The organism is Brachybacterium sp. AOP25-B2-12, from assembly GCF_052378625.1.
Lineage (GTDB): Bacteria > Actinomycetota > Actinomycetes > Actinomycetales > Dermabacteraceae > Brachybacterium.
Genome location: NZ_JBQSXW010000002.1, coordinates 1 through 57,671, shown reverse-complemented (window position 1 = coordinate 57,671; position 57,671 = coordinate 1). Strand labels below are relative to the sequence as shown.

Here is a 57,671-nt window from a genome sequence, read left to right as displayed (position 1 = left end):
AACCCGTCGCCGTAGTAGGCGGCCTGCTCGGCCACCTGCGGAGAGCGGATCGAGCCGTGCCAGACGAAGGGGGCGACGCCGTCCAGCGGCCGTGGCGTGGAGGTGAACTGCTGCAGGGGCGTGCGGAACTGCCCCTCCCAGTCCACGACGTCCTCGCGCCACAGGCGGTGCAGGAGGTCGTAGTTCTCGATCGCGAGCTCGAGGCCCTTGCGGATGTCCTTGCCGAACCACGGGTAGACCGGCCCGGTGTTGCCGCGCCCCATCACGAGGTCCACGCGACCGTTCGTGAGGTGCTGCAGCATCGCGTAGTCCTCGGCGATCTTCACCGGGTCATTGGTGGTGATGAGCGTCGTGGCCGTCGAGAGCTGGATGCGCTCGGTGCGCGCGCCGATGTAGGCGAGCGTGGTCGTGGGGGAGGAGGTCACGAACGGCGGGTTGTGGTGCTCGCCGAGCGCGAAGACGTCCAGGCCCACCTGCTCGGCGAGCTCGGCCTCCTCCACGATCATCTCGAGGCGCTCGTGCTCGGTGGGGATGCGGCCCGTGGTCGGGTCCGGCGTGATGTCCGCGATGCTGAAGATCCCGAACTGCATGGCTGGCTCCTTGGCTGTGACGGGGAGGCGGCGCCTCCGGATCCGATAGATGAAACTTAAACTATATGGATCCGGAACGCAAGGGGGTGGCGGGCCCCGTCGGGAAGGTCAGGCGACCGCGTCGGACGGGACCGAGAACGTCGAGCAGCTGCGCAGGTCTCCGCCCGCATCGAAACCGCTCTGTGACCAGTGGGCCTGCGTCGCGGCCGTGCCGTGATCGTCGTCGGCGGCGTAGGAGTCGGGGGTGATCGCGAAGGCGTAGTAGCCCTGGGTGACTGCCAGCGGCCCGACCATCTGCCCCTGGGTCAGCGCGCCGATGCAGGTGGCCATGGACTCGATGCGCCGGGTCACCTCGTGGGGGTCCGAGGGCTCGGCGGTGATCGTCCGGGTGGTGGCGAGGATCCCGGTGATCTCCTGCAGGTGGTGGCCGTACTCGTGGGCGAGGACGGCCATCAGGCGCAGCTCCGACCAGACGGCGGGGTCGCCGCCGCGGTCGGTCAGCGTCGAGGGCAGGTAGATGGTGCGGTTGGTCGGGCAGTAGACGCCCGGGACGGCGCGCTCGGGCTCGCCGCAGGCGCTGCCCAGGCCCACGGCGGGATCGAACACCTCGACCGTCACCGGGGTGAATTCGTGGCCGGAGGCCTCGATCCGCGGGCGCCAGTAGCCGTCGAGGCACGCGGCGAGGCTGTCGAGATGGTCGCCCAGGCGGGACACGGAGACGGCCTCGGCGGGCAGCAGCGGGACACCGCAGTCCAGGTGGCCGTCCACGTGCAGCGTGGTCAGGGAGTTCTCGGCGAGCTCCCGCCAGGCGGGATCCTGGGCGAAGCGCGCCGGCGGCTCCTGCTCCGAGCCGACCGCCACGAAGGGGGCGCCCGGGTGGTACGGCGCCTCGTAGGCCTGCAGCTGGCGGAGGAATCCGGTGCCGGTGGCCACGGTCACGGCCGTCACCGCGAGCACGGCGGCGCACACCACGACGGCCGGGTCACGACGGTGTGCAGGGCCCGCGCGGTGGCGTCCCTGGGTGCGCATCGTCCCTCCGAGGGGGTCCGGGGCGCCGCCCGGCGGGGGCGACGCCGATGTGTCGTGGCTCCCAGAGTAGACAGCGGGGCCGACGAACCTGGGGACCCGGGAGGCGCCGGGGTGGTCCGAGGTGCGAGGTCCGATCGCGTGCCTGGGCGCGCACAGAGGTGCCCTGGTGATCGCCAGGGCCCCTCTGTGCGCGCCACGTCCCGTGGCATCAGCGGGTGACGCCGCGACACGTCGCGAAAAACGCGGAGGATGGGGGATTTGAACCCCCGAGGGCTTGCACCCAACACGCGTTCCAGGCGTGCGCCATAGGCCGCTAGGCGAATCCTCCAGCGCTCTGCGGGCCGGGGCCTGCGGAGCGTGGACCAGGTTACCCGAGACGCGCCGGGGAACGGAAACCGGCCCGACGCAGGTCACACCTCGGTGGGCGTCGGGGCGGAGGTGCCCTCGGGGCTGCCCTCGGGGTGGCTGCCTGCGGCGGCCGTCCGGGACCGGGATGCCCCGAGGCGCTGGCGGGCGGAGCTGCCCCGGCGTCGCACCGGCAGCGATCCCGTCTTGGCGCCCAGGCCCACCATCGCTCCGTTGCCGTAGAGCGTCTCGACCCCGCCCGCCTCGACGACGTACGTCTCGTGCCAGATCCCGACCGCCTGCGGGTGCTTGCGGGCGGTGGCGTTGAAGGCGCGCCAGGCGGGGGCATGCTCCTTGTCCTGTGCGCGCGCATAGGTGTAGAGCTTGTCGACGTCCGTCCAGTACTGCACCACCCAGGGCCCGCGGGCCCCCATCAGGTAGTCCGCGCCGAGGAACCCGAGATGCTCCGCCTCGCCCCGTTCGGAGGCCGCGAGGTTGCGCGAGAGCTCGGTGATCATGCGCGGCATCGCGAGGAAGGCCGGGACCCACAGGTCGGGCCGATGCGGCTTGCGGACCGTCATGCCGATGTGGAACACGACCAGACGCCCGTCGTACGCGTGCGTGCGCGGCCAGGAGTCGTCGTCCCGCGCGGTCGGGGCGGTGTCGTCGCGACCGGGGCCGTGGTGGGCGGCGGCCGCCCGTGGGGATCGGATCGGGTCGATGTCCATCGGACTCCTCGGGGGGACGGGCAGGTGAGGGCGGCGTCCGGGGCCACAATGGACACCGCCGCTCCCCAGTATTGGAGAGTGGCGCTATCCAATGCAAGGGGTGTCGATGAGGATCTCCGATCTCTCCCGCGCCGCCGACGTCCCGGTGGCCACGATCAAGTACTACCTGCGCGAGGGGCTGCTGCCCGCGGGGCGGCACCTGTCGCGCACGCAGTCCGACTACGACGGGACCCACGTCGAGCGGCTCCGGCTGATCCGCGCGCTCGCCGAGGTGGGTGGGCTCGGCATCGCGCGGATCGGTCGGATCCTGGAGGCGATCGACACGCCGACGACGGACCGCCTGGCTGTTCTCGAGGCGGCCCAGCGCGCGCTGACGGTCCCACCGGACGAGGAGACGGCCGCGGGCGATGCGGATGTCGCCGCGGACGCCCCCGGCCCCTCGCGCGCTCTGGCCTGGGTGCAGGAGCGCGGATGGTCGGTGGATCCGGCCGATCCCGTCCTCACCGACCTCGACCGCGCCTGGGACGCCTGCGATGCCGGGGAGCTGGGCATCGACGCGCGACGCCTGGACGCCTATGCGGACGGCATCGAGCTGATCGCGCGCGCCGACGTCTCCTCCGTCCCGGACGATCCCTCGCGCGCCGTGCGCCAGGTGGTGCTGGGCACCGTGCTCATGGACCCGGTGCTCTCGGCGCTGCGACGCCTGGCCCAGCAGCACATGGCCGTCACGGGGCAGGTGCTCGCGGCCCAGAGCCCGCTCGGCGGCGATGTGACCAGCCGGTAGGGTTGCCGGATGGCCGATCCGCACCTGCCCGTCTCGCCCTCCCGCGCCTACTCCGATGAGCTCGCCGCGATGACCGCGCGGGCGATCCGCACCGAGCGCCACCCCGGATCCGACTTCATGGGTGCCCCGGCGGCGCTCCACGAACGGCTCGAGCACCACGTCGACGCGGTCGGCGAGGAGCTGGTCGGGATCATGCGCGACCTCGCCGCGCACCCGGAGACCGCCTTCGAGGAGGTCCGCTCCGCCGGGGTCCTGGCCGAATCCCTCCGTGCCCACGGCATCGAGGCCACGGTCGGCGTCCACGGCCTCGACACCGCGATCCGCGCCGAGATCGTCGGTGAGGGCGGGGACGCCGAGGGCGCCCCGACGCTCGCGGTGCTCTCGGAGTACGACGCCCTGCCGGAGATCGGCCACGGCTGCGGCCACAACGTCATCGCCGTCATGGGGCTCGGGGCGTTCCTGGGCCTCGCGGCCCTCGCGCGGGAGGACCCGTCGGCCGTGCCCGGCCGCATCGTCTACCTGGGCACCCCCGCCGAGGAGGGGCACACCGGAAAGGAGATCATGGCCCGCCACGGCGCCTTCGACGGCATCGATGCCGCCGTCATGGCGCACGGCTACGGCCACGATCTCGCCGACCAGGCGTGGCTGGGTCGCCGCACGCTGACGATCACCTACCACGGGGCCACCGCGCACGCCTCCGCGCAGCCCTTCGCCGGGCGCAACGCCCTGGACGCCGCGACGCTCCTCTACCAGGGCATCGGCCTGCAGCGACAGCAGCTGCCGCCCACCGACCGCGTCCACGCGATCATCCGCGAGGGCGGACACCGCCCGAGCGTGATCCCGGACCGCGCGGTGCTGGACCTGTACGTGCGCTCGCTGGCACCCGCGACGCTCAAGGACCTCTCCCAGCGCCTCGACGACATCGCGCGCGGTGCGGCGCTGATGGCCGGCTGCGGCGTCGAGATCGAGTGGGACAGCCACCCGCCGTCGCTCGGCGTGCGCACGAACGAGGCGCTCACCGGGCGCTGGGTCGAGGCCGAGCGCCGACGCGGCCGCGACCCCCTGCCGCGCGGCGTGGTCCCCGAGCTGCTCGCCGCCTCGACGGATTTCGGCAACGTCAGCTACCGCCTGCCGGGGATGCACCCGCTGATCCGGGTCTCGGATCCGGACGTGGCCCTGCACACCCGCGAGTTCGCCGCGGCCTCGGTCTCCGAGCGTGCGGCATCGGCCGCGACCGACGGGGCCTACGGGCTCGCCGCGACGCTGCTCGACGTGGCCCAGGACCCGGAGCTGGCCCGTGCGGTCCGCCAGGAGTTCGAGGACGCCGGCGGGGCGATCGACGTACCGCACTACTTCGACTGATCCGTCCGATCCCGCGGGCCCGCCCGGTGCCGAGAAGGTCACGGTGAGGTCTCGATGCGCTGGGGGCTCGGCCCTCCTCGCGCCGCACTGACACCATGGACGTTCCCTCTCCCGACCCCCAGGAGCCACCGTGACCACGGCGACCCCCTCCTCCCCGCAGACCCGCCTCGGCCGGTTCGGCGACCGGCTCCTCACCGGCGTCGAGAAGCTCGGCAACAAGCTGCCCGAACCCTTCATGCTGTTCGGGATCCTCTTCCTGGCCACCGCGATCGCCTCGACCCTCATGGCCTGGGCCGACGTGTCGATCCAGGTGCCCGGGGCCGACGAGCCCACCGTCATCAAGGGCCTGTTCACCGCCGAGGGCATGACGTGGCTGACCACGAGCCTCGGCGAGAACTACGTGGGCTTCCCGCCGCTGAAGACGGTGCTGCCGATCCTGCTGGCCATCGGGATCGCCCAGTACTCGGGACTGCTCTCGGCCGCGGTGCGCAAGACCTTCGGGTCCTCGCCGCGCTGGATGCTCCCGTACGTCGTGGGCTTCGTCGGGGTGCTCGCCTCGATCATGGCCGACTCGGCCTTCGTGGTGGTGCCGCCTCTGGCGGCGCTCGTCTTCGCCGCCGCCGGGCGCCACCCCGTCGCGGGCCTGATCGGCGGCTTCGCGGCCGCCGGGGCCGGCTACTCCACCAACCTCGTGCCCACGAGCCTGGACGCCCTGTTCGCCGGGATCACCACCGCCGCGATGCAGGCGATCCCCGGCGTCGAGGCCGCTCCCGTCAACCCCGTCTCCAACTGGTTCTTCAACATCGCCTCGTCGATCGTGCTGGGCCTGCTGGCCGGGTTCATCATCGACCGGATCGTCGAGCCGCGCCTCGTGCGCCACGGCGTCTCCCGCGAGGAGATCACGACCGAGGACGCCGAGGGCGCCGCCGGCGACGAGGGCGAGGCGCTCCAGGCCCAGCTCACCCCGGCCGAGAACAAGGGCCTGCTGCTGGCCGTCCTCGCCGCCGCCGTCCTGACCGCCGTGGTGCTGGTCGTGGCGCTCGTGCCCGACTCCCCGTGGCGCAGCGAGGAGGGCGGGTTCCTGCCGTCCTCGCCGCTGCTGGACTCGATCGTGTTCCTCGTCTTCGCGTACTTCGTCGTCGTGGGCATCGTCTACGGTGTCGTGACGCGGTCGATCCGCTCGACGCAGGACGGCGTGGGGATGATGACCCGGGCGCTCAAGGAGATGCTGCCCTTCCTCGTGCTCGCCTTCGTGCTGGGGCAGTTCATCGCCCTGTTCAACTGGTCCGGGATGGGCTCGTGGATCGCCGTGACCGGCGCCGAAGGGCTCGAGAAGAGCCGTCTGCCCGGGTTCATCGCTGTGCTGGCCTTCATGCTGCTGGCGAGCGTGCTGAACCTGTTCATCATCTCGGGCTCGTCGATGTGGACCATCATGGCCGCGGTGTTCGTGCCGATGTTCGCGCTGATCGGCTTCGAGCCGGCGTTCACCCAGGCGGCCTTCCGCGTGGGCGACAGCGCCACCCAGGTCATCACGCCCATGAACCCCTACATGATCGTGCTGCTGGGCATGCTGCGGAAGTACGTGCCCACCGCGGGCCTGGGCAACATCATCGCCTGGATGCTGCCCTTCGTGATCCCCTTCTGGATCGCCTGGGCGGGCGTGCTCGCGGTGTTCTTCTTCCTCGACCTGCCGCTGGGCCCGGGGAATGGGATCTTCCTGGGCTGACCCTCGGAAGACGCCTCGTCTCCTCGACGGAGGTCGGCGCGCGCAGGGATCAGCTGACGCCCTCGGGCAGCATCCGCGAGCGGATGAGGAACCTCTTGCCCTCGGGGGACTCCAGCGAGAACCCCGCCCCGCGCCCGTCCACGAGGTCGACGGTCAGGTGGGTGTGTCGCCAGTAGCGGAACTGCTCGGCGCTCATCCAGAACTCCAGCTCGCTGGTGGTGCCGTCGGCCAGCGGCACGGCGAAGCGCCCCAGCAGGACGTCGGCGTCGGAGGTCAGGAACTCCCCGGCGGTGAAGCACATGGGGGAGGAGCCGTCGCAGCAGCCGCCGGACTGGTGGAACATGAGCGGGCCGTTGCGGTCGATGAGCCGGCGGATCATCGCCAGGGCGTCCGCGGTCAGGGCCACACGGGAGAAGTCCTCGCCGGCGATCGCCGGCGCGGCGTCCAGCGCGGCATCGGCCGCGGTGGGCTCGGGCAGATCGGGGGCAGGGGCGGCGGTCTCGGTCATCGGTTCCTCCCGGATCCGGGGTGCGGGGGAGCGGACGGGCCATCGCTTCGCGCCGGCCCGCCCGCGGTCCCGATCAGAAGAAGCCCAGCTCCTTCTCGGAGTAGCTGACCAGGAGGTTCTTGGTCTGCTGGTAGTGGTCGAGCATCATCAGGTGGTTCTCGCGCCCGATGCCCGAGCTCTTGTACCCGCCGAAGGCGGCGTGCGCCGGGTAGGCGTGGTAGTTGTTCACCCATACGCGGCCCGCCTGGATGGCGCGCCCGGCGCGGTGCACGGTGTTCTGGCGGCGGCTCCAGACGCCCGCCCCCAGGCCGTACAGGGTGTCGTTGGCGATCGAGATCGCCTCGTCGAAGTCCTGGAACTTCGCGACCGAGACCACCGGCCCGAAGATCTCCTCCTGGAAGATCCGCATCGAGTTGTCGCCCGCGAACACGGTCGGGCGGATGTAGTAGCCGCCCGCGAGATCGCCGTCGAGCTGGCCGACCTCTCCGCCGGTCAGCACCGTCGCACCCTCCTGACGGCCGATGTCGAGGTAGGACTTGATCTTCTCGAACTGGTCGTTGCTGGCCTGCGCGCCGATCTGGGTGTCGGTGTCCAGGGGGTTGCCCTGGACGGTCCTCTCCACGCGCGCGATCGCGTCGGCCAGGAAGTCGTCGTAGATCGAGGCCTGGACCAGGGCGCGCGAGGGGCAGGTGCACACCTCGCCCTGGTTCAGGGAGAACATCGCGAAGCCCTCGAGGGCCTTGGAGTAGTAGTCGTCCTGGGCCTCGCGGACGTCCTCGAAGAAGATGTTGGGGGACTTGCCGCCCAGCTCCAGGGTCACCGGGATGAGGTTCTGGGAGGCGTACTGCATGATCAGGCGTCCGGTGGTGGTCTCGCCGGTGAAGGCGATCTTGGAGATCCGGGGGCTGGACGCCAGCGGCTTGCCGGCCTCGGCGCCGAAGCCGTTGACGATGTTGAGCACGCCGTCGGGCAGCAGGTCGCCGATCAGCTCCGCGAGCACGAGGATCGAGGCCGGCGTCTGCTCGGCGGGCTTGAGCACCACCGCGTTGCCCGCCGCGAGCGCCGGGGCGAGCTTCCAGGTGGCCATGAGCAGCGGGAAGTTCCACGGGATGATCTGGCCGACCACGCCGAGGGGCTCGTGGAAGTGGTACGCGACCGTGTCCTCGTCGATCTGGGACAGGGCGCCCTCCTGGGCGCGGATCGCGCCGGCGAAGTAGCGGAAGTGGTCGATCGCCAGCGGGACGTCCGCGGCCAGCGGCTCGCGGATCGCCTTGCCGTTGTCCCAGGTCTCGGCGACCGCGAGGGCCTCGAGGTTCTCCTCCATGCGATCGGCGATGCGGTGGAGCACGAGCGCGCGCTCGGCGGGGCTCGTGGCGCCCCAGGCAGGCGCTGCGGCGTGGGCGGCGTCGAGGGCGAGGTCGACGTCCTCGGCGGTCGAGCGGGCGACCTCGCAGAACACCTCGCCGGTGACGGGCGTGGGGTTCTCGAAGTACTCGCCCTGGACGGGGGCGACCCACTGGCCGCCGATGTAGTTGTCGTACCGGGGCCGGAACGTGACCTTCGAGCCGTCGGTCCCCGGGCGGGCATAGATCGTCATGGCGTCTCCTCATTGAGATGCGGTGCAGTGATCGTGCACGATCGATGCAGGTGCGGTCGACGGAGCGCTCGCGCCCCTATGACCTGGGTCACGAGCGTATCCGCTCCGGCTGGGAGGGCGCCACACGCGGACCCGGGCGACCGCCGGTCTGGACGGGCCCCGTGGTGGCGGGTCTACGGTGGCGCCATGGAACACCGATACCTCGGCCGCAGCGGCCTGAAGATCAGCGAGATCATCTACGGGAACTGGCTCACCCACGGCTCCCAGATCGAGAACGACCGGGCCTTCGCGTGCGTGCACGCGGCCCTCGACGCCGGCATCACCTCGTTCGACACCGCCGACGTGTACGCCAACACCGTCGCCGAGGAGGTCCTCGGCGAGGCCCTGAAGGGGCAGCGGCGCGAGTCGCTCGAGATCTTCACCAAGGTCTACTTCCCGACCGGCCCCAAGGGGCACAACGACACGGGGCTCTCCCGCAAGCACATCCTCGAGTCGATCGACGGGTCCCTGCGCCGCCTGCAGACCGATCACCTCGACCTCTACCAGGCGCACCGCTACGACAACGAGACCCCGCTGGAGGAGACGATCCAGGCCTTCGCCGACGTCGTCCGCCAGGGCAAGGCCCTGTACATCGGCGTCTCGGAGTGGAACGCGGACCAGATCCGCGCCGGGCAGCACCTCGCCCGGGAGCTGGGCGTGCAGCTCATCTCCAACCAGCCCCAGTACTCGATGCTGTGGCGGGTCATCGAGGAGCGGGTCGTGCCCGCGAGCCAGGAGGTGGGCGTCTCCCAGATCGTGTGGTCCCCCGTGGCCCAGGGCATCCTCTCGGGCAAGTACGAGCCCGGGGCCGAGCCACCCGAGGGCTCCCGCGCCCGCGACGAGAAGGGCGGCGCGGACATGATCAAGCGCTTCCTGCGGGACGAGGTGCTCGAGGCGGTCCAGGGGCTGCGGCCCATCGCCCAGGACCTCGATCTGTCGCTGGCCCAGCTCGCGGTGGCCTGGGTGCTCGCCAATCCCAACGTGGCCGGCGCGATCATCGGCGCCTCGCGGCCCGAGCAGGTCACCGAGAACGCCCGGGCCGCCGGCGTGCGCCTGAGCGCGGACGTCCTCGCGCGGATCGACGAGGTCCTGGGCGACGTGCCCGAGACCGATCCCGCGCGGACCGTCTCCCCGCCCACCCGCGTGGCCTGAGGCCGGCCGCCCGGCGCGGGTGAGGTCAGGGGCACGTCCGCTCGCCTTTGCCCGCGCCGGGGCGGACCGGTAGAGTGCTCGGCGACCCCTCGTGCGGTGTCACCTCGCTGAACTCCCCCAGGGCTTGACGGCAGCAAGGGCAGGCGGGCTCTGACAGGTGCACGAGGGGTCGTTCCATGCCCGGACGCCGTCGACCTGCTGGACCTCGCCGCGCGGCGCCGGGTGGCGTGCACGGGGACCTGGGCGCACGTGCCGTCGGCGCCGGGAGCCGACCGCGAGGTCGGGGGCCCCGCCGATCGTCGGGCTCCCGGACTACGGTGGCGGGACCGGGCCCCCTCCGGAGCCCCGGACCGTCGAGCAGGAGTCCGGCATGCGCATCGAGAGCACCGCCCGCATCGATCACGCCTTCGACGACGTGCTCGCGTGGCACCGTCGGCCGGGGGCGCTCGTGCGGCTCAGCCCCCCGGGTCTCGGGTCCCCCGAGGACCCCGACGTCGGAGGTCTCGAGGCCGGACGTCGCGTGACTCTGCGCCTGGGGCCGCCCCTCCTGCCCGTGCGTCCCGCCTGGCGGCTGGTCCATGCGCGCTCCGAGGAGGGCGACGGTGTCGCCTCCTTCGAGGACCACCAGCTCGGGGACCGCGGACCGGTGCGCCTGTGGCACCACCGCCACGCCCTGCGCGCCGCCGGCGGCGCCACCGACATCACCGACCGGATCGACGTGGAGCTCAAGGGGCCCCTCGCGGCGCTCGACGGCGAGGCGCGGTCCCAGATCGAGCGCCTCCTGACCTTCCGCACCGCGCAGCTGCGCGAGGACCTCGCCTTCCACGCCGCCCGTGCGGATCGCCCCCGGCTGCGCGTCGCGATCGCCGGATCCAGCGGGCTGATCGGCACCCAGATCACCGCCCTGCTGCGCACCGGCGGCCACACCGTCGTGCGGCTCGTCCGCCGCGCGGCGGGTCCCGGGGAGATCCGCTGGGACCCCGCACGCGAGGAGCTCGACCCCGCGTCCCTCGAGGGCGTCGACGCGGTGATCAACCTCGCCGGCAGCTCGATCGCGACGCGGTGGACCCCCCGCGCCCGGCGCAGGATCCTCTCCTCACGCGTCGACTCCTCCTCGCTGCTGGCCCGCACGCTCGCCAGGATGCAGGACGGCCCCCGGGTGCTGATCCAGGCCAGTGCGATCGGCATCTACGGCCCCCAGCGCCCGGGGGAGCTGCTCACCGAGCGCGACGACGACGGCGACGGCTTCCTCGCCGACGTCTGCCGCCGCTGGGAGGCCGCCGCCCTGCCCGCCACCGAGGCCGGCGTGCGCACCGTCCACCTGCGCACAGGGATCGTGCTGAGCGACGCCGGAGGCACGCTCCTGCCGCAGCTGCCGATGTTCCTCCTCGGCGCGGGCGGCCGCCTGGCGCCGCCCGCGGCGCAGCTGAGCTGGATCACCCTGGACGACATGACGCGCGCCTACGCCCACGCCCTGCAGGACGACGCCCTCAGCGGGCCCGTCAACACCGTCGCACCGCACCCCGCGACCGCGCAGGAGTTCGCGCGGACCCTGGGGCGGGTGCTGCATCGGCCCGCTCTCGTGCCCGTCCCCGCCGCCGGTCCCGCGCTGCTGCTGGGTCGGGACGGCGCCCGGGAGCTCGTGCGCGCCGATCAGCGGGTCTCCGACGCGCGCCTGCGGGACAGGGGATTCACGCCCGCCCACCCCGAGCTCGAAGGAGCCCTGCGGCACGTGCTGCGCCGCTGAGCGCCGCGGCTCACCGTGGGGCCGGGCGCTCCGGGACCGGGACGTCTGCCGGGTGCCCCGACGACTGCGGAATCGTGGCCACCGCTTCCGCGACGTCGGGGTCCTGTGCCTCGGGCTCCGGGACCGCGACCTCCAGCGGCGCCTCCGCGACGTCCGGCACCGGGCGTCGCGACCGCCGCACCCAGGAGGCCAGCAGCACCCCGCCCACCACGAGCACGCCCCCGGCCAGCTCGGTCGGGTCGAGGCGTTCGGACAGCACGAGGGCCGCGGTGGACATGCCGACGACGGGCACCAGCATCGAGAAGGGGGCCACCGAGGAGGCCGGGTGCTGCGCCATGAGCCAGGTCCACAGCCCGGATCCGACGACCGTGGCCAGCAGGACGGTGTAGGCGAGCCCCACGAGCGCGAGCAGACCGGTCGAGGTGCCCAACGTGGTCAGCGAGCGGCCGATCCGTGCGGGTCCCTCCACCGCGAGCGACAGCGCGAGCATGGGGATCGGCGGCACGACGGACATCCACAGCGTCAGCTGCAGCGGCTGGGGGGCACGGGCCTGGCGCGAGGAGAGGTTCCCCAGCGCCCAGCCGAGCGCCCCGGCGAGGGTGAGCAGGAACGGGATCACGCTCGCGTTCTCGGCGCGGTGCCAGCCCACGAGAGCGAGTCCCGCGACGGCCACCGCGATCCCGATCGCGGCTCGCGCCGAGATCCTCTCGCGCAGCAGGAACGCTCCCAGCAGCACCGTGAACGGAGCCGAGGCCTGCAGCACGAGCGAGGCCAGGCCCGGCGGCATGCCGATGGTCATCGCCCAGTACAGGAACAGGAACTGCAGCACCCCGAACCCGAGGCCGTAGCCGATCAGCCACCGCAGCGGCACGTCCGGCCGCGGCACCAGCAGGATCGTGGGCACCGCGAGCACCGCGAAGCGCAGGGCCACGAGGAAGAAGGGCGGGAACTGGGCGAGCGAGGCGTCGATGGCGAGGAAGTTCAGACCCCAGAGGACGGCGACGACCAGGGCGAGGAGGCGATGGCGAGCGGGCACACCGCCATCGTGCGCCCCGATTGCTGTTCAGCACCAGCAACATGTTCTGCACACACTGCGTAGGGTTCCTACATGGACGACGTCGAGCTCGACCCGCGCCACCTGGACCTCCTGCGGGAGCTGGCAGACCGCGGCAGTCTCGCCGCGGTCGCCGCCGCGACCCACCGCACCCCCTCGGCGCTGTCCCAGCAGCTGCGCACCGCGGAGCGACGCCTGGGGACGGCACTCGTGGAGCCCGCCGGCCGCGGGGTGCGTCTGACCGAGGCCGGACGTCTGCTGGCGGAAGGGGGAGCGGAGGTCGCCTCGGCGCTCGCCGCCGTGCGGGCACGCTGGGACGCCTACCGGGGCGAGGCCACGGGCACCGTGAGCATCGCCGGTCTTCCCAGTGCCCTGGCGTTCCTCGTCCCCGGGATGCTGAGGCGATTGGAGGGACTGCCCCTCACCGTCGAGCTGACCGACGTGGACCTCGCCGAGGTCGAGTACGGCCCCCTGGCGGCCGGTCACGACCTGGTCATCGGGCACTCCTCGGCCGGGCCACGCCCCGAGGGGACGGCGGGGCTCGAGGTCCGGGCGCTGGCCCTCGAACCGCTCGACGTCGCGATGGCTCCGGACCACCCGCTCGCCGCGCGAGCGCAGGTCACCCCGCAGGACATCGTCGAGCACCCGTGGGTGGGGGTCCCCGTCGGCTACCCCTTCGACGACGTGGCCCGCGCGATCGCCGCGGCGGCGGATCGACCCCTGCAGGTGATCCAGCGGGTCCGCGACAACCGGGTGGTCGAGCGCCTGGTCGCCTCCGGGACCAACCTCGCGCTGCTCCCGCGCTTCACCACGGGCGGCGGGGGCGGCGCGGTGCTGCGTCCCCTCGCAGGAGTGCCCGCACGGCGCCATGTCGTGGCCATCCAGCGTCCCGACCGGGCGCAGCGCCTGGCCGTGCGCACCGTGCTCGATGCCGCGCTGGCCGCATCCGCCGAGGTCATGCGGGACCATCTCTCGGCGTCGAGCGGGCGTGAGCAGGCCTGATGCGGGGATCCCCACCCCCGGGCTCGGATGTCCCAGCACTCCACTAGCCTGGTGCGGTGGCCACCGCTCTGTACCGTCGATACCGTCCCGAGACCTTCGCCGATGTGATCGGCCAGGACCACGTGACGGTCCCTCTCATGCGCGCCCTCCGCAACGGCAGGATCGGCCACGCCTACCTGTTCTCCGGCCCCCGGGGCTGCGGCAAGACGACGAGCGCGCGCATCCTGGCGCGCTGCCTGAACTGCGCGGAGGGCCCTACGGACACCCCGTGCGGGCACTGCGATTCATGCCGGGACCTGGCTCGAGGCGGCCCTGGCAGCCTCGACGTGGTGGAGATCGACGCCGCGAGCCACGGCGGTGTGGACGACGCCCGCGAGCTGCGTGAACGCGCCACCTTCGCCCCCGCCCGGGACCGCTACAAGGTGTTCATCATCGACGAGGCGCACATGGTCACCTCGGCCGGGTTCAACGCGCTGCTCAAGCTCGTCGAGGAGCCGCCCGAGCACGTGAAGTTCGTCTTCGCGACCACCGAGCCCGAGAAGGTCATCGGCACCATCCGCTCGCGCACGCACCACTACCCGTTCCGCCTCATCCCCCCGCAGGTCCTGGGGCCCTACCTCGAGCAGGTGTGCCGCGCCGAGGGCGTCGAGGTGGGCGAGGGCGTGCTCCCGCTCGTGATCCGCGCCGGTGCGGGCTCGGCCCGGGACACCCTCTCGGTGCTCGACCAGCTCATGGCCGGGGCCGGGGAGCACGGTCTGGACCACGCGACCGCCATCGCGCTGCTGGGCTTCACCGACACCGAGCTGCTGGATCGCACCATCACCGCGATCGGCGCTCGGGACCCCGCCGGGATGTACGGCGCCGTCGAGCAGGTCATCGCCTCGGGGCAGGAGCCGCGACGCTTCGTCGAGGATGTCCTGGAGCGCCTGCGCGACCTCATCGTGCTCGGTGCCGTGCCCGATCGCGGCGCGGACCTCCTGCCGGAGCTCCCGGCCGACGAGCTGGCCCGCATGCGCGAGGAGATCGAGGGCTTCGAGGTCGCGGACCTCTCCCGCTGCGGCGACCTGGTCCACGAGACCCTCTCCACGATGTCCGGGGCCACCTCCCCACGCCTGCACCTCGAGCTGCTCGCGGCACGCCTGGTGCTGCGCGACGAGCGCGCCGCCTTCGCGCCGGCCGCGAGCTCGGGTCCCGCCTCCGGTCAGGGGCGTGGAGCGCCCACCGGGCGAGGCAGCATCGGACAACAGGGCGAGGGTGCCTCGGGCGGCGCCTCCGTGACCGGCGGGCAGGGCGCGCCCGCGGCGAGCGGCCGCGACCGCGCCCGGCAGATCGCCGAGCAGCAGGCCGCATCCTCCCGCCGCACCCGCGAGGAGGAGCGCGGCGCCGAGCGGGGCGCGGGCCGCACGGCCCAGCCCGCGCGAGGGCGGGACGGCTCCGCCGCAGAGTCCTCGGACCGCACGGGGCAGGGTGCCCCCAGCTCGCAGGCCGTGCGCGAGCCCTCGCAGCGGTCGGCTCCGCAGGCCTCCTCGTCCTCGTCGCAGAACGCTCCTCGGGAGGCGCCGCGTGCCGCCACGGCACCGGCTGCCGCGGCACCTGCCCCTGGGGCAGCCGCGGCCGGCGCGCCCGTGTCCGACGACGACTGGGGCCCCGTGGCCCTCATCGGCCGCGAGCTCCCTGCCGATGAGCGCGCCGCGGGTACGGCGTCGCGGGCCGGGCAGGACGCGCGGGTCCCGGCACAGGGCGCCTCCGCCCCCGCGGGCGACGCCGCCGCGCCGGCGCCCGTGGACGACGACCGCGCCGCGCCGATGCACGGCGGCGTCCGACCGGGGCATGCCGGCGAGGCCCCGGCACAGACGCGCACGGAGACACCGCCCGCCGCCGCGGCGTCCGCATCGGGCGGCGGGCTCGACGCCGACGAGGTCCGCGGCCGCTGGCCCGCGATCCTCGACGAGCTCCAGCAGATCCGACGACCCTCATGGGCGCTCGTCGCGCAGAACGCGCACGTCCACGCGACCGACGGCTCCACGCTGGTGCTGGGCTTCGCGACCGACGGCCTGCTCTCCGCGTTCCGGCGCGGCACCAGCGCGGAGAACCTCGCCGACGCCATCCGGCGCGTCCTCGGCCGCGAGGTCACGGTCGAGGCGGTCGTGGGGGAGGACCCGGGCCCCGGTGGCAGCGGTCACGGCGGCACCGGTGACGGCGGGAACGGCGACGGCGGACATGGTGGTGGCCGCCCCGGCGGCGGGACCACCGGACCCGAGGGGGGACGGCGGGACGGCGGCGGACCCGCGCAGGGCTCTCCGACCAGGGATCGTGCGTCCTCCGGCCGCGGTCGCGAGGATGCCGCCGGACAGCGAGGCTCCGGATCGGGTGCGACGTCGGCGGGCAGCGGGCCCGCGCCCGGGATCGCGGCCCTCGTCGCGGACGACCGCGCCGCGCGGTCCGCGGCCGGTGCGTCGGATCGCCCGGTCCCTGGGCCCCCCGCCGTCGACGAGGACCTGCCGCCCGAGCCCGACGACCCCTACCCGCCGGACCCCTATGACGAGGGCGGTGCAGGCGACCCCTACGAGCGCCGCGATGACGCAGAGCATCGCGGCGGTGCGGAGCATCGCGACAGCGTCGAACCTCGCGACAGCACCGAGGATCGCGACAGCACCGAGCGCCGGGGTGGCTCGGAGCCCAGCGGCGGCGGCCCCGACGCTCGAACGCAGGGAAGTGGTCCCTCGCGCGTCGACGCAGGTCCGACGCACCACGCGGAGGTCCGATCGGAGTCCGCCCCGAGCGTCTCGCCGCCCGAGGCCCCCGGTGCCTCCGGGGACCGCACCCCGCTGGTCATCCCCGACGACTCCCGGGACGACCTACCCGACGACCAGCCTCGGACCCACGGCCACGAGGCCCTGCGGCGCGCGATCGCCGAGGGCCGACCGGTGCGGACCGAGCCGCGCTCCCGGACCTCCGGTGTCGCGGCCCCGGACGGCGGGAGCGAGGCGACCGGGGCCGCGCCTGCGGCGGAGGGACCGACCCCACAGGACACGGCCCCCGGTGCTCCGGCCGACGACTGGCCGCCGCTGGCGGCCGACGGTCGCGGACCTCGGGACCCCTCGGCATCCGGGTCCCGGAACGATCGTCCCGCACCCGTTGAGCGCGGTGGGGCACGCGGTCCGGAGCAGCGCTCCGACGCACCCGCCGGCGACGCCTCCCCGCGTTCTCGATCTGCGCACGGCGGAGCGGCGCTCGTGCGCGAGGCGGCTCTGGCCTCACGGCACGCCCCCCAGCGACACGGCGCCTCCTGGCAGGGCGCGTCCGGGCGCGGCGACACGCCCCCGACGGCCCCGGAGGATCCCACGGGCGGCGCCTCGCGTGACGACGAGGACGCCACACTCACGTCCCGCCGACCTCAGGAGCTGGTCACCGAGCTGCTCGGCGGCACCGTCCTCGAGGTCATCGACGACTCCCGCTGACCGCGGCCTCAGCCGTCGGCGGGATCCGCGAGCTGGGCCACGAGGTCCGTGCGCAGGGCCGCCGGATCGAGGTCCGGGGTCGGCTCGGTCACGTAGATCTCCCAGTAGGGATCGGCGATCGTCTCGCCCAGCTCCTCGGTGCTCCCGACGAAGCCCTCCCAGGCGGAGCCGAGATCGTCGTACCCACCGAGGTGGCTGGTCCGGACGGCACGTCCACCGGGCAGCTCGGAGGCGATCGCCGTGAGCCCGCCCGGCAGGGGGATGTCGCCCTCGGGGACCCGGTCCACCGGGAACCCGACCTCGACGAACACGGTCTCGCCCGGCACGCCCCGGTACAGCGCCACGGCGGGGCCCGTGATGTGCAGGCCCGCGCCCAGGAGCGCCTGCGGGACGTGCGAGAACGTGCCGTCCATGAGCGTGGCCATGTCGTCCATGCGCTGATGCTCGCTGCGCACCACCAGGGTGGGCTGGACCTCGAGGTCCAGCACCTCCGGGGCGGTCAGCGGAACGCTCGGGACGGGGAAGCCGGGCGTGGGCCGGGGGGCATCGGATGCGGGCGTGTCGTCCTCCTCGAAAGCGGCGCGCCGGTGCGCGGCCTCGGGGCCGATCCTGTCAGAGGTCCCGGACGCCCGCCAGGTCCAGGGCCAGCTCGCAGAACATCGCGTTGGACCACGAGAACCACTCGCGGGTGAAGCGCGTCGGATCATCGACGTCCACACCCTCGTGCATCATCCCGGTGCCCCCGTCGGTGGCCATCAGCGTCTCCAGCAGCGAGCGCTTCTCCGCGGCATCGGTGCTGGTCAGACCCTGCACCGAGAGGGCGATGGGCCAGACGTGCCGCGGCGGGGTGTGCGGGGAGCCGACCCCGGCCAGGTGCGTGCCGCGGTAGTGGTAGGGGTTGGCGTCCGAGAGCACCGCGGCGCGCGTCGCGCGGTACAGCGGGTCGTCGGCTCCGACGCATCCCAGGTGCGGCAGCGACAGGAGGCTCGGCACGTTCGCGTCGTCCAGGAAGATCGCGGCGCCGGCGCCGTCGACCTCGTAGGCCCAGACCTCGGTGCCGTCCTCCAGACGCATCGTGCCGTGCTCGCGCAGACCCTCGCGGATCGAGGCCGCGAGTGCGCGCGCCGTCCCTGCGTCGGTGCTCAGGTCCTCTCCGGTGACGGGGCCCGAGGTCGCATCGAGGAGGTCCCCGAGCCGGTCGAGCGCGAGCGCCAGGTAGTGGTTGCCGGGCACGTTGTACCCCAGCTCGCACGCGTCGTCGCTGGGGCGGAAGCCCGACCACACGAGCCCGCTGGGCCGCACCTCGCGCCCGCGGCCGTCGCGCACCAGGGTGTCCGAGGGCGGGCAGTCGCTGCGCCGGAAGAAGTACGGGGAGCGCGCCTCGTGGTCCTGCTCCGTCGCGACGGTCTCCAGGATCCGACGGGCGGCGGCCACGAAGTGCGCATCCGCCCAGGCGGTCGTGCCGGTGCGCCGCCACAGGCGCCAGGCCAGGTCCGGTCCGTAGGAGAGCGAGTCCAGCTCGAACTTGCGCTCCCAGGCCCACGGGGTCGGCGCGTCGGTGTCGTCGTCGTCCCAGGCGCTGCCGTCGTCGGTGCGGTTGAAGGCGTTGGCGTACGGGTCCCGCTCGATGTACCTCCAGTGGCGCCGCAGCAGGCCCACCAGGAGCGCGATGAGCTCGACGCGCTCGGCGTCGGTGCCCACCCCCGCCTCGACGAGCCGCAGAAGGGGCTGCAGCTGGGCGGCGGAGTCCCGCAGCCACATCGCCGGGATGTCCCCGGTGATGACGAACGTCGTCGTCGTGCCGTCCGGATCCTGCTCGACGCTCACCGTCGTCTCGGCGGTGTTGCGGAGGTAGCGGATCACGCGCTCGGCGATCTCGGGGGTCGAGGCGTGCTCACCCAGGCCGGTGATCAGGCGGGCATGCACGGCATCGAGCAGCGAGGGGGGAAGGGTCACCATGGGAAACATCGTGGCACGTCGGCGCCAGATCCGGGGCTCGCTCGGGTGCGGACGACGGCGGCCGGGCACGTCGATGGCCGGTCCGTCGGTGCGGTCGCCTAGAGTGCTGGACGTGTACGAAGGCATCGTCCAGGACCTCATCGACGAGCTCGGCAAGCTGCCGGGCATCGGACCCAAGTCGGCCCAGCGCATCGCGTTCCATCTGCTGGACGCCGATGACGCATCCGTGCGCCGGCTCGCGGAGGTGCTCGTGCGGGTCAAGGAGACGGTGCGCTTCTGCGAGATCTGCGGGAACGTCTCGGCGTCCGAGCGCTGCCGGATCTGCTCGGACCCCCGCCGCACCGACGAGGTGATCTGCGTGGTCGAGGAGTCCAAGGACATCGTCGCCATCGAGCGGATCCGCGAGTTCAAGGGGCGCTACCACGTGCTCGGCGGGGCGATCGACCCCATCGGCGGCGTGGGTCCGTCCGACCTCCGCATCACCCAGCTGATGTCGCGCCTGGGCACGGGGGAGACCCGCGAGGTGATCCTCGCGCTGGACCCCAACATCGAGGGCGAGGCCACCTCCGCGTACCTCTCCCGGCTGCTGCAGCCCCTCGAGCTGGTCGTCTCGCGCCTGGCCTCCGGCCTCCCCGTCGGGGGCGACCTCGACTATGCCGACGAGATGACGCTCGGGCGGGCCTTCGTGGGACGCCGGACGGTGTGAGCGCTCCGTGACCGCCTGGCAGCCGCAGCCCATCGCCCCCGCGCCGGGGTACGGGGCCCAGCCCCGACCCGCCCGCCCGCCGTTGCGGGACCTGCCGGCCCCCGCGCGGGTCGCGGACGAGCAGCCGCTGCCCCACGAGATCCTCCTGGAGTCACGCCGTGAACTGGCCGTGCGGATCCTGCGCGGCTCCTGGCGCAGCGCGATCGTCCTGGTGGTCCTGTGGGAGCTGCTGGTCCTGACCTACGTGTGGGGCACGGGGCCCACGTTCCTGGCGCTGTCCCCGCTGCTCCTCCTGCAGCCGGACATCACGCTGTCGATGATGGTGCGGGCTCTGGGCTTCACGCCCGGCGGCCTGGGCCTGGCGATGGTGCTGGTGCCGATCGTGGGCACGGCCCTGAGCCTCGTGATGGTCCCGCTGGCGGCGCTGTGGGCCGGTCGGGTGGACCCGCGCCGGCTGCTGCGCGAGCGGGACGTGCCCCGCGAGGTCGCCTCCCGCGTCGCCCGCTGCCTGCTGGTCCCGCCGGCCGCGGTCATGGTGCTCCTGGTGCTGGCCGTCGTCTGTCAGGCACCGCTGGCCTGGCAGGACCTCAGCTACGGGGCGCTCGCGGCCCTCGCCGCCGGAGCGGGCTTCCTCTGGTGCGCCCTGCTGATCCTCCGGCGCGTGGTCGACGGGCGGGCGCTGACGGCCCCCCAGCCCTTCGCCGGCGAGCCGCAGCTCCCGCCGGTCCGCGAGCAGCGATCCGCGCAGGACCGGCGGCATCTGCCCCCGCACGACGAGGACCCGACCGCCGCCACCTTCGGGCGGGCGGTCCGCGCCACGTCCGCCGGGATCCTCCGGTGGACGGGTGCCGCGGTGCTCGGCTCGATGTGGCTGGTCTTCGGCTTCGCCGACGCCGCCGTGGTCTTCTCCCGCTCCGGCGGCGGTGACGACCTCGCCGCCGTGGCGCGCACGGGCCTGGCGTGGCCCGTGTACCTCGTGGGCGGGGTGCTCCTGGTGGCGCTGACGGGTCTGCTGGCCGTCGCGCCCTCCGTCGCCGTCCGCCTGGCCCGACCCCTGCGGTCCCAGGTGGTGGATCTGCGCACGGTCGACTCCTGGAGCGAGCGGGCCCGGCTGAACCCGTGGGAGGCCCGCGTCTGCACCACCGTCGCGATCCTCGACACCGCCGGCGCCGTCCTGGTGGTCCTGGCGCTGGCCACGGTCCTCGGGGCGTTCGACGAGCTCGGCGTGCTGGGCTGGACCTGGATCGTGCTGGACCTGGTGCTGCTGGCGCCGCTGCTGTACGGCGGGGTGCTCTGGGCCATGCGCACCCGCCTGCGGGACGTGCTCTACGGCCCCGCGGACCTCTACATGCGGCGCCGCACCCGCTGGGCGCTCGTGGCGCCCGAGCTGGGCACCCGCGCCCAGCTCGCTGCCGATCCCGTGGTCGCCGCGCGCCTCCGCCACCTCCAGGAGGAGGCGGAGGGCCCCGCGACAGGGCCGGGCCTGCCCGCGCGGCCCGCCGAGGGGCCCCTCGTCCCGGTGGCCGCCGCCCCGCCCGGGGAGCTGCCGGACTTCGGGGCGGGTCGCGACGAGGAGGCACCGCGGGACCGGCCCACGCGCGGCCGCACCATCCCGCGGGACGTCACCGACCTCGAGATCGAGCGGCGCTGAGCCGATCGGTCGCCGCGCCGCCGCCGGAGGGTCCCGCGACCGCCGGCCCGCCCGGGGACATGCCCCGACGGGCCGACCGGGTCTCACGCGATCCGGGTGCCCGCTCCCACCCGTCGCATCGGCGTGCGCAGGCGGAAGGTCGCGATCGCGACCGCTCCTGCCGCGCCGATCAGGTAGACCGCCATGCCCCACGGCCATACCGGGCGCGAGGACGGGCTGCCCAGGTCGGTCGGATACCCGGGATTCTCCGGACCGCAGGAGTTGTAGAGCGCGGGGTGCATCGGCTGGGCCAGGTAGCGCATGCCCGAGCCGACCACGGTGAGCACGTTGACGTCGGTGCCGTCGGAGCGCATGAGGTCCACCGGCGGTGCGGTGTCCGCGATGATCACGAAGGGGTTGACGTACAGCAGGGCCAGGGTGAGGTCCGTGCGCATCACCTCGCGCTCCTCGGTCTCGGCGATGCACGGCTGGACCGAGGTGTCGGTGACGTAGTCCGGGGAGTACGTCGTGATCTCGGCGCGCGTGCTGAGCACGGGGAGGGAGCACGCGTAGACGATCGGCAGGATGATCGTCACGAAGAACACGATGAGGTACGAGAGCACCACGGAGCCCAGCGTGCGCTGCGTGAGCGAGGAGACCCCCACCCCCATCGCCGTGAGGAACAGCGTGAGGACGGCGATCGCGAGGATCACGCGGATCAGGGTCAGGATCCCGACACCGGAGGCGAGCGCCGAGGGGATGACCGAGGGCAGGGCCACCGCGAGGAACGCGAGTCCCGTGACCCAGCCCGCGAGGACCTTGCCCAGCACGATCTCGAGCGGCGACAGCAGCGTGGCCTGCAGCGTCGCGAGCGTGCCCGACGTGCGATCACCGTTGATGGCGCCGGCCGAGAGCGCCGGGATGATGAGCAGCATCGCCAGGATCAGCAGGAGCACGGTGCCGCTGAAGACCACGGTCCCGGCCAGCTGCAGGGCCTGCCCGAACCCGTCGCTGCCGGCGAGGATCGCTCCGAACAGGAGGATGCTCATGCCCAGCAGCACGAGGAACCAGACGCCGAGGGCGACGAACCAGCGCACGGAGCGGACGCGCTGGCGCAGCTCGAGGGACGTGACCAGGAGGACGGCACGGGGCTTGAGGGACATCACAGGGCTCCTCTGCGCTGGGCCGCCTCGGAGGTGAGGTAGGCGGATTCGAGACGGCCGGCGGCCGGGGAGAAGGCGACGATCCGGGCTCCGGCCCCGACGAGGTCCGCGAGCAGGCGCTCGGCCTGGTCCTCGCCGCCGACCTCGACGACGGCCTGAGCGCGACCGCTCGTGGACTGCGAGGCCTCGACGATGGGCACGCCGCGCACGCCCAGGGTCTCCAGGGCGCTGCGCAGCGCGGCGGCGTCGGAGGACTCCGCGCGCCACGGCTGCGCGCGGCGCGCGAGCTCCTGGACGCTGGTCTGGCCCACGAGGGCACCGGAGTCCATCAGCACGACGTTGTCGGCCATCTCCTCGAGCTCGGACAGGATGTGGCTGGAGACGAGCACCGTCGCCCCGGCGGCCGCGGACTCGCGGACGATCCGCTGCAGCTTGCGGCGCGAGGCGGGATCCAGGCCCGATGCGGGCTCGTCGAGGATCAGCACCTGCGGGCTGTGCATGAGGGAGCGGGCCAGGCCCAGGCGCTGCTTCTGCCCGCGCGAGAGGACCTGCGCCTTGCGGCTCGCGAGCGGCTCGAGGTCCAGGAGGTCCAGCAGCTCGGGCACCCGGGTGCGGATCGCGGCGGCGGGCATCTCGTAGGCGGCGCCGACCACCTCGAGCACCTCGTGGACGCGCAGGGAGTCCCAGGTCCCGAACTGATCGGGCATCCAGCCCACGAGGCGCTTGACGGAGCGGGCGTCGACGGAGGGGTCGATGCCGCAGATCCGCACCGTGCCGGTGTCCGGCGCCAGCAGCGAGGCGAGCATGAGCATGAGCGTCGACTTGCCGCAGCCGTTGGGGCCCACGAGGGCCGTGACCTGTCCGCGCGGCGCCGTCAGGCTCATGCCGGAGACCGCCTGGACCGCCCCGAAGGCGCGGCTGACGCGATCGACGACGATGCCCGGCGCAGCGGGGTCGCCGACCGGGACGACCGGTGCCGGCGGGGCCGGGGGAACCGGGGGGCCCGCATGCTGCTGCGGTCGCTCCGGCTCCTGCTGGTGCTGCGTCATGTGCGGTCCTTCCCCCTCGCGGGATCCCTCCCGAGCCCCGGCGGGAGCTGCCCGCCCCGGGCTGAGCGCCCGGCCGCACTGATCGTGACACAGGTCGCATGCCCGGTCACGCGACCTCCGGGAGATTCCTGGGGAGGAGTCGTGCAGCTCCGAAGGTCCTCTCGGACGGATCCGGCCCGCGACCGAGCGCCCCGGGGACGACGGCCGCGAGCGGGAGTCGGCTTCTCGGCCCGGCCGGGTGCTGTGTCCACGTCGGGCTCTCCTGTCGTCTCCTGGCAACCCGGGTCCGTCGCGGTGGACCCACCGTCGAGTCTGCCCCGAGGGGAGGGTCAAGGCGCGGTCCGCCGATGGTCCGCGGGGAGCGCGCCCGCGCACGTACGCTGATCCCGTGACCTCGACCGATCAGAGCGCCCCCGACCCTCGCCCGGTGCCGTCCCGGGCCGACGACGTCCACGACCACGGCTTCGTGCGCGTGGCCGCCGTCACCGTGCCGGTGGCCCTCGCGGACCCGGCCGCCAACGCCGACCGGCACATCGCGGCCCTGCGCGATCTCGACGCCCAGGGCGTGTCCGTGGCCGTGTTCCCCGAGCTCTCGCTCAGCGGGTACAGCCTCGACGACCTGGTGCTGCAGGAGCCTCTGCTGGACGCGGTCGAGCAGGCGCTGCTGGACCTCGCCGAGGCCACCGCGGAGCTCGCGCCGCTCGTGGTCGTGGGGGCGCCGCTCCGCACCGGCAGCCGCCTCATGAACTGCGCCGTCGTGCTGCACCGCGGCCGCTTCCTGGGGGCCGTGCCCAAGGCCAACCTCCCCACCTACCGGGAGTTCTACGAGCGCCGCTGGTACGCACCGGGCGACGACGTGACGCCGCGGGAGGTGCGGATCGGCCGCGAGCGCACCGTCACCCTGGACGCCCACCGCCTGTTCGCCGCGACCGACCTCCCGGGCCTCGTCGTCTCGGTCGAGGTGTGCGAGGACATGTGGGTGCCCGTGCCGCCGTCGGCGGAGGCCGCGCTCGCCGGGGCCACCGTGCAGCTGAACCTCTCCGGCTCGCCCATCACCATCGGCCGCGCCGAGGACCGCAAGCTCCTGGCCCGCAGCGCCTCGGCCCGCAACCTCTCGGCGTACGTCTACGCCGCCGCGGGCGACGGCGAGTCCACGACCGACCTCGCCTGGGACGGGCAGACCTTCGCCTACGAGTGCGGGGACCTGCTGGGGGAGTCGCCGCGCTTCACGCCCGAGGCCACCGCGACGATCGTGGACGTGGACCTCGACCGGATCGCCGCCGAGCGCCGCCGTCAGGGCACCTTCGACGACAACCGCCGCACCCATGCCGCGCGGGTCGCGGCCTTCGAGGCCGCGCGCGTCGAGTTCACCGTGCGCCGGGACGACGCCCCGCTGCCCACCGGCGCCCTGCGTCGCCGTGTCTCCCGCTTCCCCTTCGTGCCCGACGACGCCGCACGCCTGGCCCAGGACTGCTACGAGGCCTACAGCATCCAGGTCGCGGGCCTGGTCCAGCGCCTGCGCGCGATCGGCGGCGGCAAGCCCGGCGGCACCAAGCCCGTCATCGGCGTCTCCGGCGGCCTCGACTCGACCCATGCGCTCATCGTGTGCGCCCGGGCCATGGACCTGCTGGGCCGCGACCGCTCGGAGATCCTCGCGTTCACGATGCCCGGCTTCGCGACCACCGAGCGCACCCGCGGCAATGCCGAGCGTCTCGCGGAGGCCCTCGGGGTGAGCTTCGAGACCATCGACATCCGTCCTGCCTGCCTGCAGCTGCTGCAGGACATGGACCACCCCGCCGGGCGCGGCGAGCCCGTGTACGACGTGACCTTCGAGAACGTCCAGGCCGGGATGCGCTACGACTACCTGTTCCGCCTGGCCAACCAGCGCGGGGGGATCGTGGTGGGCACGGGGGACCTCTCCGAGCTCGCCCTGGGCTGGTGCACCTACGGGGTGGGCGATCAGATGTCCCACTACACGGTGAACTCGGGCGTGCCCAAGACGCTCATGCAGCACCTGATCCGCTGGGTGGTGGCCGAGGGGCTGTTCGACGAGCACACCGGCGAGGTGCTGAAGGACGTGCTGGGCACCGAGATCACCCCGGAGCTGATCCCGCACGTCGAGGGCCAGGCGGCGCAGTCCACCGAGGACTCCATCGGCCCCTACGCCTTGCACGACTTCGCGCTCTACCACGTGCTGCGCCGCGGCTACGGCCCGGGCAAGATCGCCTACCTCGCGCGCCACGCCTGGGGGGACGCCGAGGTGGGGGAGTGGCCTCCCGGCTACCCCGTCGAGGACCATCGCGCCTACACGCCCGCAGAGATCCGGCACTGGCTCGAGGTGTTCGTGCGGCGGTTCTTCTCGAGCCAGTTCAAGCGCTCCGCCGTGCCCAACGGCCCCAAGGTGCTCGCCGGCGGCTCCCTGTCGCCACGGGGCGACTGGCGGATGCCCTCGGACGTCGCGGCACGGGCCTGGCTCGCGGAGCTCGCACGGGACGTGCCCGCCTCCTGAGCCGCCCCGGCCCCGGACCGGTGTGGCGCACGAGACGCGATCGGCCCCCCGAGGCGGTCACGAGAACGTGTCGAGAACCAATATCATTAGGGCATTGCACCGACGGGCTTCGCCGTGCATCCGTCCCGCATCGAGAGCTGATCCCCATGAACAGAAGAGCCTTCCTCCTCACCTCCGCCGCAACGGCCGTCGCCACGACCCTGGCCGCCTGCTCCTCCGGCGGCGGCACCTCCTCGGACGCTGGCGGCGCGAGCGATGCGGGCGGTGGCTCCGGCAAGACCGCGCTGGTGGCCTCGACGAACGTCTGGGGCAGCATCGCGACCTCCGTCGGCGGTGACCACGTCGAGGTCACCTCCCTCATCTCCAGCCCGGATGCCGACCCCCACGAGTACGAGGCGTCCACCCGCAACCAGCTGGCCCTGTCCAAGGCCGCGGTCGTGGTCGAGAACGGCGGCGGCTACGACGACTTCATGGAGCGCATGCTCTCCTCCGCGAAGAACACCTCGGCCACCGTGATCAACGCCGTCGACGTCTCCGGCTTCACCGCCGCGGCCGGCGCCGAGCTCAACGAGCACGTCTGGTACGACTTCCCCACGGTCAAGAAGGTCGCCGAGCAGATCGCCGCCGCCCTCGGGAAGGCCGACGCCGCCCACGCCCAGGACTTCACCGCCAACGCGACGGCGCTGAACGCGAAGATCGACGAGCTGATCGCCCAGGAGGCGACGCTCAAGGGCGCCGACGCCGGCAAGGGCGTCGCGATCACCGAGCCCGTGCCGCTGTACATGCTCGAGGCCATCGGCCTGGTCAACAAGACGCCCGAGGCGTTCAGCGAGGCGATCGAGGAGGGCAACGACGTGCCCGCCGACGTCCTGGCCGAGACCACCGCGCTGTTCAGCGACAAGGCCGTCGCCCTGCTGGCCTACAACGAGCAGACCACCGGCCCGCAGACCGAGGCCGTCCTCAAGGCCGCCAAGGACAACGGCATCCCGGTCGTCGGCGTCACCGAGACCCTGCCCGAGGGCGAGGACTATGTGGGCTGGATGACCGCGAACCTCACCGCGATCGGCGACGCCCTCTCGTGACCGCCGCCCCCGAGACGGTGCTCTCGCTGCACGACGCCACGCTGCGCTTCGGGGACCGCACCCTGTGGGACGGCCTGGACCTCGACGTCCATCGCGGCGAGGTGATCGCCGTGCTGGGCTCGAACGGCTCGGGGAAGTCCTCGCTGCTCAAGACGATCCTGGGCCAGCTGCCGCTCAGCGGCGGCACCGAGACGCTGCTGGGCAGGCCCGTGCGCCGCGGCGACCGCCGGATCGGCTACGTCCCGCAGCAGACCATGGCCGACGAGGGTCTGCCCCTGCGGGGCCGGGACCTCGTGGGCCTGGGGGTGGACGGCCACCGCTGGGGCGTCCCGCTGCCGTCGCGTCGCCGTCGTGAGCGGATCGACGAGCTGCTCGCCTCCGTCGGCGCGCAGCGCTACGCCGACTCCCCGGTCTCGACCCTGTCCGGCGGCGAGCAGCAGCGCCTGCGGATGGCGCAGGCCCTCGCCGCGGACCCGGCGCTGCTGCTGTGCGACGAGCCGCTGCTGTCCCTGGACCTCCCGCACCAGGCGATGCTCGTGGACCTGGTGGACGACGCCCGCCGCCGTCTGGACCTGGGCGTGCTGTTCGTGACCCACGACGTCAACCCCGTGCTGGGGATCGTGGACCGGGTGCTGTACATCGCCAACGCGCGGTTCCTCATCGGCACCGTCGACGAGGTGATGCGCTCGGACGTCCTCACGGAGCTCTACGGCGCCCCGGTCGACGTGTTCCGCCACCGCGGTCGCGTGATCGTCGTCGGCGTCCCCGAGCACGTGCCCCACCACGCCGAGGCCCCGGCGGATCCCGCGACGGGAGCTGTCCGATGACCGGCATCGACCTCGGCGACCTGCTGTCGAGGATCTTCGACTTCTCCGACTACGGCGAGCTGCTGCCGCTGCTGCGCAACTCGATCATCGCGTGCTTCGCGCTGGGGCTCGTGGGCGGACTGATCGGCGTGTTCGTGACGATGCGGGACATGGCCTTCGCCGTCCACGGCATCAGCGAGCTGTCCTTCGCGGGCGCCTCGGCCGGCCTGCTGCTGGGGATCGGGGTGGTGCCCGGCTCCGTGGCGGGCTCGCTCCTGGCGGCGCTGGCGATCGGCGTGCTCGGCGCGCGCGCCCGGGACCGTAACTCGATCACCGCGGTCCTCATGCCCTTCGGCCTGGGCATCGGGATCCTGTGCCTGGCGCTCTACCAGGGGCGTGCGGCCAACAAGTTCGGCCTGCTGACCGGGCAGATCGTCGCGATCGACACCCCGCAGATCACCTCCCTGCTGGTGATCTCGGCGCTCGTGATCGTGGCGCTGCTGCTCATCTGGCGACCCCTCCTGTTCGCCTCGACGGACGCCGAGGTCGCGGCGGCCCGTGGGGTCCCCACCCGTGCGCTCTCCATCGGCTTCATGCTCCTGCTGGGCCTGGCCGTGGCCGTCTCGGTGCAGATCGTCGGGGCCCTGCTGGTGCTCTCGCTGCTCGTCACCCCGGCGGCCGCAGCGCGCCGGATCACGGCCTCCCCGGTCCGGATGTGCGTCCTGAGCATCGCGTTCGCACTCGTCTCCGCCGTGGGCGGCGTGCTGCTCGCGGCCGGGAGCTCGGTGCCGATCAGCCCGTACATCACGACGATCTCCTTCCTCATCTACCTCGTGTGCCGCATCGTCTCCCGGGCGCGCGGCACCCGCTGACGGAGGGCCGGCGACCGCTGCCCTCCCGGCCGGGGCACCCCTGCAGCACCGGGCCGGCGCCCCGTGCCGCACCGGCCCGGGCGGTCCGCCGGATCGTCGAGGTCCGGGGGAGTTCCGGGTGACGTCTCTGCCACGTCCGCTCGCACCGGCACCGCGCGCCGGTCGATGATGTCCCGCGACGACACCCGCCCCCCGAGACGCGAGGACCCATGGACCTGCTGCACCTCCTGATGGACCCCACCCAGCTCCTGGACCGCTTCGGCGACGCGTTCTGGTGGGTGGCCCACGTGATCGTGCTCATCGAGTGCGGGCTGTTCTTCCCGATCCTGCCGGGGGACTCGCTGCCGTTCGCCATCGGGATGTTCACGCACTCCGGGCAGCTGCACACGGCCCTGTGGGTGTCGCTGGTGACCCTCACCGCCGCCGCCATCGCGGGCAACGTGCTCGGCTACGAGATCGGCCGGGCCGCGGGGCATCGGCTGTACGAGCGCGATGGACGCTTCCTGCGACGGGCCACCTTCGAGAAGGCGATCGCCTTCTTCGAGAAGTACGGGCGGCGCGCGCTCGTGCTGGGACGCTTCGTGCCGGTGGTGCGCACCTTCGTCACCGTGGTCGCGGGCGTGGGCCGGATGCCCCGGCGCACCTTCTACGCGTGGTCGGCGGCGGGCGCGGCCCTGTGGGTCGTGCTCATCACCATGCTCGGCTACTTCCTGGGCGGGGTGCCGCTGATCCGCGATCACATCGAGGCGGCCGTGCTGCTGCTCGTGGCCGTGTCCGTGCTCCCGATGCTCATCGAGGCCCTGCGCCGCAAGGTCCGCGCCCGGGCCTGACCTCCCGCTCACCGGCGGCACCGACCTGGCGGTCAGGGCCCCTGCCGGTAGGCCCGGGCCGTGGTTACGGTGGAGGGACGGCGCACCGGTGCCGACCGGTGCGACATCCATCCGGCACCGAGCGCCCGTACGGTCGCGGTGCCCCGTCGAGAGGATCCGCCATGACCGGAGCCCCTGCAGATCTCACCGGACGCACCATCGCCTTCCTCGCGACCCGCGGGGTCGAGGAGGTCGAGCTGACCGGTCCGTGGAAGGCCGTCACCGAGGCCGGCGCGACGGCTGTGCTGCTGTCGTCGGAGGACGGTCCCGTCACCGCGCTGCACGGCGACTGGGACCGTGGTGCGGACTTCCCGGTCGACGGCCCGATCGCCGGGGCCGATGCGTCGTCCTTCGACGCGCTGGTCCTGCCCGGCGGCACCCTGAACGCCGACGCCCTCCGGATCGACGCCGATGCGGTGCGCCTGGTCCAGCACGTCGCCCAGGCCGGGACGCCGATCGCCGCGATCTGCCACGCGCCGTGGCTGCTCATCGAGGCGGGCCTCGTGGACGGGCGCCGGCTCACGAGCTACTCCTCGCTGCGCACCGACCTCGAGAACGCCGGCGCGCAGTGGGTCGACGAGCAGGTGGTCACCGATGGCGGCATCACCACCAGCCGCACCCCCGAGGACATCGAGGCCTTCAGCGCCGAGGTCGTGGCACGGGTGGCCGCGGCCTCCTGAGCCCGACCGGCTCCGCGCCACCCGGGGCCCGGCGCCCCGGGCGTCATGGCGCAGGTCACGCCCGTCCCGGTCCTCGGGCGCCGGGGCGGGTCCGGCGTGCGCGCCACGTACGATGTCGGCGGCGCGTCGGACCCGGCGCCCACCCGAGTCGAAGTGTGCCGGCCCTCCGCGTGACGTGGCCCGCGGAAGGAGGAGGGGCGATGGCCCTGGTCGTCCAGAAGTACGGCGGTTCCTCCGTCGCCGACGCCGAGAGCATCCTCCGCGTCTCCCGCCGGATCGCGCTGTACGCCGCCGCCGGACACCAGGTGGTCGTGGTGGTCTCCGCGATGGGCGACACCACCGACGAGCTCATCGACCTCGCCCAGCAGGTCTCCGACGACCCGCCGCCGCGCGAGCTGGACATGCTCCTGACGGCGGGGGAGCGCATCTCCATGGCGGTCCTGTCGATGGCGCTGAACGGCCACGGGATCTCCGCCCGCGCCTACACCGGCTCCCAGGCGGGCGTCCTCACCGACACCACGCACGGCAAGGCGATGATCGTCGACGTCACGCCCGGTCGCGTGCGCGAGGCGATCGACGCCGGTCACGTCGCGATCGTCGCGGGGTTCCAGGGCGTCTCCCGCACCACCAAGGAGATCACGACCCTCGGCCGCGGCGGCTCGGACACGACCGCCGTCGCGCTCGCCGCGGCGCTCGGCGCCGACGTCTGCGAGATCTACACCGACGTCGACGGTGTCTTCACCGCCGACCCCCGGATCGTCCCGGCCGCGCAGCGGGTGCCCCTCGTCTCCTGCGAGGAGATGCTCGAGCTCGCCGCCCACGGCGCCAAGATCCTCATGGTGCGCAGCGTCGAGTACGGGCGCCGCCACGGCGTGCCCCTGCACGTGCGCAGCTCCTTCAGCGGCCGGATCGGCACCATCGTGACCGATGATCCGGACCGCGTGATCCCGGTCGATCCCGACCTCACCATCCGCATCGCCGACATCGCCCGTCGGGGCGGACCCTTCCAGACCGAGGAGAACAGCGTGCCGTCGACCGTCGACGAGAAGGGCCTGGAGGCCCCCATCATCTCCGGGGTCGCCCATGACCGCTCGGAGGGCAAGATCACCATCGTCGAGGTGCCGGACGTGCCCGGCAAGGCGGCGCGCCTGTTCGACGTCGTCGCCAGCTCCGGCGCGAACATCGACATGATCGTCCAGAACACCTCGACCACGGACGACACGGTCGCGATCTCCCTGACGCTGCCCGAGTCCGACGCCCCGGCGGCGCTGGAAGCGCTCGAGGCGGTCCGCGGGGAGATCGGCTTCGCCGAGGCCCGGTACACCGACCGGATCGGCAAGGTCTCCCTCGTGGGTGCCGGGATGCGGCAGTCCCCGGGGGTGTCCGCGCAGCTGTTCCGTGCGCTCGGCGACGCCGGCATCAACATCTCCATGATCTCGACCTCGGAGATCCGGATCTCCGTGGTCACCGACATCGAGCGCCTGGACGACGCGGTGCGCGCGATCCACACGGCCTTCGGCCTGGACTCCGGGACCGATGAGGCCGTGGTCTACGGTGGCACCGGGCGCTGAGCGCCGGCGCGCCCTCACCCCGCCGCTCGGAGCCGTGCGCGGCCCCGCTCCCCAGTTGCTCCGTCCCGTCTCCCGGAGGCAGAAATGACCAGCACCGACACCGCCCTCGAGCAGCTCGAGCAGGACGCCGCCCCCGGGTACACGCCCGACGGGCCCGTGATCGGGATCGTCGGCGCCACCGGGCAGGTGGGACGCGTGATGCTCACACTGCTGGCCCAGCGTGCCGTCCCGCACTCGCGGATCCGCGCCTTCGCCTCGGCGCGATCGGCGGGCTCGACCGTCACCCACGCCGGGCACGACGTGCTCGTCGAGGACGCGGAGACCGCGGACCTCACCGCCGAGGGCAACGCCGTGGACATCGCGATCTTCTCGGCGGGCGGCGGGACCTCCCGTCGCCTGGCCCCGCGTTTCGCCGAAGCCGGCGCCGTCGTCATCGACAACTCCTCCGCCTGGCGGCGGGACCCCGAGGTGCCGCTGGTCGTCTCCGAGGTGAACCCCGGCGCGATCGCGGACCGTCCCAAGGGCATCATCGCCAACCCCAACTGCACGACGATGGCGGCGATGCCCGCGCTCAAGGCCCTCCACGACGCCGCGGGCCTGACCCGCCTCACGGTCGCGACCTACCAGGCCGTCTCGGGCTCCGGGGTCGCGGGCGTCGCCGAGCTCGCCGGGCAGATCCGGGCGGGTGCTGAGCACGTCGAGGAGCTCGCCATCGACGGCTCCGCCGTGACGCTGCCCGCCCCCGAGGTGTACGTCGCGCCGATCGCCTTCGACGTGATCCCCTTCGCGGGCAACGCCGTCGACGACGGCACGGGGGAGACCGACGAGGAGCAGAAGCTGCGCAACGAGTCGCGCCGCATCCTCGACCTGCCCGACCTCCTGGTCGCCGGCACCTGCGTGCGCGTGCCCGTCATGACCGGGCACTCGCTGTCCATCCACGCCGAGTTCTCCCGGCCCATCGACGCCGCCGAGGCCACGGAGCTGCTCCGCGCGGCAGCCGGCGTCGAGCTCCTGGACGTGCCCACCCCGCTGCACGCCGCGGGGCGCGACGGCACCTTCGTGGGCCGGATCCGGCAGGACCTCTCGGCGCCCGAGGGCCGCGGCCTCGTGCTGTTCGCGGTGGCCGACAACCTGCGCAAGGGCGCGGCGCTGAACGCCGTGCAGATCGCGGAGCTGGTCGCGGCCGAGCCGCGTCGGTGACGATCGGGTCCGAGGACGTCGTCGACGTTCGACGTCGTCGCGACCGGTGAGCTCTCCTGAGCATCTCGTCGCGCCGCCCGCTGGATAGAATGACCCCGCCATGAGCCCGACCCCCCACCTCCCCGCCGCCGTGCCCGGCCCCGTGCCCGCCGAAGCCGTCCTGAGCGACCGCGCCGGTGACGTGCTGGGGATCGCCGAGGCCTCCGCCGTCCACCCCCAGGCCCCCAGCCCGATGGCCCACGCCATCTCGACCCTCGACGCCATCTCGGCCACCGACGCCGCACCGGTCGTGGAGACCCAGGGCCGTGCCCGGCGTCGCGAGATCCTCGCCGTCGCCCGCCGGCTCTTCGCCGAACGCGGCTACCGCGGCACGAGCCTGCGCGACATCTCGTCCCGGGTGGGCATCTCCCACCCCGGGATGCTCCACCACTTCAAGTCCAAGGAAGCCCTCCTGGACGCCGTCCTCGACGAGCTCGAGGCCCACGCCCAGTACGTCATCGATCACGTCGACACGTACGAGGCGTCCGCCGAGGACCTCGAGGGGCTCGTGCAGCGCGACTACTCCGTGGGCGCCGAACGGCTCGTGCTGTTCGCCGTCCTGTCCGCCGAGGCCATCAACCCCGAGGCGCCCGGCCGTCTGCGCGTGATCCGCCTGCGGCGCGTGTACGAGCGGATCGCCGAGCACGTGCTGCGGGCCTATGACGAGAAGGGCCTCGTGGCCGAGGGGCTCGACATCCCCTGGGCCGCGCGCACGGCCATCTCGATGTCCATCTCCCTGGCCTCCCGCGAAGCCACCATCGGTGCTCTCCAGCCCTCGTCGCGCGGGCTCGCCGCCTCGGACTTCCTCACGCTCATCTCCATCTTCCGCGCCTGACGTCCCGCCGGGGTCGCGCACGGCCCACCCACCGCCCAGGAGGTCCCACCATGACCGAGTCCCACGGATTCCTGCCCTTCGGCACCCCGGGAGGGAGCCCTGCGCCCGTCGACGCCCCCGAGGGGCTCGAGGTGGCGCGCACGGCCGACGGCGGCGTGCTCCTGGCCCGTCCCCGTGCCGACGCCCCCGCACTGCACCTCGCGGTCGAGGCCGACGGCGTCCGCTGGGCCGTGGACCTCATGGCACTGGTCGAGGCGCGGCGCGACGCCGGGCAGGCGCCCGCACCCCACCACGGCACGGTCCTGTCCTACCTGCGGGGGGACGACGTCTCCTCGGCCCCCACGACCTTCTACGACGGCGTGCTGCGGGTGCGTGCGGGCGACGAGGTCGCCGTCGCGTCCGACGGCACCGTGACCCGCACCCGCCCGGCCCCGCCCGTGCCCTCGACCGGCACCCCGCTCGCGCGGGCCGTCGACGCGGCCGTGGCCCGCACCGCCGCGCTGCGACCGGCCGTCGTCGTGACGGGCGAGGACCTCGCCTCCGCCGCGCTGCTGGCGAGCGTCGACGGCGCGGAGACGGCCGTCACCGTCCACGCCGGGGACACCCAGGCCCGCGATGCGGCGACGGAGGAGGTCCCGCCCGGGCGCGCGGATGCCGCCGCCCAGGCCGCGGGGGTGCCGCTGCAGGTGGTGCGCCTGACCACGGACCGGTTCAAGAAGGACCTCGCGGACCTCGTGCGTGCCCAGGCGGAGCCCTTCGCGGGCCTCGGCGTCTACGCCCACTACTGCGCGATGCGGGACGCCGCCCACGGGGTCGCCGCCGCCCCCGCCGTGGTCCTGGACGCGACCGGCCCGCGCGGCGCCGGGATCATCGGCGCCTCGAACCTCGCCGGAGCCGACGCCCGCGGCGACGGCCCGCTCGCGGCGCTGCGGCATGCCGCGCGCCGCCGCACCACGCGCACGCTCCTGGCCGACGCCGTGCTCGACGACGCGTTCCTGGCCCGCACCACCACCACCGGGCACCTCCCCGTCGACCCCGCCGTCGCCCCCGACGGCGGCGCGGTCCTCGCCGCGCGACGCAACGCCGAGCGGTTCGGCCTGACGCTCGCCCTGCCGTTGCTGGACCCCGAGGTCGGTGCCGTGCTGGCCCTGTCGGCCGCCCGCGCCGAGCATCCCGGTCACCACGGCCCGGCGAGCCCCCTCGCGGCCCTGGCCGCCCCGCGCGCGGCGCTCACCGAGCCGACCCGGCTCGCCGCCATCGACCAGCACGCCTGGCTGTCGCGCCTCAAGGGCACCCTGCACCAGGTGTTCCGCTCCGAGCCCTTCGCGCGCCGTCCCTGGGTGGACCAGCGAGCCGTGCTCGAGGCCTTCGAGGCCCACGTCGCCGGGCGCACCACCGGAGGCGACGAGCTGTTCTGGCGCCTGCTGAACCTCGAGCTGTGGATGCGCGGCTGCGTCGAGGGCACTGCCGCCGACGCCGCGGCGGCAGCTGCGGCCGATGCGGACGTGATCGGCGACGACGACCACGGGCGGCTCGACGAGCCCGACCCCAAGGAGCCACTCGCGGCCAACGCCGGCAAGCACCTGGACATCAGCGTCCAGGACGCCGGCGGCACCGTCACCGCGCGCCGCTACCCGGTGCGGACGGGCAAGTTCTCCGCCGAGTCCGACATGGACCGCGAGATCCGCACGGCCGTCTCCGGGTTCTTCGCGGCGCTGGACGCGGCGCTGGCCGCCGACGACGGCGCACCGGAGCATCGCGAGGCGACGGTCGGCCGCCCCTGGAACCTCACCGTCTCGGAGAAGATCATCGCGATCATGCAGGGACGGTCCTACTTCGTCTGGGACATCACCCCGCGCTGGGCCGCCAAGCAGCTCTCCCAGCGGGTGGCCCGCACCCCCGCCGGGATCGGCCTCGGGGATCCCGTGACGATGGAGCTCGCGATCCGCGAGGCCGGGCTTCCGCGCGTCGTCGTGGCCGCCGCCGCCGGGGCGATCGGCAAGGTCCTGGGCCGCAGGGGACTGTTCTACGAGGTGGTCGGCGGCAACGTGCGCGCGATCGACGGCCCCACCGAGTACTCGGTGTACCCCGCGAACGTCTCCGCCAAGCTCCCTCCGGCCGACCCCGACCGCGTCGCCGCGCACCTGAACGACGTGATCCGCGCCGCGGTGCCCGCCGCCTGGCGCGACACCTTCACGGGCACCGTGGTGATGGACGCCAACGACATCGGCCGCAACACCCTGGGCAAGGCGGCGCCCCGCGACGGCGGGCACTACGAGCTGCAGTTCGCCGACAACCCGCTGGGCCAGGGGCGGGAGCAGACCCCGATGGCCGTGGTCTTCGAGCGCTGAGCGGGACGGGCGAGGGCACCATGGCGGACCCGGGCACCCCGGAGCCTCCGGCCGGCGAGGGCCCCGGTCTCGACATCCGCGCGCTCGCGACCGCCGGCGTCCTCGACGCCGACGGCCGTCGCGTCGGACGCGTCCACGACGTGTTCCTGGTGGACCGCACGGGGGACCTGGCCGCGGTCTCGGTCGCGCTGGGCCGGCTCTCGGTGCGCGAGGTGCTGGTCCCTGCGGATCTGCTGCGTGACGCGGGCGACGGTCAGGTGCAGGTGACGGTGGGCCGGGAGGCCCTGCGCGCAGGCATGGCGACGCCCGCCGAGGGGCACGTCGAGCCCGCCGGGATCCGCGCGGCACGGGCCGCACTGCTCAGGATCACGTCCTGACCCGGACTCGGTCAAGCGCCTGTGAAGCCTTGGCGAGCACGAGCCCTCACCTGCGAAAGCCTTGACATACTGGACCCCATGCGCGGAATCATCCTGGCCGGCGGTACCGGCTCACGGCTGCACCCCCTGACCATCGGGGTCTCCAAACAGCTAATGCCGGTGTACGACAAGCCGATGATCTACTACCCGCTGACGACCCTGATGCTCGCAGGGATCCGCGACATCCTGGTGATCACCACCCCGCAGGACCAGTCGGCCTTCCAGCGGGTGCTCGGGGACGGCTCCGCCTTCGGCGTCGAGATCAGCTACGTCGTCCAGCCCTCCCCGGACGGGCTCGCGCAGGCCTTCGTGCTCGGCGAGGAGTTCCTCGACGGCGATCGCGCGGCCCTGGTGCTCGGCGACAACCTGTTCTACGGCCAGGGCATGGGCTCGCAGCTGCGCCGTTACCACGAGGTCGACGGCGCCGCGGTGTTCGGCTACTGGGTCGCGGATCCGACGGCATACGGCGTCGTCGAGATGGACGCCGACGGCCGCGCCGTGTCCCTCGAGGAGAAGCCCGCCGCGCCGCGCAGCAACCTCGCGGTGCCGGGCCTCTACTTCTACGACGCCACGGTCTCCGAGCGCGCCAAGGCCCTGAAGCCCTCCCCGCGCGGCGAGCTCGAGATCACCGACCTCAACCGCAGCTACCTCGAGGAGGGGGCGCTCCAGGTCGAGGTGCTCACGCGCGGCACGGCCTGGCTCGACACCGGCACCTTCGACGACCTCGCCGCCGCCGGCGACTTCATCCGCACCGTCCAGAAGCGTCAGGGGCTGTCGATCGGCGCCCCCGAGGAGGTGGCCTGGCGGATGGGCTTCCTCAGCGACGACGAGCTGCGCGCCCGTGCCGAGCCCCTCGTGAAGTCCGGCTACGGCACGTACCTCCTGGACGCCCTCGAGCGGGAGACCGCCGAGCGCGCCTGATCGCTCCCGTGCGGCACCCCGCCGCCGCCCGCGCCACCCCCGTGCGCACCACCCCCGACCCACAGCAAAGACCCCCACCGTGACCCGACACCTCCTCGTCACCGGCGGAGCCGGCTTCATCGGCTCGAACTTCGTGCACCACGTCCTCGGGACCACCGACGACACCGTCACCGTGCTCGACAAGTTCACGTACGCCGGGCACCGAGCCTCCCTCGCAGGCCTTCCCGAGGACCGGCTCACGGTGGTCGAGGGCGACATCACCGACGCCGCGGTCGTGGACCGGCTGGTGGGGGAGGCCGACGCGGTGGTCCACTACGCCGCCGAGTCCCACAACGACAACTCCCTCGCGGACCCCTCGCCGTTCCTGGACACCAACCTCATCGGCACCTACACGCTGCTGGAGGCCGCCCGCCGCCACGACACCCGCTTCCACCACATCTCGACCGACGAGGTCTACGGCGACCTCGCGCTGGACGACCCGGCACGCTTCACCGAGCACACCCCGTACAACCCCTCGAGCCCGTACTCCTCGACCAAGGCGGGCAGCGACCTCCTGGTGCGCGCCTGGGTGCGGTCGTTCGGGGTGCGGGCGACGATCTCCAACTGCTCGAACAACTACGGGCCCCGCCAGCACGTCGAGAAGTTCATCCCCCGCCAGATCACCAACCTCATCGACGGGATCCGCCCGCGCCTGTACGGCGCCGGGCTCAACGTCCGCGACTGGATCCACGCCGACGACCATTCCTCGGCCGTCCTGACGATCCTGGCCGACGGGACGATCGGGGAGACCTACCTGATCGGTGCCGACGGCGAGAAGTCCAACAAGGACGTCGTCGAGCAGATCCTGACCCTCATGGGCCACGACGCGGGCGACTACGACCACGTCACCGACCGGGCCGGGCACGACCTGCGGTACGCGATCGACTCCACGAAGCTGCGCACCGAGCTCGGCTGGACCCCGTCCTACGGCTCCTTCGACACGGGGCTGGCGGCGACGATCGACTGGTACCGCGAGAACGAGGACTGGTGGCGTCCCCAGAAGGCCGCCACGGAGGCGAAGTACGCCGCGACCGGGCAGTGACACGGCGGCCCGCCCGGGCCGCCCCTCGCCCCTCGCCCCGACCGTCACCCCCGTTCCCGACAGGAGCCCTCCGCCTGTGAAGCAGCTCGCCGTGCGCACCACCCCCATCCCCGGTCTCCTGGTCATCGACCTCCCCCTGCCCGGGGACAACCGGGGCTGGTTCAAGGAGAACTGGCAGCGCGAGAAGATGATCGCGCTCGGCCTGCCGGACCTCGGCCCCGTGCAGAACAACATCTCCTTCAACCAGGCCCGCGGCGTGACCCGCGGCATCCACGCGGAGCCCTGGGACAAGTTCATCTCGGTGGCAACCGGCAGCGTGTTCGGCGCCTGGGTGGATCTGCGGGAGGGACCCACGTTCGGCACGGCGTACTGGCACGAGATCACCCCGGACACGGCCATCTACGTGCCGCGCGGGGTGGGCAACGCGTTCCAGACCCTTCAGGCGCCCGCGGCGTACACGTACCTGGTCAACGACCACTGGTCGGCCGCCGCCCAGGCGCAGTACACGTTCTTGAACCTCGCGGACGAGACGGCCGCGATCCCGTGGCCGATCCCGCTCGCCGAGGCGGAGCTCTCCGCCAAGGACGAGGCGCACCCGCGCCTGGCCGACGTCGTGCCCGTGCCCCCGCGGCGCACCCTCGTCGTGGGCAGCTCGGGCCAGCTCGCACGGGCCCTCGCCGAGCGCTGGGCGGACCGCGAGGACGTCGACGTCGTGGGCCGGGCGGGCCTGGACCTGGCCGACGCCGCGGCCGTCGGGGCCTTCGACTTCTCCCCGTACGGCACGATCGTCAACGCCGCCGCGTACACCGCGGTCGACAAGGCCGAGACGGCCACCGGACGCCGGGACGCCTGGGCGGTCAACGTCGCCGGGGTGGGACGTCTCGTCGAGCAGGCCCGCGCGCATCGGGCCCGCCTCGTGCACGTCTCCAGCGAGTACGTGTTCGACGGGTCCCTCGAGCAGCACGTCGAGGACGAGCCGTTCAGCCCGCTGGGCGTCTACGGCCAGACCAAGGCCGCCGGCGACGCCCTCGTCGCGACCCTGCCCGCCCACTGGATCCTCCGCACCAGCTGGGTGGTCGGGGAGGGCACGAACTTCGTCCGGACGATGGCGAGCCTGGCCGAGCGCGGCATCGACCCGAGCGTGGTCGCCGACCAGATCGGACGCCTCACCGCCGCCTCGGACCTCGCGGCCGCGATCGACCACCTCCTGACGAGCGGAGCCCCCGCGGGCACGTACAACGTCACCGGTGGCGGGGAGCCGCGCAGCTGGGCCGAGATCGCCCGGGAGGTGTACCGCCTGCTGGGTGCGGACCCTGAGCGCGTGACGCCGGTCTGCACGTCGGAGTACTACGCCGGCAAGGACGGGATCGCCCCGCGGCCCGCGAGCTCGGTGCTGGATCTCGCGAAGATCGAGGCCACGGGCTTCCTCGTGCGCGATCAGCAGGTCGTGCTCGCCGAGGCCCTGCGGGACTGAGGCGAAGCCGGCGGCGGTGTGGACCTGTGCCTCTGGGCGACCTGGACGCAGGGGAGCGTCACGGTTCCCGGACGCTGCTCCTCCGGACGACCAGCTCCACAGGGAACTGCTGGAAAGGCGTCCCGTCCGCCGGGACTCCGTCGAGGAGCCGTCCGACGGCTTCGCGGGCCATCCGTCCGATCGGTTGACTCACCGAGCTGAGGGGGGGCCAGGCGTATGCGGCATCCGGCGAGTCGTCGAACGACGCCACCGCGATGTCCCCGGGCACGTCGATCGCGGCCTCGTGGAACGCACGCAGTGCCCCGAGTGCGATCTGGTCGGAGCTCGCGAAGACCGCAGAGGGACGGGGGGTCGACGCAAGGACGGTACGGCCCGCGAGATAGCCGCCTTCACGTGTGAACGGCGTTTCGACGACTCGCACCGGTGCGAGGCCCGCCGCTCCCATGGCATCGCGCCACCCCTCATGACGACGCTGATCGCCGGATGCCGGACCGAGGTAGGCGATGTCCCGATGCCCCTGGGCGACGAGATGGTCGACGGCGAGACGGGCACCGCCGTACTGGTCGACCCCGATCGCCGGGATCCCCTCGATCGCCCCCGGCTGATTGATGAGCACCGTGGGGAGTCCGGTGACCTCGATGGCGGCGATGTCGCCGCTCCGTACAGGAGTGGCGACGAGCACGCCATCGACCTGACGCGCGGCGAGGCGCTCAAGGCCTGCGGCCACCTCTCCCGGTGAGGCGCTCAGCACGATGAGTGTGACCCCGCGGGACCCCGCGGCGACCTCGACCTCGTGGGCGAGGGCCGCGAACAGCGGGTTGGCGAGGTTGGGGACGATGATCCCGAGCAGCTCGCTGCGGCCACGTCGGAGCGCGCGGGCTGCGGCATTGGGCCGGTACCCGAGCTGGTCGACGGCCGCGAGGACCTTGTCGCGCGTCGCGGGGGAGACGTTCTTGGGTCCGCCGTTCAGGGCGTAGGTCACCACGGGGACACTCACCCCGGCCAGCCGTGCGACGTCCTGACGGGTCACCCGGCGTCGAGCGGTGGTCGTGGGTTGCCGATCCAGCGACATCGGTGGTCCCCTCCTCGTGTGGATCTTCCGACCACCCTACGTGTCGAAGGGGCCCCGCCCCGGTGCCCGGCGCATGGCCGGACGAGGGCGGGGCGGAAGGGGCAGTCGCACGACGGAGTTTCGCAGCTCCTGGGTGCTCACGCCGGCGCGTCGCCGAAGTCGTCGATCGCGAGCCGTGCACCGTCGCGCCGCGCGGACTCGTTGGCGACGATCCCCGGCAGGGTGAAACGCGCCGCCACCCACGCGTTGACCGAGGGCAGGCGCTGCTGCAGGACGGACTGCACGAACTCGTCGGCGAGGAAGTGGTGACTGCCCTCGTGGCCGTTGGGCAGGCCCTCGTACTCGGACGGAAGGCGTGACCGGTCATGGACGGCCGCGTGTCCGGAGACGAAGGCGTCGCGGAGGTCGGGATCGACGTGCTCGAGCGCGCGGTCATCGGTGGAGAGGGTGCGCTGGGTGAGCAGCTGGTCGGACACGTCGTAAGTCTCGTGCTTGTCCTCCCACACCGATTCCTTGGCGATCTGCTCGAAGCTGGCCTCGGTGCCGAAGAACCGGAAGCGGGACTCGCGGATCTTCGAGGGGTACCCCACGCGGCGCATCTCGTTCGTGCGCATCGCGCCGCCGTCCGCGAGTTCGAACAGCGCGCTCATGTTGGAGAAGTCGTTGTCGAAGGCGCTCACGGACCGGTCGAAGACGCCGTCGCCGGACGTGTCGCGGATCCCGACGCAGCTGACGCTCCGTGCGTGCGTGGTCCAAGCTCCGAGGACGCCCCCGATGGCGTGCGTCGGGTAGAGCATCGGAGGGAAGCTCGCGGTCGCCTTCCAATCCTCCCCGCCGGAGTGCTGGTAGGCCTTGTAGAAGCCGAGATCCATGTCGTGCATGTAGTCGCCCTCGGCATACACCAGGCGTCCGAACTCCCCGGCAGCGGCCTTGCGTCGGGCGAACACGGTGGCGGGGTTGTAGTAGCTGGTCTCGCCCATCATGTAGGTCAGGCCTGTCTCGCGCACCGCCTCGATGATCTCGGCGATCTCCTCCTTGGTGATCGCCATGGGGACTGCGGAGTACACGTGCTTGCCGGCGCGCAGCGCGTCGACGACCAGGGGGCCGTGGGTCCAGCGCTGTGTGAAGATGCCGACGGCGTCGACGTCGCTCTCCAGGAGGGCGTCGAACGAGTCCACGGTGCCGTCCAGTCCGTGCTGCGCGACGAGCGCATCGGCGCGCTCGGGCCGCAGATCGGTGACGACCACGCGAGAGATTCCGGGATGGGCTTTGAAGAGGCTCGCGAAGCTGCCGGAGAACTGGCCGGCGCCGACGATGCCCAGCGAGAAGGTCATGGTCCCTCTGATCCTGTGCGTCGAATGTGTGCGGGAGGTTTCCCGGTCGGCACGCTAGCGTAATAGTTGCTTCGAAGCAACTGACGCCGGATGCGCGATGGCGCGGAATTGAGCTTCGGCAACAAGTGGGCGAACAGTACGTCCACCGAAGAACCGCCCTCCCGAGAGTATCGACCTCTGGTGTTTGGGCGGTTCCTTGACGTCAGAGTTGCCTCGTGTAAACATTGCGCCACGGTGCAGTGCGACCCGGCGGGCCGGGACGCCCACTTCGCCGTACGCCCTGCGAACGTGCCTCGTCAAAGGAGACAGTTCATGCGCCATCGCAGCTACTTCGCCCTCATCGCGGCCTCCGCCGCCACCGCACTCCTCGTGGCCTGCGGCGGCACCGGCGCCGACCGGGATCCGGACGCAGGCCCACTCGTCATGTGGACGATCGAGGACAAACCCGACCGGATCGCTGCTCAGCAGGTGATGCTCGACGAGTTCACCGAGAGGACCGGAATCCGCACCGAGCTCGTCCCGATCGCCGAGGACCAGCTGACCACCGCTCTGACGTCGGCGGCCGCCGCCGATGACCTGCCGGACGTCGTGGGAGCCCTGCCGCTGGCCAACGTGCTGTCCTTCGCGGGTGACGACATCCTGGACACCGATGCCGCGCAGGAGGTCGTCCAGGACCTCGGTGCGGAGACCTTCGATGCTCGCTCCCTCGAGCTCACCGAGCTCGACGGTCGGCAGCTCGCCGTTCCCAGCGATGCCTTCCCGATGCTCCTGTACTACCGGACGGATCTGTTCGACCGCGAGGGCCTCGCGCCACCGACGGACTTCGACAGCATCCGTGCGGCGGCCCAGACCCTGGACTCCGGCGACACGGCAGGCATCGTCGCGGCCACGACCCCGGGGGAGCAGTTCACGGCCCAGACCATCGAGCACTTCGCGCTCGCCAACGGATGCCGCCTCGTCGACGACGACGGCCAGGTCGACCTCGGCAGCCCCGCCTGCGTGCACAGCTTCGACACCTTCGCGTCCCTCATGCGCGAGGACTCCGTGGACGGCGAGCAGGACCCCAACACGACCCGCGCCACGTACTTCTCCGGCCGGGCCGGGATGGTGGTGTGGTCATCATTCCTGCTCGACGAACTGGGAGGGCTGCGCTGGGACGCCCTGCCGACCTGCGACGAGTGCGCCGACGACCCCCGCTGGCTGGCGGAGAACACCGGTGTGGTCGCCGCGATCCAGGGCCCGGACGCCCAGAGTCCCGCCGGCTATGGCGACATCGTCTCCTTCACGATCCTGAAGGAGTCCCATTCGCGGACGCCGGACCTCGTGCGATTCATGATGGACGACCGCTACGAGAGCTGGATCGGACTCGCACCCGAGGGCAAGGTCCCCACTCGGCTGGGCACCCTCGACGAGCCGACCCGCTTCCGCGATGCCTGGCGCCAGATGGAGTCCGGGGTCGACACCCGCGTGCGTCTGAGCGACATCTACGCACCCGCGGTCATCGACGAGGTCGAGGGAGCGCCGCAGCGGATCGTGCGCTGGGGCGTGGACGAGGGCCAAGGACAGCTCGAAGGAGCCATGACCTCTCAGCGCGTCCTCCCGACCATCATGTCCGACGCCATCACGTCCGGCGCGTCGGGACAGGACATCGCCGACGAGGCCGTCGTCCAGGCCGAACAGCTGCAGGCAGGTTTCGGTGACTGAGCCGCGATCCCGTGAGAACGATCATCACCCGTCCACCCCGCGAAAGAGGTCCGCAGTGAGTGCCCCGTCCACGTCGACCGCACCGCACACCCCCCGCACGGCGCATCGATCTCGACGTCACGGCGGAGGTCTCGCCGGGCGAGATCGCAGGACGGGCATGGTGCTCGTCTCGCCGACGCTCGCCATCGTCCTGATCATGGTGTTCATCCCTCTGGCGTGGTCGGTGCTGATCTCCTTCCAGCGGCTGAAGCTGATCAACATCGGACGCCAAGGCCTCGTCGAAGCCTTCACGCTCGACAACTTCGCGATCGTCCTCGGATCCGGCCAGCTCGGGCGAACCCTCGTGGTGACCCTCGTGTTCACGGTGGGATCGGTCGCGGGATCGATCGCACTGGGCCTGGTCGCGGCGCTCGCGCTGCGACGCCCCTTCCGTGGTCGCACGTTCGTCCGGGCCTCGATGCTGCTGCCCTACATCGCGCCGGTCGTGGCCGTGACCTTCGTCTGGCGCATCATGCTCCATCCCGAGTTCGGCATCGTCAACGCACTCGGCGAGGAGGTCCTGGGCTGGGATCGGCCGATCCCGTTCCTCACCCAAGCCGTCGCGCACGTGCCCGTGCTCGGGACGGAGATCGGTGTGCCCACGGCCCTTCTGACCGTGATCGCCTTCCAGATCTGGAGGTTCTTCCCCTTCGCGTTCCTGTTCATCATGGCGCGCATGGAGGCGATGAGCCCGGAGATCGAGGAGGCCGCGCTGGTGGACGGTGCGACGCCCCTGCAGAGCTTCCGGCACGTGATCCTGCCGCAGCTGCTGCCGGTGATCACGGTCCTCGTGGTGCTGCGCTCGATCTGGACGTTCAACGAGTTCGACAGCGTCTTCCTGCTGACCGGTGGTGCCGCGGGGACGCAGGTGGCGAGCATCCGGGTCTACCAGCTCCTCACGGTGCAGCAGAACGTCGGAGCGGCGTCGGCCCAGGCTCTCGTGCTCGCGGTCGTGCTGATCCTCTGCATCGGCCTCTATGCCTTCCTGATCCGCCGACGAGGAGAGTCGCTCTGATGCGTACCCACCGCCGCTTCGATGCGTATGCGCTGCAGCGCGCGTCCCTGAGGGTCCTACGGCCCATCACGATCGTGGTCCTGCTCGCCATCTGTCTCGTGCCGTTCTGGTACATGGTCGTCCTGTCCGTACGGCCCATCGAGGAGCTCCTCTGTGATCCTGCCCGCTTGTGGTTGGACCTCGGGGAGCTGGACCTCGGCACGTATCTCGCAGTCCTCCTGCCCACGGACCAAGGTGGGCAGGGCTTCGGCGGGTTCATGCTCAACAGCGGGATCGTCGCGCTCTCGTCCGTCGTTCTCGCGCTCGCCATCGCCATCCCGGGCGCCTACGCCATCGCACGCCTGCCCGTCCCGGGGCGCGGGCGGATCAGCGCGGTGTTCCTCGCCTCGTACCTGTTCCCCTCGATCATCATCGCGATTCCCCTGTTCGTCGTGCTGACACGCATGGGGCTGCGTGGCTCACTCGTGGGGTTGGTCGCCGTCTACGCGGCACAGACGGTTCCCGTCGCGATCTACATGTTGCGCAACTACCTCGAGTCCGTGCCCGTGTCGATCGAGGAGGCGGGACTCGTGGACGGCCTCAGCCGCTACGGGGTCATGTGGCGCCTGAGCCTGCGTCTCTCCCTCCCCTCGATCATGGCGACCGGGCTGTTCGTCTTCATGATCGCCTGGAACGAGTTCCTCTTCGCGCTGCTCTTCCTGGTCGACAGCCCGGGGAAGTGGACCGTGTCCCTGGGGCTCTCCCGGCTGTCCGGCGGTCTCGAGGTGCCCGCGACGGTGCTCATGGCCGGCTCCGTCGTGCTGACGCTCCCGATCGTGGTCATCTTCTTCGCGACCGAGCGCCTCCTCACCGGAGGGCTGACCGCCGGAGCCGAGAAGGGATGACCTCTTGCCCGCACGACCTCTCGACCCGACGTCACCGCACGCGCCCCCGAAGGAGCACCCCATGACCCGCACCATCCCCCTCGCCGTGATCCCCGGAGACGGCATCGGCAGAGAAGTGGTCCCCGAGGCGCTCAAGGTTCTCCACGCCGCGACCGAGCACGAGGACGTCGCCTTCGAGCTGCACGACTTCGACCTGGGCATCGACCGCTACTTGCGGACGGGTGACATGCTGCCGGACGCCGAGATGCGGCAGATCGCGCAGACGGAGGCGATCCTGTTCGGCGCGGTCGGCGGACGGCCGGGTGACCCCCGCCTCGCGGGGATCAGCATCGAGCGCGGCCTGCTGCTGCGCCTGAGGTTCGACTTCGACCAGTACGTCAACCTGCGGCCGGCGCTCATCCGACCGGGCGTCTCGAGCGTGCTGGGCCCCGGCGCGCGGGCGGACTTCGTGGTGGTGCGTGAGGGGACCGAGGGCGCGTACTCGGGCAGTGGCGGTGTCCTGCGAGAAGGGACTCCGAACGCCGTGGCCACGGAAGTGGCGCTCGCGACGCACCACGGCGTCGAACGCGTGATGCGCTTCGCCTTCGACCTTGCCCGGAGGCGTCGCGGGCGAGTGACCGTGGTCCACAAGAACAACGTCCTGGTGCACTCGGGTGGCCTGTGGCAGAGCGTCCAGGATGAGGTCTCGGCCCGGTACCCGGACATCGAGGTCGACTACCTCCACGTCGATGCCGCGACCATCCACCTCGTCACCACACCCGAGCGGTTCGACGTGATCGTGACCGACAACCTCTTCGGCGACATCCTCACGGACCTCGCCGGCGCGATCGCTGGAGGCATCGGGCTCGCCGCATCGGGGAGCATCGATCCCGAGCGCCGGTACCCCTCGATGTTCGAGCCCGTGCACGGGTCGGCTCCGGACATCGCGGGCCAGGGTGTGGCCGACCCGACCGCGGCAGTCCTGTCGGCGGCGATGATGCTCGACCACCTGGAACTGCGGGGCCAGGGTGATCGAATCCGAGACGCCGTCGCAGCGGATCTCGACGCGCGCGCTTCCACCGGCCCACGCGGCACCGCAGAGGTCGGGGACGCCCTGGCCGCGAGACTCACCTGACGGGGGTCGGGGGAGTCGAGGTCCCCGACGCGGGTGCGAGATCGAGCACGTCGCCTGCGAGGTCGCGCCATTGCCTCGTAGTCTGAACGGTCCGTGAGGTCCGCAGGGCCCGCGCCCCCGTGCATCACCTCGGGCCCATCGGGGCCGTCCAAGGCGGCACAGCCCCGACACCGACCGGAGACACCGTGCCGCACGACCCTGCATCCTCTGCCCCGCCCGTCGCCCGCCTCGTAGCGCCGGACCGCCACGACGCGCCCTCGTCCCTGCTCGCCGCCATGGGCCTCGGCTACTTCCCGGTCGCGCTCATCGCCCGCTTCCCCTTCGCGATGGTGGTCGTGGGCACCCTGACCCTGGTGGTGGGGGCCCGCGGTTCGATCTCGCTCGGCGGGCTCGTCTCGGCCGTGGTCGGGATCGGCAGCGCGATCGGCGGTCCGGTGCTCGGCGCGGCGGCCGACCGCTTCGGCCAGCGGGGCGTGCTGCTGGTCGCAGGCACCGTCAACGCGCTGTCCCTGCTGGCCCTGACCGCGGTCGCGTACAGCGCGGCACCGGATGCCGCGCTCCTCGCGGTGGGTCTGGTCCTGGGCGCCAGCGCGCCGCAGGTGGGGCCGATGTCCCGCAGCCGCCTCGTGCAGGTGATCGTGCGGGCCCTGCCCCTGCCACGCCGCCACCGCACCACCGCCCGCACCATGGCCTATGAGTCCGCGGCCGACGAGACCACCTTCGTGTTCGGCCCGGTCCTGGTGGGTCTGCTGGCCACGACGCTGAACCCGGCCGCCCCGCTGATCGGCGCGGCCGTGCTCACCCTGGTGTTCGTCACGTCCTTCGCGCTGCACCGGACGGCGCGGGCCGTCGTCCCGGATCCGGGGGCTCCGGCCCTGCGCGCTCCCGCCGGCGAGCTCGGGGCGCGGGGCATCGTCGTCGTGGTCGCCGGTGCCCTCGGCGTCGGGATCTTCTTCGGCGGGGTGCTCACCTCGCTCACCGCCGCGATGAGGGAGCTCGGGCGGGGCGAGGCGGCAGGCCTCGTCTACGCCGTGATGGGGGTGGGGTCGGCCGTGCTGGCCCTGGCCTCGGCGCTGCTGCCGGACCGCTTCGGGATCGGCCTGCGCTGGATCGTCTTCGCGGGCGTCATGACGGCGTCGATGCTCGGCTACGCGATGGCCGGGTCCCTGACCGGGGTCACCGTGGCGCTCGCCGTCGCGGGCCCGGGCATCGGCCCGACCGTCGTGGCCCTGTACAGCCTCGCGGCCGAGCGCAGCCCCGTGGGCCGCTCGGCCACGGTGATGACCATGCTGGGCTCCGCCACGGCCGTGGGCCAGGCTCTCGCCTCGGCCGCGACCGGGCGGGTGGCCGAGGACCTGGGCGTGGCCGCGGCCGCCTGGATCCCGCTCGGGGCCTCCGTGCTGCTCCTGGCCCTCGGCGTGCTCAACCGGCTCCTCGTCCCGGTCGCTCCGACCGTCCCGCCGGGCCCGGGCGCCGGGGCCGCACCGCGGGGCGAGCCCCGAGAGAGCTGACACCTGCCCCGGACGCGAGGTCCGCGGGACGTCCGGGACGCACGCGGCACATCGGACACCCATCTTCGGACGTCCCCGGCTCCGTACACTGGGCGTCCCGCCGTCCCGCACGGTGCCCGCCCGTCCGAAGGAGCACTCCCGATGGCGCTGTCCGACACCTCCCAGGGCCTCGCGCCCGACGCCGCGTCCCCGGACTCGACCACCCCGCCCGAGGTGCCCGGCGCGCAGGAGCCGGACCGTCCGCTGGACGCCGCCGAGGCCGCGGAGGTGGCGGAGATCCTGGACCGTGTGGCCGCCGAGGTCACCACCGTCGTCGAGGGCAAGCGCGAGGTCGTGGACACCGCCCTGCTGGTCCTCGTGGCTGGGGGGCACCTGCTCATCGAGGACGTCCCGGGGGTCGGCAAGACCGTGCTGGCCCGCTCGCTGGGCGCCGCGCTCGGCGCCCGCCGCCAGCGCATCCAGTTCACCCCGGACCTGCTCCCGGGCGACGTCACCGGCGCCAGCATCTTCAACCAGGTCACCCGCGACTTCGAGTTCCGGCCCGGCGCCGTCTTCACCAACGTCCTGCTGGCCGACGAGATCAACCGGGCCTCGCCCAAGACGCAGTCGGCGCTGCTGGAGGCCATGGAGGAGCGGCAGGTCAGCGTCGACGGCAGCACGTACTCCCTCGAGGAGCCGTTCATGGTGATCGCGACCGCGAACCCCGTGGAGATGGAGGGCACCTACCGCCTCCCCGAGGCCCAGCGCGACCGGTTCCTGGCCCAGACCGCGATCGGCTACCCCGCGGCGTCGGCGGAGGCCCGCATGCTCGAGCACCAGACGGGTCCCGTCGAGCCCGGCGCCCGGGACACGGTCGACGAGATCCGGGCCGTCACCGACCCCGCCACGATCGCCCGGATCGTCCGCTCGGTGCGCCGTCAGCACGCCGCCCCGAAGCTGCTGGAGTACGTCGTCGCGCTCGCGCACGCCACGCGCGGCCACGACGGGGTCGCGCTCGGGGCCTCCCCCCGCGCGGGCGTCCACCTCGTCCGGGCGGCCAAGGCGCGCTCCGTGATCGACGGCCGCACCTGGGTCGAGCCCGAGGACGTCCGGGCGGTGATCCGCTCCGTCTGGAGGCACCGCCTGCACCTCACGGCACCCGCGGTCTCGGCGGGGATGACGGCCGACAGCGTCCTGGACGACGTCCTCGACCGGACGCCCCTCGGGAGCTGAGATGCCCGACGACGAGTCCGCCGGCCGCACCCGCGCCGGCCTGCTGCGGCCCACGGGGCGCGGCGTCGTCGTGCTCGTCGTGACGATCGCGCTGTGGGCGCTCGGGGCCCTCTCCGGGCTCGTCGCCGCGCTCGACGTCGCCGCGGCCCTGCTGGTGGTCCTGGTGCTCTCGGCGGTGACCACGCTGCTGTGCGGCATCGGGCTGCGCCTCGAGCGCCGCATCGAGGACCCGCGGGTGACGGCGCCCGGCACGGCGCGGGTCTCGCTGTCGCTCGCCCCCGACGCGCTGCTGTCACGGTTCCCGCTGGGCAGCGGCGTCGTCCGGTGCGCCATGCCCGAAGCGCTCGGGGGCAGCGGCGAGCTCACCCTGCGGCCGCAGGTCCCGCACCTCATCGCCGTGCGCCGCCGCGGCGAGCATCGGCTCGGGCCGTGCACGGTCCGGGTCCAGGACGTGTTCGGCCTGTTCCGCATCTCCCGCACCCAGGAGCTGCCCGGCACCGTGATCGGCCTGCCCCGGGTGGAGCGCCTGGACCCCGCCGCGATGCAGCGCGCGCGCCTGGCCCACGACGGGACCCTCGGGGCCGGCGCGGGCCAGGGCATCGGGGAGATCGGGCCCCTGGCCCGCCCCTACGTCCCGGGCGACGACCTCCGGCGGATCCATTGGCGGGCCAGTGCCCGGGCCGACCGGCTGATGACCCGCGAGGACGAGCCGCTGGAGGCCGAGACCGCCGTGATCGTGCTCGACGACCGCCGGGACGGGCCCGCGCGGCCCGGTCTTGAGGACCGCCTGGTCTCGGCCACCGCGACCTTCGGGGCGATGCTCCGCGAGACGGGCTGGTCCGTGCGGGTGCTCGATGCCCGGGGCGACGAGATCGTGCACGCGGCCGCCGCGGACCGCTCCGCCACGATCGGCACCCGGAGCGCCCGGGGCTCGGTGCTCGCCCAGGAGTCCGGGGCCAGCGGCGACCACCACGCGCTGGACGCCCTGGCACGCCTAGAGTTCCGGGACGCCTCTCCCGCGAGCGCCCTCGGCCTGCCCGCAGGCGGCGTGACCACCGGCGACGTGGCCCTCGCCCTCGTGCTCCTGCCCGGGGCCCCCGGCGCTGCCGGAGCCGCAGACCGTGCCGGAGCCGCAGGCGGTGCCGGGGCCCAGCGGGGCCGGCTGCGGGCGCTGGCCCCGCTCGCGGGCCGCGCCGGACACCGCGTGGCCGTGATCCTGGACGAGGCCGCGGACCCGACCGCGGCCATGGGCACTGATCCCCGGGCCCACGGCGCCGGTGCCGTCACCGCCCCACGGGTCGCCGACGTGCCCGGCCTCCCCGGCGGGACCTGGACCGTGGTGCAGGCCGAGGCGGCCGCCCCCCTGTCGAGCATCGTGGACGCGCTGGCCCAGGGCAGCGAGGTGCCTGCATGACCGCCCCTGCCGGTCTGGATGCGCGCCCCGCGGAGGGCTCGGCGCCCGACCCGGTCGCGGAACCGCTGGCCGGGCCGGCCCCCGGGGACGGCTCGGACGTCCGCTCACGTCGGCGCGGCCGCCGCGACCGCGGGCCGCACCCGCGCGGGCCGCTGGGCCCCGAGATCGTCCGCGGGCTCGTCCTGCTGGTCGCGATCGCCCTCGCCTCGACGCCCCTGACGATGCTGTTCACGGGACTCGGCTGGTTCGTGCTGCTGATGGGGGCAGCCCTCACCGTCGTCGGCTCCGGCCTGGTGCTGCGCCGCCTGCTGCGACCGACCGTGCTGGTGCCGCTGGGCCAGGGGCTCGCGCTGGTCCTGTTCCTGCTCCTGGCGCAGGTGCAGGCCGGGGTGCTGCCTCCGGGCGGGCCCGTCGGCATCGTCATGGGACAGCCCGGGCTGCTGACCGAGGGGATCCGGGAGCTCGGCGGGGGCCGAGCCCCGCTGGAGCTGGGCGGCCCGGGGACCGTGGTCGTCGCCGTGCTCCTGGCCCTCGTGGTGCTCGCGCTGGACCTGCTGCTCATGGACCTGGACCAGGTGACCGTGACCGCGCTGGTGCTCGCGTGCTTCGTGCTCTCCTCGGCGCTCATGACGCCCGGGGGCGGCCCCTGGTGGACGGTCGCCGGCCCCGTGGCCGGGGCGATCCTCGTGCTGGGGGTGCGGAGCATCGCGCAGCCTCCGCAGGCCGCGCTCGTCGCCGGGACGCTGGTCCTGGCCCTCGTCGCGGGCCCGGCCCTCGCGACCGTGCTGCCGACGCGGGACCCTGCTCCATTCCCCCTCACCGTCGACACCGTCAATCGTCTGACCGGCAACGATGCGAACATCGGCCCCGTGATGATCGACGACAGCGTCTCGGTGCGCCGGGATCTGATGCAGGGGCGCGAGACCGAGGTCCTGCGGCTGCGGACCGATGCGCCCGTGCCCGGCTACCTGCGCCTGCACACGCTCAACGCCTACGAGGACGGACGCTTCGAGTCGGTGCCGGGCGCGGAGCCGCAGGAGTCCTTCACCGACCGCGTGCAGGATCCCACCCGCCCCGAGGGCCTCTCGACCTACGAGATCTCGGTGCGCGACCTCAGCTCCCGCACCCTGCCCGCACCTCCGAACATCCGCTGGACCGATGCCGGCGAGCGCCTGCCCGTGGTCGGTGACCGGAGCGTCTCCGGGGAGCTCCCCCTCGAGGGCCGCGCGCGCGACCTGACGGGGTTCGACTACACGGTCGCCGCGGAGGAGATCTCCTTCACCGAGGACGAGCTGCGGTCGGTGGACCCCGAGAGCCAGGTCGGGCCGTTCCGATCCGGGTACATCCGGGCCGACGTCCCCCCGATCGTGAGCTCGCTGGCGCGGCAGGTGAGGACGGAGGCCGGTGCCGAGAACGCCTTCGACACCGCGCAGGCGTACGTGAACTACTTCCACACGACGTTCGACTACGACCTCGACGCCCGCTCCGAGCCGGGGGAGGACCCGGTGACGTCCTTCCTGGAGGACCGCACGGGGTACTGTGAGCAGTTCGCCGCGACGTTCGCGCTCATGATGGACTCCCAGGGCTTCCCCACGCGGGTCGTCATCGGCTTCACGGCCGGGACGGTCGACGGCGACGAGCGCACGGTCACCAACCGCAACGCCCACGCCTGGCCCGAGGTGTGGTTCGGGCCGGACCGCGGGTGGATCCGCTTCGAGCCGACCCCGGCGGCCGCGGCCAACGGGGTCGCCACCCCGTCCTTCGCGGCGGAGGAGGCCGCCCCCACCGCCGGTGCCGCAGAGGCGACGCCCGAGCCCACGGCCGCGGCGCAGGAGCCGACGACCCCGGCGGCGTCGGCCGCCGAGGAGACGACGAGCAGCGCGCCGGGCACCACCGAGGCCGCCTCCGGGAGCGAGACCGGTCGCGGCGGATGGGTGCTCCCGGTCGCCCTCGGCGTCCTGGCCCTGGTGCTCGTCGGCTGGGCGCTGCTGCTCCGGCACCGGGCGCGGGCCCGGGTGGCCGGCTGGGAGGCGGTCGCCGCGCTGCCCGCACGGGCGGCCCTGCACGGCTGGGACGAGGTGGCCGCCGCGGCGGCGGCACGCGGTCGCCGCGAGCGCGTCGCGACGACCCTGCTGCTCGGGCGACGGCGCCAGGAGGCCCCGGGCATCGCGCTGGACACGACCAGCCCGCCGCGCGCGGCGCTCGATGCGCTCGTGGACGGCGCCGGAGCCCGCGGGATCCCTGTCACCGACGAGGACCGCGAGGCGGCGTCACGTCTGGGTGCGGCCGTGAGCCGCGCCCGGTATGCGCCCGGGGGAGCCCCGGACGGTGGTGGCGCCACGGGTCGCGGTGCCGCCGAGGCCTCGGCGGCACACGCCGATGCGGACAGGCTCCGCGGCATGCTGCGGCGACGCCGCAGGAGAGGCTGAGGGCTGATCGCCCGATCGCCAGGTCCCCGGAGGGGTCAGCCCCGGTGGTCGGGGCCGAAGCGCCGCAGGTCGCGGGCGTCCTCGAAGTCGGCCTCGGCGCGCACGGAGTCCACGTCGCCCACGACGGGGTTGGGCTGGTGCGTGGACCGGGTGCCCGAGTACAGCGTCAGCAGGTTCATCGTCACCGCCCGACGGTTGCGGTGGCCGATCAGCTTGGCGACGTGCACGCCCAGCCAGGCGAACCAGCCCGCGGTGCCCGTGAGCCCGGGGGCGTGGGGGATCACCGCGATCGCGGCCCGGCGGCCGATCGTGGCCATGGTGCCCAGGTCCATGTACTCGAAGGGACGGCGGCGCTCGGGACGGTTCGTGACGTCGGCGTCGATCATCCGCGCGACATGGCGCCCGGACTGGATCGCGGGCTGCGCGAGCTGCGGCAGCGGCTCGGGCTGCGCGGCGATGTCCCCGGCGGCGAACACCCGCGGGACGCCCGTGACCTGCAGGTCGGGGTCCACCTGGAGGCGGCCGCCCTTGACCTGGGGCAGACCCCACGCCGAGAGGTACTCCGCCGGCGCCACGCCGGCGGCCCACACGGTGATGTCGGACTCGAGCACGGTGTCGTCGTCCAGACGCACGAAGTCGTAGCCCACCTCGGCCACGCCGTGGCCCAGGCACAGCTCGACACCGCGGGCCTCGAGCTCCCGGACCGCGTACTCGCGGTACTGGGGGGCGAAGTCCTTGATGAGCTCGCCGCCGCGCTGGATCAGGCGGATCCTGAGCGTCCCCGGGTCCATCTCGGGGTAGAGGATGTCGAGCTCCTGGCGCCGGAAGTCCGCGAGCGCCCCGGCGATCTCGACGCCGGTGGGGCCGCCGCCCACGATCGACACGCAGAGCTTGTCGTGCTCGCCCTCGCGGCTCGTGCGCTCGAGCTGAGCGAACACGCCGTCGCGGATCTTCAGGGCCTGGGAGCGCGTGTACATCGGCATCGCGTACTGCTCGGCCCCGGGGGTGCCGAAGAAGTTGGTGGTCGCGCCGCCCGCGAGCACGAGGTAGTCGTAGTCCAGCTCCCAGGGGTGCCCGTTGGCGCCCTCGACGCTGACCCGGCGGTGCTCGGGATCGACCCCGATCACCTCGCCCTGGCGGTAGCGCATGTTGGGCACCTTCAGGGAGAGCCCGCGCAGGAACATCGTGACGTCCCCGGGGTTCAGGCCGGCGGTCGCGACCTGGTAGAGCAGCGGCTGGAACGTCTTGTAGAGGTTCCGGTCGATGAGGGTGATGCGGACCCGGGTGTCCCGCAGTCCCAGCACGGCGTTGGCTCCGGCGAACCCGCCGCCGACGATCACGACGTGCGGCCAGCTCGCGCCGTCCTTGGCGGGTACCGTGCGGCGTCGCCGCGGTGCCGGCGAGGTCCAGGTCTGGGGACGTCCGGCGTCGACCGGCTCGGAGGAGGGGCGGGAGAAGAGCGGATCGCGGACCATGGGTCTCTTTCGGACGTCGGGACGAGAGGACGTTCCGGCCGGGCCGGGAGGGGGCCCCCGGGGGTCGGACAGCGGCGTCACTGGCACCGGGGACGACGATAGGTGCTTTCTGCGCGCCGCGGGGAATCCGCAGGCCCCGGACGGGCGTGAGGGTGGCGACTCAGACACCACGGGCCGATGGTCGCTCGTATGAACTTCCGGTAACGATCCTCCGTCCCGGACGGATCATGGCGCGAGCCACGCGAGGATGGGGCACGTCCCCGGTCGCCGGGTCCCTCGAGCTGGCCCATCGGCTCGGATTCCTCGGATCCTGCGCCCCCGGCGCTCGACGGTGCCGGTCCCTGCCTGCCTCCCCCTCCTCAGGAGACATCCATGCGGTCGTCCGCACCCCGGCGCAGCCTGCGCGCCGCCACGACAGGCCTCGCGGCCCTCGGTCTCGTCCTCGTCCCGCTCGCTCCCGGCGCCCTCGCCGTCGGCGCCGTGCCCGCGGCCGCTCCCGCCGGCACCTCGGTGACCCTGTTCAACATCAACGACTTCCACGGTCGCATCTCGACGACGGCCAAGCCGCTCGCGTGCACGCTCACCGACGAGCGCAGGACCCTGGGCGACGGCGGCAACAGCGTGTTCCTGTCGGCCGGTGACAACGTGGGTGCGAGCGAGTTCGCCTCGTACATCCAGGACGACGATCCGACGATCGACTACCTCAACGCCCTGCAGCTGAAGGCCTCCGCGCTCGGCAACCACGAGTACGACAAGGGCCAGGACGATCTGAAGGGCCACATCGAGGAGCGCGCGGACTGGGAGTACCTGGCCGCCAACATCTTCACGACCGAGGGTGAGCGTGCCGCGACCCCCTCCACGATCGTCGACGCGGGGACCGTCAAGGTCGCCGTCGTCGGGGCCGACACGCAGGAGACCCCGGCGCTGACCTCGCCCGCGGGCCTGACGGGGCTCGAGTTCCGGGACCCGGTCAGCTCGGTCAACGAGGCGATCACCGAGCTCGAGGCGGCCAAGGCCACCGGGGACTCGAAGGCCGACTACGACATCGTGGTCGTCGAGTACCACGAGGGCTCCGCGCGCTCCGCCGCCGCCGGGACGAACCCGGGCGGCGGGGAGCTCTACCAGCGCATCGTCAACGACACCTCACCGGCCGCGGACGTGATCTTCAACGGTCACACCCACCAGAGCTACACCTTCCAGGCGCCCGTGCCCGGCGAGCCGGGGGAGAGCCGGCCGATCATGCAGACCGGCTCCTACGGCGCGAACCTGGGCAAGGTCACCCTGAGCGTCGACGCCGCGGGCGACTGGGACGCGGTGCCCGCCGGCACCGGGCTCGTCGCCACCCCCAAGGAGGTCGCGGCCGGCTCGCCGTGCACCACCGATCCCGTCTACCAGGCCGCCGCGAAGATCTCCGACGACGCCAAGGCCACGGGAGACATCGAGGCCGCCAAGCCCGTCGGGTCGATCTCCGAGGACATCACCACCGCCTACGCCCCCTCCGACGCCGCCTACGGCGCGGACGGCACCTGGGAGAGCACCGGCACCGTCGCCAAGGGCGACGACCGCGCCTCGTCCTCGACGCTCTCGAACGCCCTCGCCGACTCGATGGTGTGGGCCACCCAGCGCGACTCCTACGCGGGCGCCAAGGCGAGCATCGGCGTCATGAACCCGGGCGGTGTGCGCGCAGACCTCTTCCACGCCCGCTCGGGCGCCGAGACCGCCGACGGCCAGGTGACCTTCGGCGAGGCCAACAACGTCGTGCCCTTCGTCAACAACCTCTCGACGGTCAAGCTTACGGGCGCGCAGTTCGTCAAGCTCCTGAACCAGCAGTGGCAGCGGGATGCCGCGGGAGAGGTCCCCTCGCGCGACTACCTCGCGCTCGGGCTGTCCAAGAACGTGGACTACACCTTCGACGCATCCCTGCCCGAGGGGCAGCGCATCACCTCGGTCACGATCGACGGCGAGCCCCTGGATCCGGCCGCCACCTACACCGTGGTCGCCGCGAACTTCCTCACCGCCGGCGGGGACAACTTCCGCGCCTTCACCGAGGGCACCGACGTCACCGACACCGGCCTGCTGGACCGCGACGCCTGGATCGACTACCTCGCCGACGGCGCCCAGGAGAACCTAG

Annotated in this window: 45 protein-coding genes, 1 tRNA gene and 1 other RNA gene (1 of these 47 running past the window's edge); 33 read left to right on the top strand and 14 right to left on the bottom strand. The window is 73.0% G+C overall.

The genetic code is table 11. The features are described 5' to 3' along the window. From ACT3TZ_RS01960 to ACT3TZ_RS01945, 4 genes are all read right to left on the bottom strand, one after another. Window positions 1–590 carry the 5' portion of an LLM class flavin-dependent oxidoreductase gene (locus tag ACT3TZ_RS01960; protein WP_444581709.1) on the bottom strand. The gene continues 583 nt to the left of window position 1, outside the view, so 590 of the gene's 1,173 nt are visible here — the first part of the coding sequence; its start codon is at window positions 588–590; its stop codon lies off the left edge, out of view. Window positions 591–698: 108 nt separating this feature from the next. After that, the gene (locus ACT3TZ_RS01955) at window positions 699–1,619 is read right to left on the bottom strand and encodes a neutral zinc metallopeptidase (protein ID WP_444581708.1); all 921 of its coding nucleotides are present in this window, start codon (window positions 1,617–1,619) and stop codon (window positions 699–701) included. Between the two features lie 243 nt (window positions 1,620–1,862). Further along, a tRNA-Ser gene (locus ACT3TZ_RS01950) sits at window positions 1,863–1,947 on the bottom strand. Between the two features lie 82 nt (window positions 1,948–2,029). Beyond that, window positions 2,030–2,692 (bottom strand): DUF4188 domain-containing protein, encoded by a 663-nt coding sequence (locus ACT3TZ_RS01945; protein ID WP_444581707.1) that lies wholly within the window; start codon window positions 2,690–2,692, stop codon window positions 2,030–2,032. 106 nt (window positions 2,693–2,798) lie between these two features. On the opposite strand from ACT3TZ_RS01945, the gene ACT3TZ_RS01940 reads away from it, so the two are divergent. From ACT3TZ_RS01940 to ACT3TZ_RS01930, 3 genes are all read left to right on the top strand, one after another. Beyond that, entirely contained in the window at window positions 2,799–3,476 is a 678-nt protein-coding gene (locus ACT3TZ_RS01940) for a MerR family transcriptional regulator (protein WP_444581706.1), read from the top strand. 9 nt (window positions 3,477–3,485) lie between these two features. Beyond that, window positions 3,486–4,838 carry a M20 family metallopeptidase gene (locus ACT3TZ_RS01935; protein ID WP_444581705.1) on the top strand — a complete coding sequence of 451 codons (1,353 nt, stop codon included), beginning with the start codon at window positions 3,486–3,488 and terminating at the stop codon, window positions 4,836–4,838. A 130-nt stretch (window positions 4,839–4,968) separates the two neighbouring features. Continuing rightward, a complete protein-coding gene (locus ACT3TZ_RS01930; RefSeq protein ID WP_444581704.1) occupies window positions 4,969–6,564 on the top strand; it encodes an AbgT family transporter in 1,596 nt (531 codons plus the stop codon). A gap of 49 nt (window positions 6,565–6,613) precedes the next feature. On the opposite strand, the gene ACT3TZ_RS01925 is transcribed toward ACT3TZ_RS01930, so the two are convergent. After that, window positions 6,614–7,072 carry a DUF779 domain-containing protein gene (locus ACT3TZ_RS01925; protein ID WP_444581703.1) on the bottom strand — a complete coding sequence of 153 codons (459 nt, stop codon included), beginning with the start codon at window positions 7,070–7,072 and terminating at the stop codon, window positions 6,614–6,616. A 73-nt stretch (window positions 7,073–7,145) separates the two neighbouring features. After that, window positions 7,146–8,669, bottom strand: coding sequence for an aldehyde dehydrogenase (gene adh / locus ACT3TZ_RS01920; protein WP_444581702.1), 1,524 nt, complete (start codon window positions 8,667–8,669; stop codon window positions 7,146–7,148). Between the two features lie 186 nt (window positions 8,670–8,855). Between adh and ACT3TZ_RS01915 the strand changes: the two genes are divergently transcribed. The 3 genes from ACT3TZ_RS01915 to ACT3TZ_RS01905 all read left to right on the top strand — a co-directional run bounded on the left by ACT3TZ_RS01915 (window position 8,856) and on the right by ACT3TZ_RS01905 (window position 11,607). Then, on the top strand, window positions 8,856–9,860 hold the full coding sequence (locus ACT3TZ_RS01915; protein WP_444581701.1) for an aldo/keto reductase family protein: 1,005 nt from the start codon (window positions 8,856–8,858) through the stop codon (window positions 9,858–9,860). A gap of 80 nt (window positions 9,861–9,940) precedes the next feature. After that, window positions 9,941–10,037, top strand: an RNA gene (gene ffs, locus ACT3TZ_RS01910) — signal recognition particle sRNA small type. A gap of 193 nt (window positions 10,038–10,230) precedes the next feature. Then, window positions 10,231–11,607 carry a TIGR01777 family oxidoreductase gene (locus ACT3TZ_RS01905; RefSeq protein ID WP_444581700.1) on the top strand — a complete coding sequence of 459 codons (1,377 nt, stop codon included), beginning with the start codon at window positions 10,231–10,233 and terminating at the stop codon, window positions 11,605–11,607. 10 nt (window positions 11,608–11,617) lie between these two features. Here the strand turns inward: ACT3TZ_RS01905 and ACT3TZ_RS01900 are convergent, their stop codons facing one another. Continuing rightward, the gene (locus ACT3TZ_RS01900; protein WP_444581699.1) at window positions 11,618–12,643 is read right to left on the bottom strand and encodes an EamA family transporter; all 1,026 of its coding nucleotides are present in this window, start codon (window positions 12,641–12,643) and stop codon (window positions 11,618–11,620) included. A 72-nt stretch (window positions 12,644–12,715) separates the two neighbouring features. Between ACT3TZ_RS01900 and ACT3TZ_RS01895 the strand changes: the two genes are divergently transcribed. Together ACT3TZ_RS01895 and ACT3TZ_RS01890 are read left to right on the top strand one after the other, a co-directional pair. Beyond that, window positions 12,716–13,663 (top strand): LysR family transcriptional regulator, encoded by a 948-nt coding sequence (locus ACT3TZ_RS01895; RefSeq protein ID WP_444581698.1) that lies wholly within the window; start codon window positions 12,716–12,718, stop codon window positions 13,661–13,663. A gap of 56 nt (window positions 13,664–13,719) precedes the next feature. Then, window positions 13,720–17,124: a DNA polymerase III subunit gamma and tau gene (locus ACT3TZ_RS01890; protein WP_444581697.1), complete on the top strand. Its 3,405-nt coding sequence runs from the start codon at window positions 13,720–13,722 to the stop codon at window positions 17,122–17,124. Window positions 17,125–17,132: 8 nt separating this feature from the next. On the opposite strand, the gene ACT3TZ_RS01885 is transcribed toward ACT3TZ_RS01890, so the two are convergent. Both ACT3TZ_RS01885 and ACT3TZ_RS01880 read right to left on the bottom strand, forming a co-directional pair. Then, a complete protein-coding gene (locus tag ACT3TZ_RS01885; protein WP_444581696.1) occupies window positions 17,133–17,612 on the bottom strand; it encodes a transcriptional regulator in 480 nt (159 codons plus the stop codon). A gap of 124 nt (window positions 17,613–17,736) precedes the next feature. Next, window positions 17,737–19,083, bottom strand: a complete 1,347-nt coding sequence (locus tag ACT3TZ_RS01880) for a glycoside hydrolase family 125 protein (protein WP_444581695.1) — start codon at window positions 19,081–19,083, stop codon at window positions 17,737–17,739. 112 nt (window positions 19,084–19,195) lie between these two features. Between ACT3TZ_RS01880 and recR the strand changes: the two genes are divergently transcribed. Then, window positions 19,196–19,789 (top strand): recombination mediator RecR, encoded by a 594-nt coding sequence (recR, locus tag ACT3TZ_RS01875; protein WP_444581694.1) that lies wholly within the window; start codon window positions 19,196–19,198, stop codon window positions 19,787–19,789. A gap of 7 nt (window positions 19,790–19,796) precedes the next feature. Further along, window positions 19,797–21,440, top strand: a complete 1,644-nt coding sequence (locus ACT3TZ_RS01870) for a hypothetical protein (protein WP_444581693.1) — start codon at window positions 19,797–19,799, stop codon at window positions 21,438–21,440. Between the two features lie 83 nt (window positions 21,441–21,523). On the opposite strand, the gene ACT3TZ_RS01865 is transcribed toward ACT3TZ_RS01870, so the two are convergent. Together ACT3TZ_RS01865 and ACT3TZ_RS01860 are read right to left on the bottom strand one after the other, a co-directional pair. Further along, window positions 21,524–22,582, bottom strand: a complete 1,059-nt coding sequence (locus ACT3TZ_RS01865) for an ABC transporter permease (RefSeq protein WP_444581692.1) — start codon at window positions 22,580–22,582, stop codon at window positions 21,524–21,526. Further along, on the bottom strand, window positions 22,582–23,631 hold the full coding sequence (locus ACT3TZ_RS01860) for an ABC transporter ATP-binding protein (RefSeq protein WP_444581691.1): 1,050 nt from the start codon (window positions 23,629–23,631) through the stop codon (window positions 22,582–22,584). The genes ACT3TZ_RS01865 and ACT3TZ_RS01860 overlap by 1 nt, the downstream gene beginning before the upstream one ends. 427 nt (window positions 23,632–24,058) lie before the next feature. On the opposite strand from ACT3TZ_RS01860, the gene ACT3TZ_RS01855 reads away from it, so the two are divergent. The 14 genes from ACT3TZ_RS01855 (at window position 24,059) to ACT3TZ_RS01790 (ending at window position 40,337) form a co-directional block, all read left to right on the top strand. After that, entirely contained in the window at window positions 24,059–26,140 is a 2,082-nt protein-coding gene (locus tag ACT3TZ_RS01855; RefSeq protein ID WP_444581884.1) for an NAD(+) synthase, read from the top strand. A 146-nt stretch (window positions 26,141–26,286) separates the two neighbouring features. After that, window positions 26,287–27,222 (top strand): metal ABC transporter solute-binding protein, Zn/Mn family, encoded by a 936-nt coding sequence (locus ACT3TZ_RS01850; RefSeq protein WP_444581690.1) that lies wholly within the window; start codon window positions 26,287–26,289, stop codon window positions 27,220–27,222. After that, the gene (locus ACT3TZ_RS01845) at window positions 27,219–28,049 is read left to right on the top strand and encodes a metal ABC transporter ATP-binding protein (RefSeq protein ID WP_444581689.1); all 831 of its coding nucleotides are present in this window, start codon (window positions 27,219–27,221) and stop codon (window positions 28,047–28,049) included. The genes ACT3TZ_RS01850 and ACT3TZ_RS01845 overlap by 4 nt, the downstream gene beginning before the upstream one ends. Further along, the gene (locus tag ACT3TZ_RS01840) at window positions 28,046–28,900 is read left to right on the top strand and encodes a metal ABC transporter permease (RefSeq protein WP_444581688.1); all 855 of its coding nucleotides are present in this window, start codon (window positions 28,046–28,048) and stop codon (window positions 28,898–28,900) included. The genes ACT3TZ_RS01845 and ACT3TZ_RS01840 overlap by 4 nt, the downstream gene beginning before the upstream one ends. Window positions 28,901–29,109: 209 nt before the next feature. Further along, on the top strand, window positions 29,110–29,730 hold the full coding sequence (locus ACT3TZ_RS01835; protein ID WP_444581687.1) for a DedA family protein: 621 nt from the start codon (window positions 29,110–29,112) through the stop codon (window positions 29,728–29,730). A gap of 161 nt (window positions 29,731–29,891) precedes the next feature. Continuing rightward, window positions 29,892–30,449: a type 1 glutamine amidotransferase domain-containing protein gene (locus tag ACT3TZ_RS01830; protein WP_444581686.1), complete on the top strand. Its 558-nt coding sequence runs from the start codon at window positions 29,892–29,894 to the stop codon at window positions 30,447–30,449. A gap of 200 nt (window positions 30,450–30,649) precedes the next feature. Beyond that, a complete protein-coding gene (locus ACT3TZ_RS01825; RefSeq protein ID WP_444581685.1) occupies window positions 30,650–32,020 on the top strand; it encodes an aspartate kinase in 1,371 nt (456 codons plus the stop codon). 84 nt (window positions 32,021–32,104) lie between these two features. Continuing rightward, complete coding sequence (locus ACT3TZ_RS01820; RefSeq protein ID WP_444581684.1) at window positions 32,105–33,220, top strand: aspartate-semialdehyde dehydrogenase; 1,116 nt, start codon at window positions 32,105–32,107, stop codon at window positions 33,218–33,220. A 100-nt stretch (window positions 33,221–33,320) separates the two neighbouring features. Then, window positions 33,321–34,094, top strand: a complete 774-nt coding sequence (locus ACT3TZ_RS01815) for a TetR/AcrR family transcriptional regulator (protein ID WP_444581683.1) — start codon at window positions 33,321–33,323, stop codon at window positions 34,092–34,094. 50 nt (window positions 34,095–34,144) lie between these two features. Beyond that, window positions 34,145–36,445: a hypothetical protein gene (locus ACT3TZ_RS01810; protein ID WP_444581682.1), complete on the top strand. Its 2,301-nt coding sequence runs from the start codon at window positions 34,145–34,147 to the stop codon at window positions 36,443–36,445. 20 nt (window positions 36,446–36,465) lie between these two features. Next, on the top strand, window positions 36,466–36,822 hold the full coding sequence (locus tag ACT3TZ_RS01805) for a PRC-barrel domain-containing protein (protein WP_444581681.1): 357 nt from the start codon (window positions 36,466–36,468) through the stop codon (window positions 36,820–36,822). A 78-nt stretch (window positions 36,823–36,900) separates the two neighbouring features. Next, entirely contained in the window at window positions 36,901–37,782 is an 882-nt protein-coding gene (gene rfbA / locus ACT3TZ_RS01800; RefSeq protein WP_444581680.1) for a glucose-1-phosphate thymidylyltransferase RfbA, read from the top strand. A gap of 79 nt (window positions 37,783–37,861) precedes the next feature. After that, window positions 37,862–38,863, top strand: coding sequence for a dTDP-glucose 4,6-dehydratase (gene rfbB / locus ACT3TZ_RS01795; RefSeq protein ID WP_444581679.1), 1,002 nt, complete (start codon window positions 37,862–37,864; stop codon window positions 38,861–38,863). A 76-nt stretch (window positions 38,864–38,939) separates the two neighbouring features. Then, window positions 38,940–40,337, top strand: coding sequence for a sugar nucleotide-binding protein (locus ACT3TZ_RS01790; protein ID WP_444581678.1), 1,398 nt, complete (start codon window positions 38,940–38,942; stop codon window positions 40,335–40,337). 58 nt (window positions 40,338–40,395) lie between these two features. Here the strand turns inward: ACT3TZ_RS01790 and ACT3TZ_RS01785 are convergent, their stop codons facing one another. After that, window positions 40,396–41,409, bottom strand: coding sequence for a LacI family DNA-binding transcriptional regulator (locus ACT3TZ_RS01785; protein WP_444581677.1), 1,014 nt, complete (start codon window positions 41,407–41,409; stop codon window positions 40,396–40,398). A 137-nt stretch (window positions 41,410–41,546) separates the two neighbouring features. After that, the gene (locus ACT3TZ_RS01780) at window positions 41,547–42,743 is read right to left on the bottom strand and encodes a Gfo/Idh/MocA family protein (protein WP_444581676.1); all 1,197 of its coding nucleotides are present in this window, start codon (window positions 42,741–42,743) and stop codon (window positions 41,547–41,549) included. A gap of 312 nt (window positions 42,744–43,055) precedes the next feature. Between ACT3TZ_RS01780 and ACT3TZ_RS01775 the strand changes: the two genes are divergently transcribed. From ACT3TZ_RS01775 to ACT3TZ_RS01740, 8 genes are all read left to right on the top strand, one after another. Beyond that, complete coding sequence (locus ACT3TZ_RS01775; protein ID WP_444581675.1) at window positions 43,056–44,447, top strand: ABC transporter substrate-binding protein; 1,392 nt, start codon at window positions 43,056–43,058, stop codon at window positions 44,445–44,447. A gap of 157 nt (window positions 44,448–44,604) precedes the next feature. Continuing rightward, window positions 44,605–45,501 carry a carbohydrate ABC transporter permease gene (locus ACT3TZ_RS01770; RefSeq protein WP_444581674.1) on the top strand — a complete coding sequence of 299 codons (897 nt, stop codon included), beginning with the start codon at window positions 44,605–44,607 and terminating at the stop codon, window positions 45,499–45,501. Next, window positions 45,501–46,385, top strand: a complete 885-nt coding sequence (locus ACT3TZ_RS01765) for a carbohydrate ABC transporter permease (RefSeq protein ID WP_444581673.1) — start codon at window positions 45,501–45,503, stop codon at window positions 46,383–46,385. The genes ACT3TZ_RS01770 and ACT3TZ_RS01765 overlap by 1 nt, the downstream gene beginning before the upstream one ends. 61 nt (window positions 46,386–46,446) lie before the next feature. Beyond that, the gene (locus tag ACT3TZ_RS01760; RefSeq protein ID WP_444581672.1) at window positions 46,447–47,499 is read left to right on the top strand and encodes a 3-isopropylmalate dehydrogenase; all 1,053 of its coding nucleotides are present in this window, start codon (window positions 46,447–46,449) and stop codon (window positions 47,497–47,499) included. Between the two features lie 185 nt (window positions 47,500–47,684). Continuing rightward, entirely contained in the window at window positions 47,685–49,010 is a 1,326-nt protein-coding gene (locus tag ACT3TZ_RS01755; RefSeq protein ID WP_444581671.1) for an MFS transporter, read from the top strand. Window positions 49,011–49,151: 141 nt separating this feature from the next. After that, on the top strand, window positions 49,152–50,222 hold the full coding sequence (locus tag ACT3TZ_RS01750; protein ID WP_444581670.1) for an AAA family ATPase: 1,071 nt from the start codon (window positions 49,152–49,154) through the stop codon (window positions 50,220–50,222). A 1-nt stretch (window position 50,223) separates the two neighbouring features. Then, complete coding sequence (locus ACT3TZ_RS01745; RefSeq protein ID WP_444581669.1) at window positions 50,224–51,636, top strand: DUF58 domain-containing protein; 1,413 nt, start codon at window positions 50,224–50,226, stop codon at window positions 51,634–51,636. Further along, window positions 51,633–54,065: a DUF3488 and transglutaminase-like domain-containing protein gene (locus ACT3TZ_RS01740; RefSeq protein ID WP_444581668.1), complete on the top strand. Its 2,433-nt coding sequence runs from the start codon at window positions 51,633–51,635 to the stop codon at window positions 54,063–54,065. Before ACT3TZ_RS01745 ends, ACT3TZ_RS01740 begins: the two co-directional genes overlap by 4 nt. Before the next feature lie 35 nt (window positions 54,066–54,100). On the opposite strand, the gene ACT3TZ_RS01735 is transcribed toward ACT3TZ_RS01740, so the two are convergent. Next, window positions 54,101–55,540 carry an NAD(P)/FAD-dependent oxidoreductase gene (locus ACT3TZ_RS01735; RefSeq protein ID WP_444581667.1) on the bottom strand — a complete coding sequence of 480 codons (1,440 nt, stop codon included), beginning with the start codon at window positions 55,538–55,540 and terminating at the stop codon, window positions 54,101–54,103. Between the two features lie 372 nt (window positions 55,541–55,912). On the opposite strand from ACT3TZ_RS01735, the gene ACT3TZ_RS01730 reads away from it, so the two are divergent. Next, window positions 55,913–57,671, top strand: a 1,759-nt coding sequence (locus tag ACT3TZ_RS01730; RefSeq protein ID WP_444581666.1) for a bifunctional metallophosphatase/5'-nucleotidase, incomplete at its 3' end; no start/stop codon positions are given.

Bases quoted from the DNA above. Each gene is read 5' to 3' on its own strand.
- ACT3TZ_RS01820 (WP_444581684.1), top strand. From the start codon at position 32,105: ATGACCAGCACCGACACCGCCCTCGAGCAGCTCGAGCAGGACGCCGCC.
- ACT3TZ_RS01760 (WP_444581672.1), top strand. From the start codon at position 46,447: ATGACCCGCACCATCCCCCTCGCCGTGATCCCCGGAGACGGCATCGGC.
- ACT3TZ_RS01860 (WP_444581691.1), bottom strand. From the start codon at position 23,631: ATGACGCAGCACCAGCAGGAGCCGGAGCGACCGCAGCAGCATGCGGGC.
- ACT3TZ_RS01840 (WP_444581688.1), top strand. From the start codon at position 28,046: ATGACCGGCATCGACCTCGGCGACCTGCTGTCGAGGATCTTCGACTTC.
- ACT3TZ_RS01785 (WP_444581677.1), bottom strand. From the start codon at position 41,409: ATGTCGCTGGATCGGCAACCCACGACCACCGCTCGACGCCGGGTGACC.
- ACT3TZ_RS01805 (WP_444581681.1), top strand. From the start codon at position 36,466: ATGGCGGACCCGGGCACCCCGGAGCCTCCGGCCGGCGAGGGCCCCGGT.
- ACT3TZ_RS01770 (WP_444581674.1), top strand. From the start codon at position 44,605: ATGGTGCTCGTCTCGCCGACGCTCGCCATCGTCCTGATCATGGTGTTC.
- ACT3TZ_RS01765 (WP_444581673.1), top strand. From the start codon at position 45,501: ATGCGTACCCACCGCCGCTTCGATGCGTATGCGCTGCAGCGCGCGTCC.
- ACT3TZ_RS01945 (WP_444581707.1), bottom strand. From the start codon at position 2,692: ATGGACATCGACCCGATCCGATCCCCACGGGCGGCCGCCGCCCACCAC.
- ACT3TZ_RS01865 (WP_444581692.1), bottom strand. From the start codon at position 22,582: ATGTCCCTCAAGCCCCGTGCCGTCCTCCTGGTCACGTCCCTCGAGCTG.
- rfbA (WP_444581680.1), top strand. From the start codon at position 36,901: ATGCGCGGAATCATCCTGGCCGGCGGTACCGGCTCACGGCTGCACCCC.
- ACT3TZ_RS01925 (WP_444581703.1), bottom strand. From the start codon at position 7,072: ATGACCGAGACCGCCGCCCCTGCCCCCGATCTGCCCGAGCCCACCGCG.
- ACT3TZ_RS01780 (WP_444581676.1), bottom strand. From the start codon at position 42,743: ATGACCTTCTCGCTGGGCATCGTCGGCGCCGGCCAGTTCTCCGGCAGC.
- ACT3TZ_RS01940 (WP_444581706.1), top strand. From the start codon at position 2,799: ATGAGGATCTCCGATCTCTCCCGCGCCGCCGACGTCCCGGTGGCCACG.
- ACT3TZ_RS01745 (WP_444581669.1), top strand. From the start codon at position 50,224: ATGCCCGACGACGAGTCCGCCGGCCGCACCCGCGCCGGCCTGCTGCGG.
- ACT3TZ_RS01775 (WP_444581675.1), top strand. From the start codon at position 43,056: ATGCGCCATCGCAGCTACTTCGCCCTCATCGCGGCCTCCGCCGCCACC.
- ACT3TZ_RS01895 (WP_444581698.1), top strand. From the start codon at position 12,716: ATGGACGACGTCGAGCTCGACCCGCGCCACCTGGACCTCCTGCGGGAG.
- ACT3TZ_RS01830 (WP_444581686.1), top strand. From the start codon at position 29,892: ATGACCGGAGCCCCTGCAGATCTCACCGGACGCACCATCGCCTTCCTC.
- ACT3TZ_RS01810 (WP_444581682.1), top strand. From the start codon at position 34,145: ATGACCGAGTCCCACGGATTCCTGCCCTTCGGCACCCCGGGAGGGAGC.
- ACT3TZ_RS01740 (WP_444581668.1), top strand. From the start codon at position 51,633: ATGACCGCCCCTGCCGGTCTGGATGCGCGCCCCGCGGAGGGCTCGGCG.
- ACT3TZ_RS01750 (WP_444581670.1), top strand. From the start codon at position 49,152: ATGGCGCTGTCCGACACCTCCCAGGGCCTCGCGCCCGACGCCGCGTCC.
- ACT3TZ_RS01915 (WP_444581701.1), top strand. From the start codon at position 8,856: ATGGAACACCGATACCTCGGCCGCAGCGGCCTGAAGATCAGCGAGATC.
- ACT3TZ_RS01880 (WP_444581695.1), bottom strand. From the start codon at position 19,083: ATGGTGACCCTTCCCCCCTCGCTGCTCGATGCCGTGCATGCCCGCCTG.
- adh (WP_444581702.1), bottom strand. From the start codon at position 8,669: ATGACGATCTATGCCCGCCCGGGGACCGACGGCTCGAAGGTCACGTTC.
- ACT3TZ_RS01905 (WP_444581700.1), top strand. From the start codon at position 10,231: ATGCGCATCGAGAGCACCGCCCGCATCGATCACGCCTTCGACGACGTG.
- ACT3TZ_RS01835 (WP_444581687.1), top strand. From the start codon at position 29,110: ATGGACCTGCTGCACCTCCTGATGGACCCCACCCAGCTCCTGGACCGC.
- ACT3TZ_RS01735 (WP_444581667.1), bottom strand. From the start codon at position 55,540: ATGGTCCGCGATCCGCTCTTCTCCCGCCCCTCCTCCGAGCCGGTCGAC.
- ACT3TZ_RS01815 (WP_444581683.1), top strand. From the start codon at position 33,321: ATGAGCCCGACCCCCCACCTCCCCGCCGCCGTGCCCGGCCCCGTGCCC.
- ACT3TZ_RS01825 (WP_444581685.1), top strand. From the start codon at position 30,650: ATGGCCCTGGTCGTCCAGAAGTACGGCGGTTCCTCCGTCGCCGACGCC.
- ACT3TZ_RS01955 (WP_444581708.1), bottom strand. From the start codon at position 1,619: ATGCGCACCCAGGGACGCCACCGCGCGGGCCCTGCACACCGTCGTGAC.
- ACT3TZ_RS01850 (WP_444581690.1), top strand. From the start codon at position 26,287: ATGAACAGAAGAGCCTTCCTCCTCACCTCCGCCGCAACGGCCGTCGCC.
- ACT3TZ_RS01935 (WP_444581705.1), top strand. From the start codon at position 3,486: ATGGCCGATCCGCACCTGCCCGTCTCGCCCTCCCGCGCCTACTCCGAT.